At 71.4% G+C, this 57,671-nt stretch carries 40 protein-coding genes and 1 pseudogene (1 of these 41 running past the window's edge); 26 read left to right on the plus strand and 15 right to left on the minus strand.

Annotation, left to right across the window (positions count from 1 at the left end):
- Window positions 1–261 precede the first annotated feature (261 nt).
- From AB0959_RS43465 to AB0959_RS43475, 3 genes are read right to left on the minus strand one after another with little or no spacing between them, the layout of a single operon-like run.
- A complete protein-coding gene (locus AB0959_RS43465) occupies window positions 262–1,125 on the minus strand; it encodes a carbohydrate ABC transporter permease (protein ID WP_366832391.1) in 864 nt (287 codons plus the stop codon).
- Window positions 1,122–2,060 (minus strand): sugar ABC transporter permease, encoded by a 939-nt coding sequence (locus AB0959_RS43470; RefSeq protein WP_366832392.1) that lies wholly within the window; start codon window positions 2,058–2,060, stop codon window positions 1,122–1,124. Before AB0959_RS43470 ends, AB0959_RS43465 begins: the two co-directional genes overlap by 4 nt.
- The gene (locus AB0959_RS43475; protein WP_366832393.1) at window positions 2,057–3,421 is read right to left on the minus strand and encodes an extracellular solute-binding protein; all 1,365 of its coding nucleotides are present in this window, start codon (window positions 3,419–3,421) and stop codon (window positions 2,057–2,059) included. The genes AB0959_RS43470 and AB0959_RS43475 overlap by 4 nt, the downstream gene beginning before the upstream one ends.
- A gap of 215 nt (window positions 3,422–3,636) precedes the next feature.
- On the opposite strand from AB0959_RS43475, the gene AB0959_RS43480 reads away from it, so the two are divergent.
- The 4 genes from AB0959_RS43480 to AB0959_RS43495 all read left to right on the plus strand — a co-directional run bounded on the left by AB0959_RS43480 (window position 3,637) and on the right by AB0959_RS43495 (window position 7,653).
- The gene (locus AB0959_RS43480) at window positions 3,637–4,254 is read left to right on the plus strand and encodes a helix-turn-helix transcriptional regulator (RefSeq protein ID WP_366832394.1); all 618 of its coding nucleotides are present in this window, start codon (window positions 3,637–3,639) and stop codon (window positions 4,252–4,254) included.
- 89 nt (window positions 4,255–4,343) lie between these two features.
- The gene (locus tag AB0959_RS43485) at window positions 4,344–4,988 is read left to right on the plus strand and encodes a toxin-antitoxin system, toxin component family protein (protein WP_366832444.1); all 645 of its coding nucleotides are present in this window, start codon (window positions 4,344–4,346) and stop codon (window positions 4,986–4,988) included.
- The gene (locus AB0959_RS43490) at window positions 4,985–6,256 is read left to right on the plus strand and encodes an MAB_1171c family putative transporter (RefSeq protein WP_366832395.1); all 1,272 of its coding nucleotides are present in this window, start codon (window positions 4,985–4,987) and stop codon (window positions 6,254–6,256) included. The genes AB0959_RS43485 and AB0959_RS43490 overlap by 4 nt, the downstream gene beginning before the upstream one ends.
- Entirely contained in the window at window positions 6,253–7,653 is a 1,401-nt protein-coding gene (locus tag AB0959_RS43495) for an FAD-dependent monooxygenase (RefSeq protein ID WP_366832396.1), read from the plus strand. The genes AB0959_RS43490 and AB0959_RS43495 overlap by 4 nt, the downstream gene beginning before the upstream one ends.
- A 139-nt stretch (window positions 7,654–7,792) precedes the next feature.
- Here AB0959_RS43495 and AB0959_RS43500 read toward each other — a convergent pair whose 3' ends face one another.
- From AB0959_RS43500 to AB0959_RS43510, 3 genes are all read right to left on the minus strand, one after another.
- Entirely contained in the window at window positions 7,793–8,647 is an 855-nt protein-coding gene (locus tag AB0959_RS43500; protein WP_366832397.1) for an SMP-30/gluconolactonase/LRE family protein, read from the minus strand.
- Entirely contained in the window at window positions 8,644–9,417 is a 774-nt protein-coding gene (locus AB0959_RS43505; protein ID WP_366832398.1) for an IclR family transcriptional regulator, read from the minus strand. Before AB0959_RS43505 ends, AB0959_RS43500 begins: the two co-directional genes overlap by 4 nt.
- Window positions 9,418–9,866: 449 nt before the next feature.
- Complete coding sequence (locus tag AB0959_RS43510; protein ID WP_366832399.1) at window positions 9,867–10,295, minus strand: hypothetical protein; 429 nt, start codon at window positions 10,293–10,295, stop codon at window positions 9,867–9,869.
- Between the two features lie 277 nt (window positions 10,296–10,572).
- Here AB0959_RS43510 and AB0959_RS43515 point away from each other — a divergent pair, with 277 nt between their 5' ends.
- Entirely contained in the window at window positions 10,573–11,121 is a 549-nt protein-coding gene (locus tag AB0959_RS43515) for a DUF5959 family protein (protein WP_366832400.1), read from the plus strand.
- Between the two features lie 238 nt (window positions 11,122–11,359).
- Here AB0959_RS43515 and AB0959_RS43520 read toward each other — a convergent pair whose 3' ends face one another.
- Complete coding sequence (locus AB0959_RS43520) at window positions 11,360–12,280, minus strand: hypothetical protein (RefSeq protein WP_366832401.1); 921 nt, start codon at window positions 12,278–12,280, stop codon at window positions 11,360–11,362.
- 140 nt (window positions 12,281–12,420) lie between these two features.
- The gene (locus tag AB0959_RS43525; protein WP_366832445.1) at window positions 12,421–20,148 is read right to left on the minus strand and encodes a DNRLRE domain-containing protein; all 7,728 of its coding nucleotides are present in this window, start codon (window positions 20,146–20,148) and stop codon (window positions 12,421–12,423) included.
- Between the two features lie 1,302 nt (window positions 20,149–21,450).
- Here AB0959_RS43525 and AB0959_RS43530 point away from each other — a divergent pair.
- On the plus strand, window positions 21,451–21,945 hold the full coding sequence (locus AB0959_RS43530) for a hypothetical protein (protein ID WP_366832402.1): 495 nt from the start codon (window positions 21,451–21,453) through the stop codon (window positions 21,943–21,945).
- Between the two features lie 51 nt (window positions 21,946–21,996).
- Here the strand turns inward: AB0959_RS43530 and AB0959_RS43535 are convergent, their stop codons facing one another.
- The 3 genes from AB0959_RS43535 to AB0959_RS43545 form a co-directional block, all read right to left on the minus strand.
- Window positions 21,997–23,046 (minus strand): aldo/keto reductase, encoded by a 1,050-nt coding sequence (locus AB0959_RS43535; RefSeq protein ID WP_366832403.1) that lies wholly within the window; start codon window positions 23,044–23,046, stop codon window positions 21,997–21,999.
- Between the two features lie 112 nt (window positions 23,047–23,158).
- The gene (locus AB0959_RS43540; protein ID WP_366832404.1) at window positions 23,159–24,400 is read right to left on the minus strand and encodes a helix-turn-helix domain-containing protein; all 1,242 of its coding nucleotides are present in this window, start codon (window positions 24,398–24,400) and stop codon (window positions 23,159–23,161) included.
- A gap of 3 nt (window positions 24,401–24,403) precedes the next feature.
- Complete coding sequence (locus AB0959_RS43545) at window positions 24,404–24,556, minus strand: hypothetical protein (RefSeq protein WP_366832405.1); 153 nt, start codon at window positions 24,554–24,556, stop codon at window positions 24,404–24,406.
- Between the two features lie 255 nt (window positions 24,557–24,811).
- On the opposite strand from AB0959_RS43545, the gene AB0959_RS43550 reads away from it, so the two are divergent.
- From AB0959_RS43550 to AB0959_RS43595, 10 genes are all read left to right on the plus strand, one after another.
- Entirely contained in the window at window positions 24,812–25,792 is a 981-nt protein-coding gene (locus AB0959_RS43550) for a DUF3068 domain-containing protein (RefSeq protein ID WP_366832406.1), read from the plus strand.
- Window positions 25,793–26,112: 320 nt separating this feature from the next.
- Window positions 26,113–27,276: a glycosyltransferase family 4 protein gene (locus AB0959_RS43555; RefSeq protein WP_366832407.1), complete on the plus strand. Its 1,164-nt coding sequence runs from the start codon at window positions 26,113–26,115 to the stop codon at window positions 27,274–27,276.
- A gap of 170 nt (window positions 27,277–27,446) precedes the next feature.
- Window positions 27,447–28,172 (plus strand): class I SAM-dependent methyltransferase, encoded by a 726-nt coding sequence (locus AB0959_RS43560; RefSeq protein WP_366832408.1) that lies wholly within the window; start codon window positions 27,447–27,449, stop codon window positions 28,170–28,172.
- Window positions 28,169–32,704, plus strand: coding sequence for an alpha-(1->3)-arabinofuranosyltransferase family protein (locus tag AB0959_RS43565; RefSeq protein ID WP_366832409.1), 4,536 nt, complete (start codon window positions 28,169–28,171; stop codon window positions 32,702–32,704). The genes AB0959_RS43560 and AB0959_RS43565 overlap by 4 nt, the downstream gene beginning before the upstream one ends.
- Window positions 32,701–34,059, plus strand: coding sequence for a condensation protein (locus AB0959_RS43570; protein WP_366832410.1), 1,359 nt, complete (start codon window positions 32,701–32,703; stop codon window positions 34,057–34,059). Before AB0959_RS43565 ends, AB0959_RS43570 begins: the two co-directional genes overlap by 4 nt.
- Window positions 34,056–34,868, plus strand: a complete 813-nt coding sequence (locus AB0959_RS43575) for a class I SAM-dependent methyltransferase (protein ID WP_366832411.1) — start codon at window positions 34,056–34,058, stop codon at window positions 34,866–34,868. The genes AB0959_RS43570 and AB0959_RS43575 overlap by 4 nt, the downstream gene beginning before the upstream one ends.
- A 3-nt stretch (window positions 34,869–34,871) precedes the next feature.
- Window positions 34,872–35,798, plus strand: coding sequence for a hypothetical protein (locus AB0959_RS43580; RefSeq protein ID WP_366832412.1), 927 nt, complete (start codon window positions 34,872–34,874; stop codon window positions 35,796–35,798).
- Window positions 35,795–36,094: a Trm112 family protein gene (locus tag AB0959_RS43585; RefSeq protein ID WP_366832413.1), complete on the plus strand. Its 300-nt coding sequence runs from the start codon at window positions 35,795–35,797 to the stop codon at window positions 36,092–36,094. Before AB0959_RS43580 ends, AB0959_RS43585 begins: the two co-directional genes overlap by 4 nt.
- Window positions 36,091–36,915: an FkbM family methyltransferase gene (locus tag AB0959_RS43590; RefSeq protein ID WP_366832414.1), complete on the plus strand. Its 825-nt coding sequence runs from the start codon at window positions 36,091–36,093 to the stop codon at window positions 36,913–36,915. Before AB0959_RS43585 ends, AB0959_RS43590 begins: the two co-directional genes overlap by 4 nt.
- Window positions 36,890–37,489: a hypothetical protein gene (locus AB0959_RS43595; protein WP_366832415.1), complete on the plus strand. Its 600-nt coding sequence runs from the start codon at window positions 36,890–36,892 to the stop codon at window positions 37,487–37,489. The genes AB0959_RS43590 and AB0959_RS43595 overlap by 26 nt, the downstream gene beginning before the upstream one ends.
- A gap of 177 nt (window positions 37,490–37,666) precedes the next feature.
- On the opposite strand, the pseudogene AB0959_RS43600 reads toward AB0959_RS43595, so the two are convergent.
- Together AB0959_RS43600 and AB0959_RS43605 are read right to left on the minus strand one after the other, a co-directional pair.
- A pseudogene (locus AB0959_RS43600) lies at window positions 37,667–39,252 on the minus strand (IS200/IS605 family accessory protein TnpB-related protein).
- A gap of 162 nt (window positions 39,253–39,414) precedes the next feature.
- Entirely contained in the window at window positions 39,415–40,296 is an 882-nt protein-coding gene (locus tag AB0959_RS43605; RefSeq protein WP_366832416.1) for a hypothetical protein, read from the minus strand.
- 182 nt (window positions 40,297–40,478) lie between these two features.
- Between AB0959_RS43605 and AB0959_RS43610 the strand changes: the two genes are divergently transcribed.
- The gene (locus AB0959_RS43610) at window positions 40,479–41,549 is read left to right on the plus strand and encodes a MerR family transcriptional regulator (RefSeq protein ID WP_366832417.1); all 1,071 of its coding nucleotides are present in this window, start codon (window positions 40,479–40,481) and stop codon (window positions 41,547–41,549) included.
- Between the two features lie 104 nt (window positions 41,550–41,653).
- Here AB0959_RS43610 and AB0959_RS43615 read toward each other — a convergent pair whose 3' ends face one another.
- Entirely contained in the window at window positions 41,654–42,559 is a 906-nt protein-coding gene (locus AB0959_RS43615; RefSeq protein WP_366832418.1) for a UTP--glucose-1-phosphate uridylyltransferase, read from the minus strand.
- A gap of 115 nt (window positions 42,560–42,674) precedes the next feature.
- Entirely contained in the window at window positions 42,675–43,382 is a 708-nt protein-coding gene (locus tag AB0959_RS43620; protein ID WP_366832419.1) for a FadR/GntR family transcriptional regulator, read from the minus strand.
- Window positions 43,383–43,614: 232 nt separating this feature from the next.
- Here AB0959_RS43620 and AB0959_RS43625 point away from each other — a divergent pair, with 232 nt between their 5' ends.
- From AB0959_RS43625 to AB0959_RS43665, 9 genes are all read left to right on the plus strand, one after another.
- Window positions 43,615–45,042: an SLC13 family permease gene (locus AB0959_RS43625; protein WP_366832420.1), complete on the plus strand. Its 1,428-nt coding sequence runs from the start codon at window positions 43,615–43,617 to the stop codon at window positions 45,040–45,042.
- An 80-nt stretch (window positions 45,043–45,122) separates the two neighbouring features.
- Entirely contained in the window at window positions 45,123–46,604 is a 1,482-nt protein-coding gene (locus AB0959_RS43630; protein WP_366832421.1) for an acyl-CoA synthetase, read from the plus strand.
- Entirely contained in the window at window positions 46,597–47,952 is a 1,356-nt protein-coding gene (locus tag AB0959_RS43635) for a carboxyl transferase domain-containing protein (protein WP_366832422.1), read from the plus strand. Before AB0959_RS43630 ends, AB0959_RS43635 begins: the two co-directional genes overlap by 8 nt.
- 126 nt (window positions 47,953–48,078) lie before the next feature.
- The gene (locus AB0959_RS43640; RefSeq protein WP_366832446.1) at window positions 48,079–48,438 is read left to right on the plus strand and encodes a CU044_2847 family protein; all 360 of its coding nucleotides are present in this window, start codon (window positions 48,079–48,081) and stop codon (window positions 48,436–48,438) included.
- A complete protein-coding gene (locus tag AB0959_RS43645; protein WP_366832423.1) occupies window positions 48,435–50,228 on the plus strand; it encodes a trypsin-like peptidase domain-containing protein in 1,794 nt (597 codons plus the stop codon). Before AB0959_RS43640 ends, AB0959_RS43645 begins: the two co-directional genes overlap by 4 nt.
- 101 nt (window positions 50,229–50,329) lie before the next feature.
- Entirely contained in the window at window positions 50,330–51,370 is a 1,041-nt protein-coding gene (locus tag AB0959_RS43650; protein WP_366832424.1) for a MoxR family ATPase, read from the plus strand.
- Window positions 51,370–56,121, plus strand: a complete 4,752-nt coding sequence (locus AB0959_RS43655; RefSeq protein WP_366832425.1) for an SAV_2336 N-terminal domain-related protein — start codon at window positions 51,370–51,372, stop codon at window positions 56,119–56,121. Before AB0959_RS43650 ends, AB0959_RS43655 begins: the two co-directional genes overlap by 1 nt.
- Window positions 56,122–56,275: 154 nt before the next feature.
- The gene (locus tag AB0959_RS43660) at window positions 56,276–57,313 is read left to right on the plus strand and encodes a rod shape-determining protein (RefSeq protein ID WP_366832426.1); all 1,038 of its coding nucleotides are present in this window, start codon (window positions 56,276–56,278) and stop codon (window positions 57,311–57,313) included.
- Window positions 57,314–57,413: 100 nt separating this feature from the next.
- Window positions 57,414–57,671, plus strand: partial view of a hypothetical protein gene (locus AB0959_RS43665; protein ID WP_366832427.1) — the 5' portion only. It continues 228 nt past the right edge of the window; 258 of the gene's 486 nt are visible here — the first part of the coding sequence; it begins with the start codon at window positions 57,414–57,416; its stop codon lies beyond the right edge, outside the window.

Below are 57,671 nucleotides of genomic sequence, written 5' to 3' on the forward strand. Positions count from 1 at the left end.
CCCGCCCCCAGGCCCCCGGGTGGGGGGTGTCTGGGGTGGGTGGGTTGGCTGCGGGTGGGTGGGGGCTGGTCGCGCAGTTCCCCGCGCCCCTGAAAACCGTGCAGATCCCCGCGGCCCCGAGAACCAGCCCCGACCGGAGGGAATTCAGCCCCTTGGGGGCACCTCCCAGCGGTAGCCGGGGGAGTTTGAGGAGCGGGGTCCGGGGCGGAGCCCCGGGGAGGGACGGGTAGGGGCGGCGGGGGCGAGGAAGGTCTCATGGGGTCACTGGCCCGCCAGGCCCGTGTGGGCTATGCCGGACACTATCTGGCGCTGGAAGAAGACGAAGACGATCACGAGGGGGAGGCCGGCCATCAGACCGCCGGCCATGAGCTGGGCCCATTGGATGCCGTAGGAGTTCATGACGGTCGCGATGCCGTTCGGCATGGTCATCAGGTCGGGGTTGTTGGTCACCATGTACGGCCACAGGAAGTTGTTCCAGGACGCGATGAACGTGAAGATCCCGACGGCGGAGAGGGACGGACGCGACAGCGGGAGCACGATGGTGAAGAAGACCCGCCAGCGTCCGGCACCGTCGATGAACGCGGCTTCCTCCAGCTCTCTCGGTATCCCCTGGAAGAACTTGTAGAGGATGTAGACCATCGCGGCGGGCGCGCACTGCGGCAGGATCATGCCCCAGTAGGTGTCGACCATCCCCATCTGCTGGACCGTGGTGAACAAGGGCACGCCGAGGACCGGTGGGGAAATCATCAGGCCCGCCATGACCACGCCCATCAGGACGCCCTTGCCGCGGAACTCGGTGCGGGCGAAGCCGTATCCGGCGAGCGTGCTCACGCTCAGCACCACGGACGTCACGCAGACGGAGACGACCAGGGAGTTGACGAACCAGTTGGTGATGTTGCCGGTCTCGAAGAGGGCCTTCCAGGCCTGGCCCGTCCAGTCCTTCGGCAGCCAGTGCGGCGGCACCTCCACGGCCTCGGTCTCCGACTTGAGCGAGGTGAACAGGCCCCAGGCGAAGGGCGCGAGGAAGACCACGGAGACGGCCGCGCCGAGGAGGGTGAGGATGATCTGGCTCGGTGTCCAGGACGACCTGCGGGGCTTGACGCGTACCTCTGCGGCGGTGGTCATCGGGCGCCCTCCTCACGGTTGCGCAGCAGCCACATCCGGGCGAGGGCGACGGCCGCGATGATCACGAAGAAGATGATGGAGATGGCGGAGGCGTAGCCCACGCGATAGCTGGTGAAGCCCTGTTCGAGGGTGTACTGCACGAAGGTCCGCGTCGAGTCCTCTGGGCCGGGGCCGAAGTCCAGCATCACCACGGCCTGGTCGAAGACCTGGAGGGAGGCGAGGATCTGCAGGGCGATGACGAGGCCGGTGATGTTGCGCAGCATCGGCAGGGTGATGTGCACCATGCGGTGCCAGGCGTTCGCGCCGTCCAGCCTGGCGGCCTCGTAGAGGTGGCCGGGGATGCCCTGGAGCGCGGCGAGGTAGAGCAGGAAGCTGAAGCCGACGGTCCACCACAGGGTCGTGATGACGATGGCGAGCATGGCGTACGACTTGTCCGTGAGCCAGGGCGTCTCGATGCCGAAGACGTGGTTGATCATGCCCGTGCCGGGGTTGAACAGCCACTGCCACAGGTTGCCCGCGACGGTGGAGGGGAGGAGGAAGGGCGCGAAGAAGCACAGCCACCACAGCCACTTGCCGCGCTCGATGTGGTGGGCGAGCATCGCGAGGAGGAAGGCGAGGACCGTGATGCAGGGCACCACCAGGAGCGTGAAGTAGGCGCTGTGTCCGAGCGCGTCCCACATCAGGGGATCCTGGAGGGCCTCACGGTAGTTGTCGAGGCCGACGAAGTTCGCGCCGTCGCCGGAGATGTTGGCGTCCGTGAAGCTGAGGTAGACACCGCGCAGCAGCGGCCAGATCACGAAGAGCGTGAACAGGACCAGGAACGGGGCGACGAACCAACCGCCGTGCTGGAAGCCCTGTCTGCGGCGGACGGTGGCGCTCTCGGCGGCGGTCTTCGCGCGCGCCGGCGCCATGCCTGTCTGAACGCTGGTCGTCACGCGACCGCACCTCCCTGCGCGGCGGTCCTGCCGTCCATGGGGTTCTTCATCCCGAGCAGCCGGACGAGCGCGGCCTTCATCCGTCGGGCGGCACCGTCCGGCTTGGCGGAGCCCATCGTCGAGGAGACGACGATCGGGCCGACGCGCTGGGCGAGGATGCCGGTGGAGCCCGCGAACCACACCTTCGGCTCGGTGGCCTGGTGATCCATGGCCGACACGTACTCGCTCTGCGGGTCGAGCCTCTTGTACGCGGCCGTGGAGAGGGTGGGCGTGTACGCGGGGATGTGGCCGCCGGCCGCCCACTGCTGGGCGTGCTGGACGACGTAGGCGGCGAGTTGGTGGGCGGCCTCGTTGGCGGAGCCGCCGCGCTCGGACTGGTGCGGCAGGACGAAGGCGTGCGACTCGGCGTGGGTGGCCTGCCTGCCGAAGACGGGCGGCAGCGGGGTCGCGCCGTAGTCGAGCTTCGCTCCGCTGAAGACCGGCACCGACCAGTTGCCCTCCCACGCGAAGGGCGCGCCGTTGATGAACTGTTCGGAGCCGACGGAGCCCATGCCCGGGTCGGCGTACCCGTCGGTGATGTGCCGGCGCAGGAACTCCAGGACCCGTGTGGCCTTGTCGGTGTCGAAGGTGACCTCGGTGTTGGCGGCGTCGAACCAGGTGCCGCCGAGCTGGGTGTAGAAGGCGACGAAGAACCACCACTGGAAGTTCTGGTCGTTGATCCACAGGCCGATGGTCTGCAGCCCCTTCTTGGTGGCCTTCTTGGCCTCCTTGAGTACGTCGAACCACTCGTCGGCCGACGTCACGGGCACGATCCTGCCGTCGTCGCCGAGCAGCCCCGCCTTCTTCAGCACGTCCTTGCGGTAGAAGCAGAGCTGGACGTGGATGTCGAGCGGGAGGGCGTAGAGCTTGCCGTCGATGACGGCGCGCTTCCACAGCGCGGGGTTGAAGTCCGCCTCCCGTACGCCGTACTTGGCGAGCAGGTCGACGTCCCAGGGGTCCAGGAGGCGGCTGGGCGAGAAACCGGTGACCCGGCCGAGGTGCATGACGCCGAGGTCGGGTGCGCGGTTGCCCGCGGCCGCCATGGCGAGCTTGGTGTAGAAGGGGTTGCCCCACTGGAAGGTGGAGTCCTTCACCGCGATGTCGGGGTGCTCCTTACGGAAGGCGTCCAGCATCGCGATCATGTTGGAGCCGTCGCCGCCGCTGAAGAGGTTCCAGTAGCGGACGCGGGTGTGGGCGCTGGAGGCGAGTGCGTCGGCGCCCTTGCCGAGCGCGGCGAAGCCGAAGCTGCCGGCGACCGCCAGGCCTCCTGCCGTGGTGAGTAACTGTCTGCGAGTCGGGTGACTCAGGTCAGGTCGTCCCATTCCCTGCCCTTGCTGTGTGAGGTGTCTACGGTTTCAGCCCTTGCCGTTCGACATATCGAATATCGGCCGTAACTTCGGACGGGACCGTAAAATCGAAGCGCTTGCGCGTCAATGGGGCGGGCGGGTTTTTCGGGTGGATCAACGATCGTTCCGCGCCAGACAACGATCGTTGGATATTCATGGTGCGGACGGTCTCCGGCGCGTACTGTCGGGCCGTGCTTGCTCTTTCCGAGACACTCGCGCGCATCGAGGCGCGGATCAGCGAGAACGGACTCGCCCGGGGTGAACTCCTCGACGTGACCGACCTCTCCAGGAGAACCGCCCTGCGCGAGAGCGAGGTCGAGGCGCTGCTGAGCGGGGCCACTCCGGTGGACGAGCCCGTCGACGACCGGGTGCGGGGGCGGGTGCGCGCGCTGCACGAGGCGTATCTCGCCCGGACCGGGAAGCGCACGACGGACGTGCGCAGGGAGGTCGCGGACCGGCTCGGGATCAGCCCCGAGTGGGCGCGGCAGCTCCTCCTCGGCAAGAAGATGCCCAACGTGCGCGATCTGACCGAGCTCGCCCGGTTCTTCGGCGTCGCGCACGGCACCATGTTCTTCACCGACTCCGCCGCCACCGCGCTGAACAGGGAACTGGGACGTGTCCTCGGGGAGTTGGAGGGTGCCCGGGACGACCAGGGCCCTCTCCTGAAGCTCGCCACACGTCACGGCGTCGTCACCCTCGCCCTGCGCGCGGGCCACCGTCTGACCCCGCGCAAGCAGGAGGCACTCGCGGTGATGCTGGAGGGCCTGTTGAGCGGGGACGGCGAGGACGAAGGGGTGGAGGCCCGGTGAGCGGCGGTGGTTCGCGTACCCGTGGGCGTACTCGTGGCGCCGTCGCCCGGACCGTCGGCGCACTCGCGGGCACCCGGGCCGGCGCCCGGATCGCGGCCGCCCTGGCCGCCTCACGGACCGGGGCCGGGATGCGGGACCTCGCGGCGGACCTCACCGCCGGGCTCCAGTCGCGGGTCCAGGGGCCGGTCGGTTCACGGGAGTTGTGCCTGGCCCTGTGCGAGGCGATGAGTGAGCGCAGGGGCGGGCGGCGGGTCGAGTTGCGGTTCGAGCGGTTCCCGGACGAGATCGAGGTCACCGGGCTCTGGCTGGAGTTCCAGGACTTCGACCTGGTCATCGTCGAGGAGCGCGCCGAGGCCGTGCAGCAACTGGTCATCCTCGGCCACGAGTTGTGGCACATGCACGCCGGGCACTGCCACCACCACGTGGCCGGTGCCGCGGCCGTCCGCGCGCTGGCCGGTGAGCCCGGCTGGCGGGAGCACGCGCTCGCGGTCGCCGCCCGCAACGGCTCGCACGAGGCCGACGAACGCGAGGCCGAGGACTTCGGTCACCGGCTCGCGGCCGACCTCCGTACGTGGATGGCCGGTTCGGGGCCCGGCGACCAGGGATCCGGCGGCCAGGGGCCAGGTGGCCAGGGGCCGGCCGACCCCGTCCGGAAAGCCCTCCAGACATACCTCGGTTACGGCGGGCCACGGAGCAGGCCGCAGGGCGGGCCGCAGAGCGGGCCACGGAGATGACCGCCACGACGGCCCCGGCGGCGGGTCTCCCCACGGGTTCGGTGACACAGCACCTGGCGTTGGACCCCTCCGGCTTCCTCGGCGAGCTCTACATCTCCTTCTGGATACCGACGGCGGTACTCACCGCCGCCCTCGTCATCAAGCTGCCCAGCATCATCAAGCTGTGGAGGGACCCGCTGCTGCGCGCCGTCGGTGGGCTCCTGCTGCTCGCCTGCGCGGTCTTCGCCTTCGCGGTGCCGGGGAACATCGCCCGGATGAACCGGCTCACCGGCGTGCCGAACTTCTCGGCGCCCTGGGTCTACTCCCTGATCACCGCGTTCTGCGCGTCCTGTCTGCTGCTGATCGTCGCGTGGCGGGGCGGGCTGTCCGACCGCTCCGCGGCGACCCGCCGCGCCATGCGGTGGGTGGTCGGCGTCTACAGCGCGGTGATCGGCACCCTGTGGATCCTGTTCGCGCTGGCGGACACCCCCGTGGAGCGGCTGCGCGACCTCGACACGTACTACGCCACCACGCCCTTCATGCGTGAGGAGATCGTCCTCTACCTCCTCGCGCACACCGTGGCCGTCCTGATCACCTACCGGCTGGTGCGCAACTGGGTCCGCACGGACGGACTCGACGCCTGGCTGCGCTGGGGTCTGAAGGCCCTCGGCGTCGGGTACGCGCTGAACCTGGTCTACGACGCCGCCAAGATCACCGCCGTCGTCGCCCGCTGGACCGGCCACGACCTGGACTGGCTGTCCACGGACCTGGCCCCGCCCGTTGCCGCCCTCTCCGCCATCCTGGTCGCGGTCGGCTTCATCCTTCCGCACGCCGGCCAGTACCTGCACGGCCGCTGGCGGGTGCGGCTCGGCCACTGGCGGCTGCGGCCCCTGTACCTGCTGTTGCGGACCTTCACCGGCTCCGGGGTGCCCTTCACCGTGCGGGCCAGCCCGGAGTTGCGCCTGACGCGCCGCGAGACCTTCATCCGCGATGTCCTGCTGCAGCTGGCCCGCCACTTCGACGAGGACCTGCGGCACAGGTCGTACGCCGCCGCCCTCGCCCTCGGCCACACGCCCGCCCGGGCGCGGGCGCTCGCCGCCGCCGTGACGATCCAGGACGCCTTCGCCGCACGGCAGTGCCCGGTCGACGGCGACACCCCGGCCTCCCCGGACACCTCCGACCTCCTGCGGGAGATCGAGGCCGTGTCCCGGGTCCTCCGCCACACCGAAGAGATCGACGCCGTCCGCACCCGGGCGGCCGCGACAGCAGAGAGCGTGCCCCGCAGATGACTGATCGTCCCCGTCCCTCCCGGTCCGCCGTCGTCCTCGGCGGGTCGTTCGCCGGGATGCTCGCGGCCCGCGCCCTCGCCGGGTACGCGCACTCGGTGACGGTCGTCGAGCGGGACGCCCTGCCCGACGGCCCCCAGCCCCGCCGCGGTCTGCCGCAGGCGCGTCACGCCCACATCTTCTGGTCCGGCGGCGCCCGGGCCGTCGAGGAGCTTCTGCCCGGCACCACCGAGCAGTTGCTGGCGGCCGGGGCACACCGGCTGGCGGTCACCACGGACATGGTCGCGCTGTCCCCGCAGGGCTGGTTCCGGCGCTGGCCCGAGTCACACCATCTGCTGCTGTGCGGCCGGGACCTGCTGGACGCCACGATCCGCGCACAGGCCCTCGACGACGACCGTGTCCACCGGATCGAGCGCACCGAGGTGCTGGGGCTGGAGGGCACGTCCGCCGCGGTCACCGGGGTTCGTGTCCGCGGGGACGACGGCACGGAGCGCACCCTCACCGCCGACCTGGTCGTCGACGCCACCGGCCGCGCCTCCCGGGCGCAGCGGTGGCTGGCCGAACTCGGGCTGCCCGCACCCGCGGAGCGGGTGGTCGACTCCGGTCTCGCGTACGCCAGCCGCGTCTACCGCGCCCCCGAGCACGCCAGGGGCGCCTACCCCGTCGTCAACGTGCAGGCCGACCCACGCACCGGGGGCCCCGGACGGGGCGCCATGCTGCTGCCCATCGAGGACGGCCAGTGGCTCGTCACCCTCTCCGGCACCCGGGGCGGCGAACCCCCGTCGACGGGCGCCGACTTCGTACGGTTCGCGCTGGAGGAGGTCCGCCACCCGCTGGTCGGTGAACTCCTCGCGAACGCCGAGCCGTTGACCGACGTGGCGTTCACCCGCGCGACCGTCAACCGGCGTTGGTTCTACGAGCGGATGCCGGCCTGGCCCGACAACTTCACCGTCCTCGGCGACGCGCTCGCCGCGTTCAACCCGGTCTACGGGCACGGCATGTCGGTCGCCGCCCAGAGCGCGGGGGCGCTCCGCTCGGTGATCCACCGTCAGGGGTGGGGCACGCCGGGGCTGTCCCGCCACCTCCAGAAGGCGGTGGCCCGGCCGGTGGGCGCGGCCTGGGACCTGGCCATCGGGCAGGACGTGTTCTATCCGGGAGCCACGAAGGACGGGCCGACCCTGCGAGAGCGGTTGCTCGCGTCGTACGTCGACCGGTTGCTGCGTACGGCCACGGGGAACGGGCGGGTCGCCCGGCGTCTTACGGATGTGACCTCGCTGGAGCGGGGGGCGGAGGTTCTTCTTGCGCCGAGTGTGGTGTTGGCCGCGGCGGTCGGTCCCTTGCGGGCGCCGTTGGCGGGGCCGCCGTTGACCGCGGAGGAGCTCAAGGTTGTGGGCCTGTGACCCCGGGCCCCCACGATGCGGGTGAGCGCCGTGGGGGTTGGGAGTTGTGTCCGGGTGCGGGTCCGCTGTGGCTGGTCGCGCAGTTCCCCGCGCCCCTTAAAAACCGCGCAGTTCCCCGCGCCCCTTACGGGGCGTCCCCTCAGCCTGCGAACGCTCGCTGCTCCAAGCCCTTGCCCGCGCCCGGGATCACCAGGAGTGAACCCGACAGTGGGGGTGGGGAGGTCAGGCCTGTGGTGGCCGTGGTGATGTAGAGGTCCGTCAGGTCGGGGCCGCCGAAGGCGCAGGCGGTGGGGCGGGGAGCGGGGAGCGGGATGACGCGGTCGAGGGTGCCGTCGGGGGTGTAGCGGCGGACCGCTCCGCCGTCCCAGAGGGCCACCCAGACGCAGCCGTCGGCGTCGACCGTGAGGCCGTCGGGGAAGCCGGCTCCGTCCTCGATGGTCGCCAGCGGGCGCCGGCCGGAGATCCGCTGCCCCTCGCCCACGTCGAAGACGTCGACGCGGCGGGTCGGGGAGTCGATGTAGTACATCAGGCGGCCGTCCGGGCTCCAGCCGATGCCGTTGCTGACGGCGACGTCGTCGAGGACGGTGCTGACCGTGCCGTCGGGCGTGAGGTGGGACAGGGTGCCGCCGCCGGGGGCCTCGTCGTAGCGCATGGTGCCCGCCCAGAGGGAGCCGTCGGGCGCCACGGCGGCGTCGTTGGCGCGGCGGCCGGGGACCGGCTCGTGGTGCAGCCAGCGGAAGGTCCCGTCGGCGTCGCGCAGGCCCACGCCGTCCCGGAGGTTGAGCACCAGCCCACCGCCCGAGCGCGGCTTCGCGGCGCCCACGTGCTGTTCGGTGGCCATGACCGTGCGGCGGCCGGAGGCGGGGTCGTAGGTGTGGACCCGGGAGCCGAGGATGTCGATCCAGATCAGCCGCTGGGCTGCGGTGTCCCAGGTGGGGCCCTCGCCGAGGGCCGCGTGCTCCCGTACCGCTATCTCGTACTCGTACGTCGTCATGCCACGCTCCGGTATCCGAGGTGCTCCGACAGCTCCGCCGCACCCTTGGCCGCGAGCTGCTCCAGCTCGACGCGGCGCTCGTCGCTCCAGCGGATCATGGGGACGGAGATGGAGAGGGCGGCCACGACGCGGCCGGTGCGGTCGTGGACGGGGGCGGCCACGCAGGAGACGTCCGGGTTGGACTCGCGGCTCTCCACCGCGATGCCGCGCCGGCGGATCTCGGTCAGGGCCTCGCGCAGGTCGGCCGGGTCGCTGATGCTGTTCGGCGTCATCCGGACCAGGTCCGCGTCGTCGGGGATGCGGGCGGTGAGCTCGTGCTCGGGGAGGGAGGCGAGGAGCATCTTGCCGACCGAGGTGCAGTGCGCGGGCAGCCTGCGTCCGGCGGCGGACACCATGCGGACGGCGTGCGTGGAGTCGACCTTCGCGATGTAGATGACGTCCGTGCCCTCCAGGATCGCCACGTGCACGGTCTCGTCGCACGTCTCGGCGACGGACCGGGCGACCTGCTGGCCCTCGGCGGCGAGGTCGAGCTGCTCGGCGTAACGGCTCCCGAGCTGGTAAGGACGTACGCCGAGCCGGTAACGTCCCGGTTGTCCCGGTACCGGGACGATGTACGACCGGGCGGCGAGCGTGGTGACCAGCTCGTGCACGGTGGTGCGCGGGAGCTGCAGCTTGCGCACGATGTCCGGGGCGGACAGCGTGCCGTCCCCGTCCAGGAAAAGCTCCAGTATGTCGAGAGCCCTGGTCACGGCTGGTACGAGGCGTCCCACGACCGGCCCCCTCCCTTACGTCCTTGGTGACTGCGTTCGAGATTTCAACAGTCGATCGGCATGACGAACACAGGCTAATCACATGGGCTCGGCCGGGCAATGGCCCGGTAACGCCGGGGTTGCGGGCGAGCGACACCCCGACCTCCCCTTTCGTCCCCTTTGCCGGGCTGCTTGACGCAGCTTCCGCGTCCTGACTAAAACCCGCTTCGGTTCCTCCGCACGACGTTTCGCGGCTGCCGGGTGTCTTCGCCGAGCGGCCATGTCGTCGTGCCGCCGCGCGGATCGCGGCCGGCGCTTCCCGGCCCCTCAAACGGGAGCGGCGCCACGGCGGGCTGCGTCTCGGTCCCCCGGGCGACCGCGGACCGGATCATGGGATGGATCAGGCCGTCGGCGCACCCGAGGATCGCGATCGGATGAGGCGGGGTCCGGAGCCGAGCCCGGCCGGGGACTCACGAGGCTTCCTGCCGGGCCCTCCCGTGCAGCAGCAGATAGAAGGTCTGCAACGACTCCTCCTGGCCCGCCTCGAAACGGTTCACCACCTTGCCGAGCGGATTCCACACCCGCCCGTCCGGCATTCGCACCCCGGCCGGCTGCCCGAAGTACGCCCGCTGCTGGGCGTCGAAGTCCACCCAGACCGCGCCGGCCCGGCGCACCAGCACCTCACCGACGTACGCCCCGAGCCCGAACAGCGTCCCGGCCACGCGTTCCCGGTCCACCTTGCCCTTGCGCAATCCGTCGACCAGGAAGTCGACGACCCGCAGGCTGGCGACCGAGTAGTCCAGCGGCAGCCGGTTCCTCGCGGTCACCCGTGTGACGAACCGGCCGGCGTGCTGCCGCATCACGCGTGCGGTCGGCTGCTGCGTCTCTGCTCCGGCCATCTCTCCAGGCATGTCTCCGGGCATCTCTCTGGGCATGTCCCCCGCCCCCCAAGTCGCTTGTGGAAAACGGTTGTCCGCCCTCCCATCGACCTAGCGCACCGTCGAACGCAAACGTCACACCTTTCTCACACGAAGGTCTCAACGTCGCAGAACGCGACGCCTCAGGGAGTTGCCGTGAAGGACATGCAGGAGACTCGCGCGGTGAGCCGGCGTACCTGCCGGCGCAGAAGGACAGGGTGAGCGAGTGAGCGCGGGCGCAAAGGAGCGTCTTGGCCGAGTGAAGGCACACTGGAGGCACGCTGCGGGTAAACCGGAACCAGTCGACCTGATTCACCTGGTGGACGCGACGGACGCAGACGGCGACCGTTGCGTCGTTCGCGTAACCGGGCGTTCTCAGCCCGGCGTTCTGACCGGGCATGACATTCTGCGCGCTGACGTCGTGGCGTCCACGAGCTTCCTCGACGCACGCCTCGAGCTCCACCTCTCCCAGCGGAATCTCTCCACCTGGGAGCACGCGCTCGAAGGACTGGTGCCGGGCGGCGATGCGGTGATCGGCGGAGACCGGGGTCTGTATCTCGGCATCCACCTCAACGAGGATCAGTCCGTGGCCGTGACCATCGACGACCCCGACCGGCTCTCCACATTGCTCTGGCTCCGGCCACCGGCAAACTGGATCGAGGACCACCGAGCCAGGCTGAGCCGCCTTCGGCAGACCTGGCCGAGCGAGGTGGTCGAGACCGCCCCCATGACCTACGAATGGAGCCCGAACCGCATGCGCGCCCCGATCGGCCACTCGCCACTGCCCGAAGCGCCGGCCGGTAAGTAGAACCTGGCGTCCCGCCTGTGGACCCGCGCCTTCACGACCCCGTCACACCAGCCGGAAGCGTGATGGTGCCCTCGAATGCCCCCTCGTTCGACTCGGTCACACCCTCGCGCACGGCCTTCTGGCGAGTTGAGACGTCGAACACCTCCCTCAACGGCACGGGAGCCTTGTCCGTTGCGGGCGCCTACGCCGTCACCCGGTCAGTGGCCGCGCTGAAAGACCTCGGTGACACCCCATCTGGTCAGGACTTCGCGTCGCGCGCGTCTTCGTACACCACATGGAGGGGCGGATCGGTCGGGAGGGGTTCGAAGCGCTGGGGTGTGCCGGGGCGGAGCGCCGGCGATACCGCCGCCCAGACCGCTCGGGCCTGGCCGTCGTCGTATGCCGCGAAGTCCGGGCCGGCCTGTAGCCAGATCGATCCGCCGGCCAGTTCCTCAACTTCGTGGAAGGCTCTGGAATCAAGCAACGCCTGTTTCCCGCCCACAGTTGCGGAAAGCTCCTTCGGGCATACCGTGACCCAGCTGTAGCCGCGAAGGAACTGTCGGCTCTCGGGTACCGTCTTTTTCGGAAGAAGCCAGGGCGGGCCCAGCACTGTCTCCAGTGGCGTCTTTCCCAGAGTGTAAAGGTGAGTGATGTGACCGAATGACGGGTCCAGCGTGTTCGCCTGGTTCTTCATAAAGCGCAGGAAGGCTCCCTGGAATACGGGGTCGCGCAGGGAATCCTCGGGAATGTTACAGCCGAGACGCACCCACGATTCTGCCTTTTCCACGCGCTCGACCGTGAGTCGGGCCAACCGGAGCCGGGGGCTACCATCGTCGCCCAGCCTGGAGATACCGACTTCAGCGGAGAAGGGGCCACTGGAGACCTTGCGGTAGAACCAATCGAGGTTCTTCTCAGAAATAACCCTGGCCGAATCGCGAAGATTGCGCCCGACCCGCTCGGTCACCCCGCAGAAGCCCCACCAGGACTCCGGAGGGCCGAGCGGACCTCCACGCATCCCCTTCGGGTCGAGGGGAGGCCCGCTGAGAATGGCCCCCAATTCAGCGGGGAAGAGGTCACGCAGCGCACCCTCGAACCACTTCCTCATGCTGTCCGAGTACTCGGCCTCGGAACGAAACTCGACATCGATCTCGCCGCGCACCACGAATCCACCCTCGGCCACGCAACACCTCACTGTTGGTTACAAGTTTTCAGCCTGCGAGTCAGCGGACGAAAGTGTAGCAGACCATAAAATCATCCTACAGATTTGCCCCCTCGCCGTCGGTACAACTTGACGACGAGGGGGCAAAATCCAGGGATAACCTACGGCACTATCGGAAGTGGCATCGGGAGGGGTCCCACAGGACTGGTCGGAGTGAATGGGCTGTTCGACCAGTCATGGAGTTCGACGTTCCTGTGCCACCAATCGCCAAGGGAATTCAGCATCCCTGACAGGGACGATCCGCCGTCGGCCACAGTGGCTGCCGGAACAAGGTCCGGCTTCGGCTGGTACAGCGGACGAGTCCTGACCCACTCCGGACGTTTGCCGCTGATCGGGATCGGGGTGGGCGAGGGCAGGGCCGACGGCGAGGGAGTCGTGGTCACCCGTGGCGTGGGTACCGGATCATCGTCGTCCTCGCTGACGTCGTAGGTGATGATGCCTCCCGTCGTGGATCTGGCTGTGATCATCTTGTTGGGATTGCTGAGGCTCGGAGTGGGACCGAGTTCAGGAACGATGTCAGCGCCCGCCACAACGATTCTGTTGTCCCCGGAAGCCTCCAGCATCTCCTGAAGCTGCTCGATGTACCTCGCCAGCTGAGCGGGACCTGCCTTCTCTGCTGGGCCGCCCGCCTGCTTCACCTCCCAGACCTCGACCCGGTCCGTGCCCCAGCGGACGATGTCGGCCCAGCCGTACTCGCCGTTGCCCTTGGCCGACCCTTCGTCGATCCGCACTTCGTTGTCGAAGTCGTCGCCCGGGTAGTGGGACTTGAGCCAGGTGGTCGCCATCCCGACTGCCGTGTCGTGGTTCCCGCTGAGGTCCTTGTACCACGGGTCCTCGGCTTCGGCTCCTTGGTTCCGGCCGACCGTGGTGGCGTTGCAGCCCTCGACGCCGTCGCACAAGGCATCAACCGAGGTATGACCATCGAGTTCAATGCCCGAAATCGGATTTCCGCCCGTGAAGGCGTAGCGGTTCCCGGTGAAGGGGTCCGCGCCGAGGTTCATGTCGGCGAGGGCGCCGTTGTACATGTCCCGGGTGGTGAACCGGTTGAGCCCCGGGTCGTAGTTCCGGAAGCCCATGTCGTAGGTACCGGACTGGGCGTCCCACCGCTTGGCGTTGAACCGGTAGGGGTTGTAGGCCTCCTTGGTCGGGTCCGTGGGGCTCGGCTTGTCGATGCCGGTGAACTCTGAGGTGTCGTCCTTGCCATAGGCGGTGTATCCGTACGTCGCCTTGGTGTCGCCGTTGTCGTCCGTGAGGGTTTCGACGTCGGTGTGGCCGTTGTAGCCGTAGTAGCCGTCCTCGGTCGTGCCGTCGCTGTTGTACTTGATCTGCGACAGGCGCTGGCCCCACGGGCTGTACTGGTAGGACTTGGTCAGCGTGCCGGCGACCTTCTCGTCCAGCACCTCGGACGAGAGGCCCAGGTACTCGAAGTCCGTCGTCTTGCCGTCCGCCGTCTTGGAGGCGGTGCGGTCGAGCGGGTCGTAGGTGTACGTGGTCGACTTCAGCGCGCCCGCGGAGTCCGCCTGCTGGGACTCGATGACGTGGTCGAAGCCGTCGTACACGCTCCGCGAGATGATCTTTCCGTCGGAGGTGACCGATTCCTGGCGGCCGAACGGGTCGTAGTTGTGGTTCGCCGTCAGGCCGCCAACGATGCCGGCGCTCAGCAGGCGGTTGCGGTCGTAGGTGTAGTTGGTTGTGGTGCCGCCCACCGTCTGGCTGATGACGTTGGCGTTGTTGTCGTGGACGTACGTCTCGGTGCCCGCTCCGTTGCCCGTCTTCACCGCCTTCGTCAGGCGGCCGACCGGGTCGTAGGTGTAGTCCGTGGTGGACGACAGGTACGCCGCGTGGTTGTCGGCGTTCATCTTCTGCGCCACGTCCTGCGCCTTGTTCCCGTTGGGGTCGTAGGCGTAGGTGTGCGAGGCGACGAGAGTGCCGCCCGCCTTCTTCTCCGTCGTGGACTTGAGGGCCGCGTCCAGGTAATAGGTGTAGTCGACGGTGTTGCCGTTGGCCTTGGTCTCCTTCAGCTTCTGGCTGCGGTCGGTGTACGTGTACGACGTCACCTTCGGGCTCGCGTCCGTCGCGGACTTGCCGACCGAGACCGTCTTGACCAGCTCACGCAGGTCGTAGGTGTACTTGGAGAACTGGTCGGGGTGGGTGATCGTGTCCGGCTGGCCGTCGGCGTCGTAGGTGTACGACGTCGACTTCTTCTCCTGGCCGGCCAGCGACTCGGTGACCTTCTGGACCTGGTTCAGGCCCGTGTAGGCGACCGTGTAGGCGTCGGTCTTCGCACCGGACGACGTGTCGTCGATCCTGGTGAGGTTGGCGTTGGCGTCGTAGGTGTAGGCGAAGGTCTTCTTCTCGTTGTCGACCTCACCGGTGGTGTCACGCACCAGCTTCACCGCGTCGGCGACGACTTTGCCGGCGCTGTTCTGGAACAGCTGGAGCTTGGCGTCGTTGCCCTGCTTGAAGCTGTACGAGCCGAGCGAGACCCAGGTGCCGGTGCCCGTGCTCTGGTCGAGGGTTTTGTCGGTCGTGGTGTCCTGACCTTGCGCGTTCTTGTGCGTGACGGTGTACTTCGCCGCGGTGGCGGCGCCGGTCACCTGCGGGAACTTCACGTACGCGGCGTAGGTGCCGTCCTTGGGGATGTTCAGCGTCCAGGTGAAGGCATCCGTGCCCGTGCCCGCCGCGTGCGTGGCGTGGTCGTAGCCCTGCTGCCCGGTGATGTCCGCCTTGGTCCAGGTGCCGGTGGAGGATGTGTTCTGGGTGTCGGAGTTGTCGACCAGCACCACCCCGCTACCGACCGGCACACCGTCGTCCGAACGCGACTTGAGTTTGCCGTCCGGGTGGTACGACCACGACATGGTGCGGTTCGAGGAACCGCCCGCCGACGTGAGCGTCCGGGCCGTCTGCTCACCCAGCTCGTTGTAGTCGTAGGTGGTGCTGATGTCCCACGGATCCGTCGCGGACTTCACCCAGCCGTTGTCGAAGTAGCCGTAGGTGGTGTCGTTGCGGACCGTCTGACCCTCCGACGGTGGCAGCGAGGTCTTGGAGACCCTGCCCACCGCGTCGTAGAACGTCTGGGTGTAGACGTTCGGGTTGTTGTAGCGGGCGTCGCCCGAACTCGGGTCGTACGGCTGGTACTGCTTGACCGGCCGGTTCAGCGCGTCGTACTCGGTGCGCCCGGTGAAGTCGTCCGCCGTGGCCGTCGCCGTGCCACGCGGCGTGTTCACCTTGGTGGTGTTGCCGACCTGGTCGTACTCGTACTTCGTCGTGTTGTAGGTGATCGGCGCGGTGCCCGAGTGCGGGACCTGCACCTGAGTGGCCTTGCCGCGCTCGTCGTACGTGATGAGCGTGGTGTTGTTCTCCGGATCCGTCGCGGAGACGACCAGGCCGTCCTTGTCGTAGGCCTTCTTCGTCGTCTTGCCGGCCGCGTCCGTGACGGTCGTGACCCGGTGGTCCAGGTCGTAGGCCGACTTGGCGGTGTAGTCGGTGGTGTCGGTCGTCGCGTTCTTCTTCGGGTCGATGACCGTGACGACGTTGCCGACGTTGTCGTACTCGTAGCTGATCTTGTCACCGGCGGCGTTCACCACCGACGTGATCTGGTAGATCGGGTTGTAGGTGTTCGTCGTGACGTAGTCCGTCGCATCCGACGTCGTCAGCGTGCCCTTGGGCTCCGTCGTCGTCTTGAGGCTGCCGACCTTGTCGTACGTGTAGGTCGTCACCCGGTCGTCCGACGTGGAGGTGTCCTTGGGCGCCGTGGCCGAGGTGATCTGGTCCGCCGCGTCGTACACCGCCGTTGACACCGCTCCGTTCGGCGCCGTCGACTTCGTGACGTTGTCGTTCGCGTCGTACTCCGGCTCCGGGGTCGTGATCAGCACGCCCGCCGCCTGGTCCTTGGGCACCGTCTTGACCAGCGGACGCCCGTACGTGTCGTACGTCTGCGTGGTCACCTTCTGGTTGGCGTCGGTGACCTGCTTGACCTGGCCGCGCTCGTCGTACACGAACGACGTGGACTTGCTCAGAGCGTCGGTGATCGTGGCCGGGGAGCCGGTCGGGCCGAAGCCGCTGTAGTTGGTCGCGTTGCCGTTCGCGTCGGTGGCCTTGGTCAGCTCACCGTAGGAGTCGTAGGTGTACGACGTGGTGTAGTCACCGGCGACCGTGGTGGTCGCGACACCCTTGGGGTCGGTGACCGTCGTCAGGTTGCCGAAGCCGTCGTAGCCGAACTGCCAGGCGCGGCCCTCCGGGGAGGTCTTGCGGAACAGGTCGGCCGAGTATCCGTCCGCGCGTGTCTGGTACTCGTACTTCGACGCGTTCACCGGCCACTTGGTGGTGTCCGCCACGCAGGTGGTCGTCTGGTCCGGGACCCCGGTCTTGTTGTTCTCCGCGTCGCGCTGCCAGAGCGGGTAGCCCGTCTTCTGGTCGTAGCAGTACGCGGTCTTGGCCCCGTTGGCCTCCTCCAGGTACGTGACGTTGTTGTCCGCGTCCCACGACATCTTCGTCGTCTCGGACTTGGCGTTCGTGTTCTGCACGGGACGGCCGAAGTCGTCCATGACGTACTTCGTCGCGTGCGTCTCGGCGTCGGTGACCGTGGTGTCGGTGAACGTGGTGTTCGTGGCGTTGGCCGCGTACGCGAAGCCCGTGTCGCCGTTCAGACGGTCGGTGATCGTCTTCGTCCACCAGTGGTACTTCGGGTCGTCGCCGGACTGCGGCTCGTTGTACGCCAGCTTGGTGTCATGGCCACGCGGGTCGGTGACCGTGACCAGCTTGACGTTCTTGTTGCCCTGGGTGGCGTCGTAGGTGAAGTTGAAGACCTTCGGCTGCGCGGAGCCCGCACCATCCGTCAGTTTCGTCAGCAGCGCCTTGTCGGAGTATTCGAAGGTGAGCTCGCGGCCCGAGATGTCCGTGATCGACTGGACGTGGTCCTCGACCTTCGGGAAGGGCGCCTCGGACTTGTCGTAGTAGTCGACCGTCAGCGATCGCCGGCCGGCCGGGTCGGTGACGTACTTGAGGAACTTGGTCGGCTTGTTGTTGGACTTGCGCTCCTCGTACGTGTACGTCTGCGTGTTGCCGTTCTTGTCGACGACCGACGTCAGGTAGCCGTCGCAGCCGAAGAAGAAGCGCGTGCCGTCGGGGCGCAGGAGTGTCCAGGCGTCCGGGACCGGGTCCTTGTCCGGGGTGCAGTCCAGACCCGTCTTCATCGTGATCCTGTAGTGGACGCCAGCCGGGGCCTTCCACGTGCCGTCGGCCTGCTTGGTGAAGACGTGCGTCGTGCCGTCACCGTCCGGAAGGCGGATCTCCGTCGCGTTGGCGTTCGGGTTCGGGTGGAAGTCCAGCGGGGCGCCCAGCCGGATCGGGCCCGCGAGCTGCGCCGACCAGCCCGCACCCGAGACGGTGTCGCTCGTGTCCAGCGAGTTGTACGAGAACCGCGCGAACGACGTCAGGCCGCGGCCGGGGTTGCTGAACGCGTTGTACGACCACACGCTGTTGCCCGAGGCGAGGTTGTTCATCACCGTCGAGCCGGCGCCCGTGTTCTTGCCCGTGTAGGAGTAGAACTTCTCCAGGCCGAGGCTGTTGGAGGTGGGGTCCTCCACCGCCACGTTCTGCTTCAGGGACGGGATGCCGCCGGTTCCGGCGGACAACCAGCTGCCGTCGGAGACCTTCTTCACGTCCCAGCCCAGGACGTAGTCCGTGCGCTTGTTGCCGGAGTCGGAGTTGATCGGCGTCTTCACCTGCGCCTGGATCGTCGCCGACTGGCCGGGTGACAGGGCCGGGATCGCCGTGGAGAGCTGGTTTCCGCCGGTCGTCACGTCCGTGCCGTCCGGGAGCTTCCAGGTGTACGACAGCTGCCGCTCGCCGCTCGCCCAGGCCGAGCTCGTGGTGTTGGTGACCGTGAAGTTCACCGTGTAGGTGGAGTTGGGGGTCATTCGGGCCGGGGTCTGCGGCGCGTAGTACGTGTCCTCGGTCGTGGAGTCGACGTAGATCACGCGCAGCAGCGGGCCGACCTGCTGGTCGGAGGTCTCCGAGGCAAGGAACACGGTCCGTTCCTGCGGGCCCGTGGCGCTCTCGTCCTTCAGCTTGATCAGCGCGCCCTTGTTGGACGTCGGGGTCTTCACCCAGCCCTGGGTCAGTGACGTGGCGTCCCACCAGTGGCGTCCCACCTCCGAGACCGAGGCGACTGTGTCGGACACGGTCGACGAGAAGTCACCGCCGGCCGCCGTCCACGCCGTCGAGGAGGTCGCGTTGTTCCAGGTGGTCGTCGTCTCGCCGAAGTCCTTGGTCAGGCCGTGGAGTTCGTAGATCGCGCCGTCGGTGTCGGTGGTGGTCTCCGCGCCCCACAGGAACAGCCTGGACTCCAGCACCGTGGCGGTGGTGGGCAGGGCGCTCGTGGGGAACTTCATCACGGCGCGGGTCTTGCCGTAGGTCGGCGAGTTGTTGCCCACCGTCATCCAGGCCTGACCCGCTCCGGCGGACTGGACGGCGTCCTGGTTGGTCGTGGGCTGGGTCGAGGACAGTGTGGAGTCGGTGACGCCTCCCGCGGTGCCCTGGATCAGCTTCATCGTGCGGCCGGCCTTGGGTACTCCGACGATGCGGGTCGGGGAGCCCAGCAGTTGGCCGTCCTCCGTCTTCACCACGATCTGGTAGTAGTACGACCGCCCGATCTCCGCCGCCGACGAGTCGGGCGTCGGGGTCGCCGTGGTGTCCGTGTACGCCGTCGCCGACTTGTCGATCGGCGCCACCAGCGTCGCCGCGGACGGCGTGAACGCCTGCTGCGTGGAGCGGTGCAGCTGGTACTCGGCGATGTTGAGGTTCGGGTCGCCCGTGGTGTTGCTGTACGCCTTCCAGCTCAGCTCCGGGCCCGTGGAGTGCACCACCGTCGGCGAGTCGAGTGCCGTACCGACCTTGCCGTACGTCACCGTCAGCCGCGGGATGGTCGCCGTCTCGCCGCCGTAGTCGCCGTCACCGGACTCGTAGCGCGGGCCGCCCAGCGGGTTGTTCGCCTCGTCGGTGGCCTTCAGCACGAAGCCGTTGTTGGTGGCCGTGCCGTCCACCCACTGCTGCACCGTGTCGCCGACGGGGAAGCTGTGCCACCGGTTGTACTGCCCGGACGACTTGGTGATCTTCGCCGGGTCGACCAGCCGCACCGCGTCCGCGATCACCGCCTGGCTGCTCGACACTCCGGTGTCCTTGAGGTCCACCTTGTAGGCGCCACCCTTGTTGAAGCTCAGCTCGTTGCCGCTTCCGCCCAGGGACGTCCACACCCCGCCCGAGCCGGAGGTCTGGTTGACGGTGTAGGTGTTGGTCGCACCGCCCGCGGACGTCACCGTGTAGGGGGCGTTGGTGGCCCGGTTGGCACCCTGCACGTAGTGCGCGTCCACCCGGTAGGTGGCCGTCTCCGGCACCCTGACCGGCCAGGTGAAGCTGTCGCCCGTGATCGAGTCGAGGTTGGAGCGGAAGGTGCCCCCGACCGCGTTGCTCGTGGTGCCCGAGGTCGTCCAGACGCCGACCGCCGCCGCGCCCGCGTCCGTGTCGTCGACCTGCACGGTGGTGGAGGACTGCTCACCCACCAGTGAACTGGTGTTGTTCCAGGTCGCCGTGGACTCGTCCCAGGCGCCGGTGGCCCGGTACACGCTGATCTGGGTGTCCGTGGTGGCCGTGGTGTGCGCCTGGTCGAAGTACATCTCCAAGCGGGCCGAGTCGACCTTCGTGCCCGAGGGGATCTCGTCCAGCGGGAACTTGACCAGGGAGCGGGCGTTCGCCGTGCTCGACGTCCGGCCGGCCGACAGCTTCCACGTGGTGTTGAAGTTGGTCGTCGGCTGATCCGACAGGACCATGGTGTCCTGGGAGTCCGAGGGAGAGGGCGCGATCGTGATCGTCGGGTCGATCACCACCGGGTACTGCCGCTCCTTCGCCGCCAGCCACTTCGCGTCCGGTGTGACCGTCAGCTTCCAGTTCTTGCCGTCCCGGGTCAGCTTCTGGGTGACCTTGGTGCTGTAGGTCTTCCCGAAGACGGACTTGTCCGCCTTCTTCGCGTCGGTCATGTAGGGCGCGGGGATCACCATCACCGGCGTGTGGGGCAGCTCGCCGTACAGCGCGATCGAGCCGTCCTTGCGGGCCTTCGGCACCAGCCCGTCGGTCGCGAGGGTGAAGGTGAACTTCAGTGGCCCGTCAGGGCGTTCGGCCAGGGTGATGTTCTCCTTCACCCGGCCACGGCCGACCGCGTACTGCAGATCGGCGCCGTGCACCGCGTCCTCGTACGTGACCGTCGAGCCCTTGACCGACGGCTTCAGACGGTCACCCGCGCCCTGCACACCGAGGGTGACCGAGCGGCCGTCCTCCGACGCGAACCGCACCAGCCGGTCCGTGTCCTCGCCGAACCAGCTGCGGCCGGTGTTGGTGGTGTTGGCGAGCCGGAAGCCCTTCGCCTCCGACGCGCGCACCGCCGTGTCGATCGACTTCCAGGCGGCCTTCCTGCCCTTGCCGGATCCGGAACGGTACGACGTCGGCGCCGCCGACAGCTCCGCCTGGACACGGCCGTCGGACAGCTGCCAGAAGCGAGCGGTGGGGGTCCGGCGCTTCGTGAGCTCCCTGACCCTCTTCGCTTTCGGCGCCTTCTTCTGCGCCGGAATTTTTTGCCTGTCGGCCACCTCCAGTTCATCATGGGACGGAGGTTTGTCGAGTTCCTTTCCGTCGTCATCCGTGAACCAGCCCTTGATGGTGTCGACGATTCCCTCGTCGTCACCGTCGGAGGCGGGTGCGGCATAAGCGACCTGTGGTAGTGCGGTACTCGCCACCGCGGATACCACAAGGCACGCAATGAGCCTGCCCAATCTGGGTCTCACGCCAAGCCTTTCCCTCGGACATCAGTGCCGAAACGCGGCCGCTGACGTCCATCCCCACCTGCACGGACGGGAGTTTCGGCAGCGGCGCCGAGGTTTGTAATCACCCGGAAGACACCACGTCAAGCGGTCCGACAATGCGCGGCGATTGACACCAAAGGGGCGGCAAAGCGGACACAAAGAGGAGGAATGATGTCCGAAATCTCCGGCCGCTGGCCATCCGTCACAGCGGCGTGTATAACCCGCTCGGACGTGCATCAGGCATTCGGAGAATTTCTGATTTCGAGGGGGCAGCTCATGGGCACTACAGCCGGGGAATCCACCACAGCTCTGCTGGAATCCGGAGAATCCGAGCCACCACAGAAATCCGCTTCCCCCCGCCCCGACCGCACCGGGCTGATCATCGCGGGCGCGGTACTGGCCGCATGTGGCGGGCTGGTGTTGTACGGCGTACTCAACGGCGAGGACGAGGGAGGCGCGCAGGAGCACCGCGTGCCCACCGCCGAGGTGACCTACGAGGTCACCGGTACCGGCACCGCCGACATCACCTACCAGGCCCGCGGCGCGACCGGAAAGACCGTCACGGTGGACGCCGCGGACCTGCCCTGGCGCAAGACCGTCGAGGTCCCCCTGGGCACGGAACCCCTCGTCGGCATCACCCTCGGCGAGAAGGGCGGCCAGCTCCGCTGCGCGCTCGCCATCCGGGGCCAGCACGTCCAAAGTGCCACCGCCGCCGGGAAGTTCGGCCGGGCCACCTGCTCCGGCGAACTGGCCGCCCAGGAGGCGCGGTGAGCACGAGGTGCACGGACCGCGGACATCACCGCGCCATGCGGTCGGGGCGTGTCAGGCGGCGGGCCTGGATTCGGCCGTGCGGCGCCGGAGTTCGGGCTGCGTGAGTGAGGGCGGGGTCCAGGCGCCGTCCGGCGGGTAGACGTCGGTTCCGGGCGGCACGATCTCGTCGATCCGGTCGAGGACGGCGTCGTCCAGCGTCACGGACGCGCCCTTGAGCGTGCTCCGCAGGTGCTCCATCGTGCGCGGGCCGATGATCACCGACGTGACGGCCGGGTGGGCGAGCGGGAAGGCGACGGCCAGCTCCGGCAGCGAACAGCCCACTTCCTCGGCCACGGCGACGAGTTGCTCGACCACGTCCAGTTTGGCGGCGGTGAGCGGCGCCGACGGATCGAAGCGGCCCGGGGTCAGGGTGGGACGTCCGGTGCTCAGATCGAGGGCCCGGCCCTTGCGGTAGCGGCCGGTCAGGAACCCCGAGGCCAGCGGGGACCAGGTCAGCACCCCCATGCCCAGGCGCCGCGCCACCGGCAGCACATCCTTCTCGACGCCTCGGGCCAGCAGCGAGTAGGGCGGCTGCTCGGTGCGGAACCGCTGGAGGCCGCGGCGGTCGGCCACGTGGTACGCGTCGACGATCTCGTGCGCGGGGAACGTGGAGCAGCCGAACGCCCTGATCTTGCCCTGTCGTACGAGATCGGTCAGGGCCGAGAGTGTCTCCTCGATGTCGGTCGTGTGGTCCGGCCGGTGCACCTGGTACAGGTCGATCCAGTCCGTTCCCAGCCGCCGCAGGCTGTCCTCCACCTCACGGACGATCCAACGCCGGGAGTTGCCGCCCCGGTTGGGGCCGTCGCCCATGGGGAAGTGGACCTTGGTCGCCAGCACCACGTCGTCCCGGCGGTCCTTCAGCGCCTTGCCCACGATGGTCTCCGACTCGCCGCCCGAGTACATGTCGGCGGTGTCGACGAAGTTGATCCCCTCGTCGAGCGCGGCGTGGATGATTCTGACGCACTCGTCGTGGTCGGCGTTGCCGACGTGACCGAACATCATGGTGCCGAGGCAGTAGGGGCTGACCTCGATGCCGGTTCCGCCCAGAACGCGGTGTCGCATGCGTCTCTCCTTGGAGTCGTCGTGCGGGAGGCCGCAACATTACGAGTTGGAGTGCGCTCCAGCGCAAGGACGCGGGCCGGCGGTGAATGAGGAGCGCTCGACGGAGCGGCACTCAGCGGCGGCCCCGCGGGTCGCCCAGTTCGCCGCGGAGCCGTTGAGCCCGTAACACCAGCTCCAGCTCGAAGCGGCGGTCCGGATCATCGATCCCGTCGCCCCACAACTCCCGTATCTGCCGGAGGCGGTACCGCACCGTCTGCGGGTGGACGCCCAGGCGCGCGGCCACCTCGGGGGCGCCGCCGCGGGTCTCCAGCCATGCCAGCATGGTCTCCGCCAGACGCCGGCCGTGGGTGGGCCCGCAGTGCGCGAGCGGCGCTAGGCACCGTAACGCGAGGTCGTCGATCAGCTCCTCCGGCTGCAGCAGCACCAGCGCCTCGGTGTGCTCCGTGCAGTGCAGCACCTCCCCGCCGGGCAGCAGCCGCCGTTCCATCAGCCGCACCGCGGCCTCGGCCCAGCGCAGCGACTTCGCGGCGTCGGGCAGCGGCACGGGCGGCCCGATCGCGCCGGACCAGCCGGTCAGGGCGCGGTGGAGGAGTTCGGGGCGGCCCGCCGCGTCGGGGTCGGGCACGACCATGCGGGGCTGCTCGTACTCCATGTCGAGCAGCACGCCCTGGCTGACGGCGGGGGCGACGGCTTCACGGGCCGGGCGCAGCAGGACTCCCACGGAGACCTTCTCGGGCAGCGGCCAGCCGATCCGGGCCGCCCGCTCGGTGAGCGCCTCACCGGGGTCGCCCCGGTGGTGTTCCGACAACAGCAGCTCCATCAGGCGGCGTTGGAGGCGCAGCCGTTCGCCCGCCTGGCGTGCCGCCGCCTCCGCGTAGCCGCGCACCGACTGGTCCACCAGTCCGTCGAGGTACTCGTAGCCGGCGTCGACGAGTTCGTACATCGCCGGGGGCGGGATCTCGACGCGCTGGCCGATCTCCGCGAAACGGCGCCAGGCGAGCCGTACGCCCAGGCGGTAGATCGCCTGGAGCGAGTCGAGGCTGCGGCCGTGCAGGCCCTCGCCGCGCCCGAACTCCTGGAAGACTCCGGGCGGGACGCGGGGACGGCCCTCGGCGGTCTCCAGGTGCTGCACGAAGACCTCGATGGCGCGGCGGATGCCGACCAGCGCCATCGGCTCGCCGGAGTCGTCGAGGACGACCGGCAGGTGCGGGTACTCACGGCGGATCTCCCGCAGGATCTCCTCGGCGAGCACCGGCGCCTCCGCCATGGCGAGCGCGGCGAACTGGCGTACCTGGAAGCGCGGTACGTCGTACCAGGCCGAGCGGGTGGTGACGGTTCCCGGGCGTCGGGTCACGTCTCAGCGCTCCGTGCCGGCGTGTCCGTACGTGATCAGCGGGGTGTTCGGCTGGTCCGGGGGCGCCTCGAGCAGGGCGACGGCACCGAGCGCGGCGCCCACGGCGAGCAGGGCCGCGACCGTGACGGTGGTGAGGGCGGCGAGCAGTCTGGACATCGCAGGGTCAGCCTCTCGGTCGAAAGGTCGTCCCCCACCCGGACACCCCGGCACGTACCGAGGCCCCTGACCCGGTGGCCCAGTCTCAACAAGCATTGACACCCCGTCAAGAGTGCGCCTACGGTTCCCGCCCCATGGCGAGTGCCGCGCGGAGCGACGCGGCGCCCCCTACCGCACACGCACTTTCCCCCCACGGCGCGCGACCCCGACGTACGCGTACGCCCGTCGCGCCGACCCACATCACTGGAGTGCCGGATGCGCCGTACTGCCTCACCATCGTCCCTGGTCATACTGGGTGTCGGCACCTTTCTGCTGGTGCTCGCGCCGATGCTCGCGTGGTACGTGCAGCCGCGGGCCGCGGTGAACCCGATCGACATCGACACCACCGCCGTCTACACCGGGACCGGCAGCGTCTTCGACGTGGAAGAAGTGAAGACCGTGCCGGATCAGAGGATCACCATCACCCAGCGGGTGCGCGGGGACGTCGCCGACAGCGAGCGCAGCGGGAAGGCCGCGGTCTGGGACGTGACGACCTCGGTCGACACCGACAAGTCGCTGCCCGCCGCCGACCCGCACGACGCCCTGGACTTCACCCCGCACCGCTGGGTCAGCGACCGCAGGACCAACCGGCCCGTGCACTGCTGCGGCGAGAAGCCGTACATCCAGGGCGAGGCCTACCTGAAGTTCCCCTTCGACGTGCACAAGCGCGACTACCGCTGGTGGGACAACACGCTCGGCGGGGCCGTGACGCTCCACTACCGGGGCGGGAAGAAGGTCCGCGGGTACGAGGGCTACCGGTTCACCGGCACCGTGCCCGCGACGAAGAACGGCACCCGGCTGGTGCCGGGCGCGATCGTCGACCAGCCGAAGCGCCCCCAGGTGGTCGCCGAGGAGTGGTACTCCAACCACGGCATCGAACTGGTCGTCGATCAGGCGACCGGGCGCGTGCTGTACGCGCAGACCGGGCCGCGGCAGACCCTGCGGGCGCCCGGCGGGAAGAAGGACGCTGCCGTGCTCCTCGACAGCAGGAAGATCGAGTTCACCGCGGGCACCCAGAAGTTCGCTGTCGACCAGGCCCGGAAGGACAGCGGACAACTGCGCCTGGTGGGCCGGACGTTGCCCGTGGGTGCCGCTGTGCTCGGGTTTGTCCTCGCCGCGGTCGGTGCCGTTTTGGTGGTACGCGGGCGCCCGCGTCCGGAAGCGTCCGGGTCGTCCCGGGCCCCGCTCACAACATGATGAGACGTCAGGTCAACAAGCCCGGAATTTGTCATCCCGGTGAGTAGCAGCTTCGAACGTCCCGGCGAAAACTATCCACCCCCACCCGAGCACAGCCCGCCCACACGCTCGTCACGCGAAGGTCCCAGACCCCCCACAGATCGGTAGCTTCGTCCCCCTCCCCTCCCACCATCACGGTTTCCCCTACCCGGCGGATCCCTCACCGACGGATTCCCTCGCGGATTCCCCCCACCACGGATTCCCCCCACGAGCCACCCCCAATGGCTCCGCGTCACTCCCCCCACGCTGTGTTCCGCAGCCCCAGACGAGTTGGAGCACCCATGCCCCAGCACGTGCCGTTCTCGCTGCTCGAGTCGTTTCCGCGCTCGGCGCAGCACTCTTCGGCGCATCCCCCACAACCGCGCCGCATCGTCTTCCTCGCCCGCCGTGACCTCGGCAATCCCGCGGCGGGCGGTTCCGAACTCCTCGTCGACCGGCTGGCCGACGGACTGACCCGGCTCGGCCACCAGGTCACGCTGCTGTGCGGCGGGCCGGCCGCGTTCCGGGACTACCGGGTCGTGTCGGCCGGCGGCGACCTGAGCCACTATCTGCGCGCCAAGCCCTCGTTCGCCCGCCAGGTCGGCGACTGCGACCTGCTGGTCGAGGTGTGCAACGGCATGCCGTACCTGGCGCCGCTGTGGCACGACGGTCCGACGCTGTGTCTGGTCAACCATGTGCACACGGAGTTGTGGACGATGCGGTTCGGCGGTCCTCTGGCGCCCGCGGCGCGCCTCGGCCGAAGACTCGAACACTGGGCGCTGTCGGGTGCGCAGCGCAAGAAGCAGAGCAAGAGCCTGCTGGTCGCCGTCTCGCCGTCGACCGCCCACGCGTTGCGCGACATCGGTGTGGAGCGCGAGCGGATCAGAGTGGTGCACAACGGCGTCGAGGAGCCGGGGCCCCGCGCGGAACGCTCCCCCGAACCGCTGTTCGTGGCGGTGGGCCGGCTCGTCGAGTACAAGCGGATCGATCTGCTGCTGCGGCTGTGGGAGCGGGTGCGGCCGGTGACCGGGGGACGGCTGGTGATCGTGGGCGACGGACCCGAGCGCGCCCGACTGGAGCAACTCGCGGGCCCCGACGTGGAGTTCACCGGCCATGTCTCCGACGCCGAGAAGCACCGGCTGCTCTGCGCGGCCTGGCTGCTGCTGCACCCCTCCGCGGTCGAGGGCTGGGGACTGGTCGTCACCGAGGCCGCCGCGCGCGAGACCCCCGCGGTCGCTTTCGACGTGCCCGGGTTGCGCGACTCCGTCGTGGACGGTGAGACGGGTGTGCTGGCCGAGGGCGAGTCGTCGTTCGCGGCGGCGTGGTGTGCGCTCGCGTTGTCCACGGATCGGCGGGTTCTCATGGGCAAGGCCGCGCGGTCGCGTGCGGCGCGCTACCGCTGGGGTCACACGGTTCGGCGGTTCAGAGCGGTGGCTTCTGAGGCGGTGAGGAGCTGGCCGGCGTGAGGATCGGTCGGTTCGGGGGTGGTGCGGCCTTCTCCAAACTGCGGGTTGTTCGTGGCTGGTCGCTCCCCCACTCTCGGCTTCGCTCGAGCGGGGGGACCTCCATCGCGGCGGAGCCGCATAACGACACAGCCCCGCGCCCCTTACAGGGCGCTGTCCCTCACCGGAGTCTTATGAAGGACCCTTCGATTCAGCGTTCCCTCGCTCTCCTTCGTGCCTTCCTCCGTGAGCAGGACGATCCCGGGCGCTGCTACTCCCTCCTCGCCCGCGACGCCGTCGATCAGGTCGAGGCGTACGGCGGGGCGGTCGGCGGGCGGGTCGTCGTGGATGTCGGTGGGGGCGGTGGGTACTTCACGGAGGAGTTCCGGCGGCGCGGGGCGCACGCGTATCTCTTCGAGCCCGACGTACGGGAGTTGGGCGCCAAGCCGCCCGACGGTTCCGTGGTCGCGGACGGGTATCTGCTGCCGTTGGGCGGCGGGGCCGCGGACGTCACCTTCTCCTCCAACGTGCTGGAGCACGTGGCCGATCCGCAGACCTTCCTCAGCGAGCTGGTGCGGGTCACCCGGCCCGGCGGGCTGATCTACGTGTCGTTCACCAACTGGTACTCCCCGTGGGGCGGTCACGAGTGGGCGCCCTGGCACTACCTCGGTGCCGAGCGGGCGCGGGCCCGTTACCGGCGCCGTACCGGGAGGGAGGCCAAGCACACCCTCGGCGAGAACCTCTTCGCCGTGCACATCGGCCCCACCCTGCGGCGGGTGCGCACCCGCGACGACGTCACGGTCGTCTCGGCACGCTCCCGCTACTGGCCGTTCCTCGCCGAGACCGTCGTGAAGGCGCCGGGCATCCGCGAGTTCGCCACCTGGAACCTTCTCCTCATCCTCCGGCGGTGTCCCCCATGACGAGCACGGTCCAGGCTCCTCCCCCAGCCCCGGTACGACCTCACGGGCCCGCACGGCGGCCCTCCGAGGGTCCGCGCTCGCGGCGCTGGCTACTGGGGTTCTGGGCCGTGATGTTCGGGCTGTTCCTGGCGGTGCACCCGGGACGGACGACGTTCGAGACGAAGCTGGGTGTCGCGCTCGATCCGTGGCAGTTCCTGTCCGATCTCGGGCAGTTGTGGCACGACCGGGGCGGCTTCGGCGGGCTCCAGGACCAGTACGTCGGCTACGCGTGGCCGATGCTGCCGTACTACGCGCTGTGCGACCTGGTGCGGTTGCCGGTGTGGCTCGCGGAGCGGTTGTGGCTGTCGATCGTGGTGTCGGTGGCGTTCTGGGGTGCGCTGCGGCTGATGGAGCGGCTGCGGGTCGGCAGTTCCGGCAGCCGGTTGCTCGGTGCCGTGGCGTACGCGTTGTGGCCGGTGTTCACGATCGTCGTCGGCTCGACCTCGGCCGCCGCGCTGCCGGGCGCGTTCCTGCCGTGGGTGCTGCTGCCGTTGACGAACGAGCGGTACAGCGCGCGGATCGCGGCCCTGCGCTCGGCGCTGGTCATCCCGTTCATGGGTGGCGTGAACGCGGCGGCCACCCTGGCGTCGCTGCTGCCGGTCGGCCTGTATCTGCTGTCGCGCCCGCGCGGGCCCCGGCAGCGCAAGCTGATCGCCTGGTGGGTGCCGGGCGTGCTCCTGGCGACGGCGTGGTGGGTCATCCCGCTGCTGCTGCTCGGCGCGTACGGCGAGAACTTCCTGCCGTACGTGGAGACCTCGGCCACCACCACGGCCACCATGTCGGCGACCGAGACGCTGCGCGGCGCCGGGAACTGGGTGGCGTACCTGCACTTCGGCGAGGCCTGGCTGCCGGCCGGCTGGACCGTCGCGTCCTCGGTGGTGGTGATCGTGTGCTCGGCGCTCGCGGCCGGGCTGGGGCTGGCGGGGCTGGCGCGGCGGGACCTGCCCGAGCGGCGGTGGCTGGTGCTGACGGTGCTGTGCGTCGCGCTCGTCACGCTCGCCGGGTACGGCGGCTCGTTCGGCGGGCCCTTCCACGGGCTGGTCCAGGACTGGCTGAACGGTGCCGTCGTGCCGTTCCGCAACATCTACAAGTTCCAGACGGGGCTCGCGCTGGCGCTGGTCCTCGGGCTGGCGCACCTGGTGGGTGTGGCGGCGCGGGAGCGCGGGGCCCGCCGGGTGCGCGGGCGGCGGTACGTGGCGGTCGTCGCCGCGGTGCTGGTGCTGCCCGGACTGGCGTGGCCGTACCTCAACGGGTCGATCCTGCAACCGGGTTCGTTCCAGGAACTCCCCAAGTACTGGAAGGCGACGGCCGGTTGGCTGGAGAAGAACTCGCCCGACTCGCGCGCCCTCGTCGTGCCCGCCACCGCGCACGGCATCTACACCTGGGGCTCCCCCATCGACCAGCCCCTCGACGTGCTCGCCGAATCCCGCTGGGCCCAGCGGGACTACGTGCCCTTCGGCACCCCCGGCAACCGGCGCGCGATGGACGCGGTCGAGCAGGCGCTGATGACCGGCGGCGAAGTCCCGGGCCTGGCGGACTACTTGAGCCGAGCCGGGCTGTACTACGTGGTCGTCCGCAACGACCTGGACCCGGACCAGGTCGGTTACGTCCCGACCACGACCGTCAAGCGGACCCTGGAACAGTCGGGGTACCAGCGGGAGACGGGCTTCGGGCCGCTGATGACAGGCGGGCGGATCGCGAACGACACACCCCTGCAGGTCGAGGGGCTGTACCCGCGCCAGCGGGCCGTGGAGATCTACCGGCCTCCCGCGGACGCGCCACGCCCCGGGCAGGCCGGGCTGAAGCCGATCGCCGGCACCGCCGTCGTCTCCGGCGGCCCCGAGGCGCTGCTGCCGCTGGCCGCCGACCCGGCACTGCGGGGCCGCGCCACCGTGCTCACCGGCGACAACCATCCCGGTCTCGGCACGCCCGAGGTGCAGGTCGTCGGTGACGGACTGCGGCGCGCGGACACCCGGTTCGGGCTGGTCAACGCGGGCACCTCGTACACGTACACCGCGACCGAACGCAATCACAGCGGCAGCGCCCAGGACCCCGGCGACCCACCGCACCAGATCCTGCCGGTGGAGGGCACCGCCCATCAGACGGTGGCCCAACTGCGCGGCGCTCGCTCGGTGACGGCGTCCTCGTCGGGCAACTGGCTGTTCTACCTGCCGCAGTACGACCCCGTGAACGCCTTCGACGGCGACCCGGACACCGCGTGGGCGGAGGGCGCGGCCGGTTCGGCGGACGGGCAGTGGCTGCGGATCGGGTTCGCGGGGACGGAGGACATCCCCTCGTCCTTCAAGGTGACACCGCTGCCGCAGGACCAGGTGCGGTCGGCGCCGACGCGGGTGCGGGTGGAGACGGAGCGGGGCTCCGTGACCAGCTATCTGCAGCCCGACGGCTCCCCGCAGACGGTCCGGGCCCGTCCCGGGTCGACGGACTGGCTCAAGATCACGATCCTCGACTCGGTGGCGCGTCATCCCGGGCTCACGGGCGCCGGGTTCTCCGAGATCGACATCCCGGGCGTGCCCCAGGTCACGCGGATGCTGCGGCTGCCCACCGACGCGGAACGCTCCGACGCCTCCGCCGAGATCGTCTCCCTGCACCGCGCCGCCGACCCCACCGGGCTCTCCCCGACGGGCACGGAGACCGGACTGCACCGCCGCTTCTCGACGACCACGGGCGGGACGTACGAGGTGAAGGCGAGCGCTGTGCCCGTGCCGAGCGCCGAACTCGACCAGCTGCTGTACGAGGTCGCGCCCGAGGAGAGCGGCCGGGTCACCGCGACGGCGGACTCGACGGCGCGCCTCGGCGTCGGACTGTCGCCGCGCAACCTCACCGACGGCGACCTGACGACGGCGTGGATCGCGGGCGACAAGCCGGTGATCCATCTGACGTGGCCGGACCGGCGGAAGGTCGGCTCGATCGTGCTCGCCCCGGCGGGCGGCCTGTCCACCCGCCCGACGCAGGTGTCGATCAGTTCCCCGGACGGCGCGGCGATCGCCGCGGTCGACGAGAACGGCTGGGCCCGCTTCGAACCGATCACCACGAACCGCCTCGACATCACGATCACCGAGACCGCCCCGCTGACCGTCCACAACCCCGTCGCCGGTGACGACCTGCGGCTTCCGGTCGGTCTGACGGAGGCGTACCTCCCGGCCCTCGACGACCAGCGGGCCAAGCAGCCCTCGGACGCCAGGGGCTTCTCGCTCCCGTGCGGCAAGGGCCCGGTGCTGGCGATCGACGGTGAGCTGTACGAGACGAGCGCGAAGGGGACGGTACGGGACCTGCGCGAGCGGCGCCCCATCGACCTGACTCTGTGTCAGCAGCGCAAAGCCGACGCCGGGTTGGATCTGGGCTCCGGCTCCCACCGCGTCGAGGCCGGGGACGGCGGGCCGCTCGCCGTGACGGACGTGACGCTCACGCGCGGCACGGTGACCGAACCCTCCGGCACGACCGCCCGCGAGCTGCGGACACGGGACTGGCTCGGCGACCTGCGCGAGGTGTCGGTCGGCTCGGGCGCGGCCTCGTACCTCACGACGTACGAGAACTTCAACGACGGCTGGAAGGCCACGCTGGACGGCCACGAGCTCGCCCCCGTCCGGCTCGACGGCTGGCAGCAGGGGTGGCGGATCCCCGGCGGCGCGGGCGGCACGGTCAAGATGACGTACGAGCCGTCCACGACGTACGAGGCCGGACTGGTCGGTGCCGGGGCCGGGCTCGTGGTGCTGATCGGCCTGGTGCTGTGGCGGCGCCGCTCGCCCAACCCCGACGAGCCTCAGCCGATGCCGCCGGACCCCGGTTTCTGGCTCGGCACGGTGGCGCTCACCCTCGTGGGAGTCGTGATCGCGGGTGCCCTCGCCCTGCTGGTGCCCGTGCTGGCGCTGATGGCGTGGAAGCGGCACACGCTGCTGGTGCCGATCGCGTTCCTCGCGCCGGCCGGGGCGGGCATCGCCGCCGCCCTGGGCGCCGGTGAGCCGGCGGCTGCCGGGGAGGGGGCGTTCGGGCCGGTGGCCCAGGTGCTGGCGCTGGTGGGGCTGTTCGCGGGGCTGGTGAGTGTGCGGGAGCCGGCCGGGGCGGTGGCCGACGGGCCCGGAGGACACGGAGGGTCCGGAGGGCGCGGTCGCCATGCGGGTCCCCCAGGCTCCGGTGCCCCGCGTGGGCCCGGCGCGACGCTCACGTACGGCGGGCCGCCCGCGCCGTCCCCGCTGCCGGACCCCGACGCCCCGACCGCGCCGCTGCCCAGGCGGAAGCGCGGGGCGAGTGGTGCGGGCCGGGAGCCGGACGGCACCGGAGCGGGCCCGCAGGGTCCGCCGGACTCAGGGCCGTTGGCCGGGCCGACCGTCTCCGCCAGGGGCCCGGGCTCAGCCCGGCGCGTGCCCGATCCGCCGGCGCCGGGCGGCCCGCTGCCCAGGCCGAGGTTCAGGGCGGCCCCGTTGACCGACGACGCCGGACAGAGCGGAAGCACCGGAAGGGGCGAGGTCATATGACCGCGGTGGAGCACCCGGCGCGGAACGGCACGGGCGGCCCCCTACGGCCTCCGGCACGCGTCCCGTTCCCGGTGGTGGACGAGGTCGCCCGGCACTGCCTCCAGGAGGAGGAGCCCGAGACGGTCCACATCGAGGTCCACCTGCCGGGCCACCTGGATCCGGCCCGCCTGCGCACCGCCTTCGCCGAGGCCCTCCACCGCCATCCGCGCATCCTGATGCGGGAGGCGACGGGGCACTGGTACCGGCGCCGTTACGAGTGGGAGCTGACCGCGGATCCGGACGTTGAGGTGGTGGGCTTCTGGCCACCGGGCCCGAACGCCCTGCGGGACGCCCGGGTGAGGGCCCTGACGGACGCACCGCCCCTGACCGCGTCGCCGCCGATCCGGCTGGAGGTCGTCGACGAGGACGACCTCTCCGGCGGCACCGTCCTCTTCCTCACCATCAACCACACGGCCCTGGACGGCCCGGCCTGCCTCCGTATCCTCGCCACGGCGGCGGAGCTGTACGGCGGCCGGGACAACTCGCCGGCCGCGCCTCCCGTACGTACACCCGAACCGCCCCAGGACCTGCCACCGACCCCGTCGCCCTGGTCGCCACCGGCCCGCGTGGCCCCCGGCACCCCCGAGCCCTCCCCCGGCAACGGCATGCTCGTCACCGAACTCCGCCTCCCCCACCGCCCCAAGGGCTCCCCCTACACGGTGAACGACCAGCTCATGGTCACCACGGCCCTGATGCTCGCCCACTGGAACAGGGAACACGGCGTCCGCCCCCGCCCGATGCGCATCACCATGCCGGTGGACGACCGCCCCCGGGACGCCTCGATGCCCATCGGCAACGGCACCCGGCTCGTCGAAGTCCCCTTCGCACCGGAGGAGTTGGACCCCGACGACATGCCCGGCCTGCTGCGCCGCACGGCCACCCGTACCCGCGCCCTCAGATCCCTCCCCCGCCCCCAGCTGGGCCACGGCGCCGCCCTGCTGACCGCGCCCTGGGCCCCGGTCGGCGTGCGGGCCGCGCTCACCCGGGGGCTGCGCAGGGCGGCCGCCCCCTGGACGTCCACGACGCTGCTCAGCAACATCGGCCGCGTCCCGTACCCGCTGGACTTCGGTGAGGAGGCGGGCCGCGCCCACGCCGTGTGGTTCTCGGCGCCTGCTCGTGTGCCGCGCGGCCTCACCGTCACCACCGCCTCCACGGCGGGCCGCCTGCACCTCGCCCTGCGCTGGTCGCGCACCCTCCTCGGGCACGGCGACGGCGCCCACCTCCGCGACCTCTTCGAGCACTACCTGCGCACCACGGAGGTCGACACCACGGAGGTCAACACCAGGGAGGGCAGCACCAAGGAGGGCACCCCATGACGCCCCCGACGCCTTCGACGCCCTCGGCGGCGACCGCGCCCCCGCGACGCGGCCTGCGCGACTTCTACGAGAACCCGGCCGTCCCCGTCGCCTCCGGCACCGCCCGCAGCGTCCGCCAGGCCCGCATGCTGGCCCAAGCGCTCGGTCCGGCCACCACGGACGGCCCAGGCGGCGCAGATGACACGGACGGGACAGACGGCCCAGGCGGCGGCCCGAAGACCGTCCTGGACATCGGATGCGGCGACGGCACCGCGGCCGCCACGGCCGCGCCCTTCCTCGCCGGTCACCGGATCGTCGGCGTCGACTGGTCGCAGGACGCCCTCGGACGCGCCCGTGCCCGGCTCCCGTACGCGGTGCGCGGTGAACTCACCGACGGCGGGCTGCCGTTCGCCTCCGCCTCCGCGGACGCCGTCCTGTTCAGCGAGGTGATCGAGCACCTCGTCGACCCGGACGACGCCCTCGACGAGATCCGCCGTGTACTGCGCCCCGGAGGCCATCTGATGCTCTCCACCCCCAACCTCGCCGCCTGGTACAACCGCGCCCTGCTCCTCGCCGGGGTGCAGCCCGTGTTCTCCGAGGTGAGCCTGCGCGCGATCCACGGCCGCCCGGGGCGGGAGGTCGTGGGGCATCTGCGGCTCTGCACCGCCCGCGCGCTGCGGGAGTTCGTGGCGGCGTCCGGCTTCGAGGTCGTGTCGGTGCGCGGGGCGCCCTTCCACGGCGTACCGCGTCCGCTGCGGGCACTGGACCGGCTGGCCTGTGCGGTGCCGTCGGCCGCGTCGATCCTGCTCCTGCACGCGCGGAGGACGTAGCCCATGTGGTGGGGAGTGGCCTCGGCACTGCTGGCGAACGTCCTGTACAGCACCGGATTCGTCCTGGAGAAACGGGCGCTCGGCACGCTGCCCCGGGTCTCGGTCCGGCGGCCCGCGCGGCTGCTGCGCCTGGTGCTCGGCAGTTGGCTGTGGATCGGCGGCTCGCTGGCGCTGGCCGCCGGTTTCGCCGCCCAGCTCGCCGTCTACCGCACCCTGCCGATCGCCGCCGCGCAGGGCATCTTCGTCTCCGGGCTCGTGCTGCTGGTGCTGCTCTCCGGGCGCCTGCTCGGCGAGGAGACGACCGGCCGCGAACGGTACGCGATCGGGGCCATCCTCCTCGCGCTGCTGATGGTGGTCCTGTCGCTGGACGAGGCCTCCGACACCGTGAGCCGGAGCGCGCCGTACGCCCTGGTCCTGACCGTGTGTCTGCCGGCGCTCGGCCTCGGCGTGTGGCTGTACGCCTCGGCCGAGCGGCGTGCCCGGCACCGTCACCGGCTGCCGACGACGGGCGTCGACTACGGTGTGGCGGTGGGCCTGCTGTACGGGGTGAGCTCGCTGGCCATCAAGGGCGTGTCGAGCCACCTGACGACGAGCGGCCTCGGCGAGGCGCTTCTCGGCCTGCTGCGCTCCCCGTACCCGTACCTCCTCCTCTTCACCGGCGCCTTCGGTCTCGTCATGTCGCAGGCGGCGCTGCAGCGTTCCCGCGCCTCGCTGATCGTGCCGGTGTGCACCACCGTGACGTGCCTGTTCACGGCGGTGCTCGGCACGCTGTCGTTCGGCGAGGCGCTGCCCGACGACCCGCTGCGGCTGGCGCTGCGCGTGGCGGGCACGGCGCTCGCGGTGACCGTACTGCTGTCGATGCCGAAGCACGACGCACCCCGACCCGCACCCCAACCACCCGTGGGTGCCAAGGAGTTGACTCCACCATGAACCCCGAGGACCCGCTCCTGAAGATCCTGGCGTGCCCGCTGGACAAGGGCCCGCTGCACCTGGTGACCGAGAAGGAAGCCGCCGAGACCCCCAAGCCCGCCCAGGCGGCCGAGGCGCTGTACAACCCCCGGCTGCACCGCCGTTACCCGATCGTCGACGGCATCCCGCAGCTGCTGCCGTCCTCGGGCGAACAGGTCACCGAGGACGAACACGAGGAACTGATCAAACGAATCGAACGAACCCAACGAACCCAACGAACCGAACGAATCAACCGGATCAACCGGACGTCGTCATGACTCTCGCCGCCCGCCTCGCCCCCTTCCTGCCCACCCGGCTGATCGCCATGGCGGCCGGAGTCGTCTACCCGCGCTTCGAGCCGGAGCTCGCGCGGCTCGGCGAGCTGTGCCCACCGGACTGCGGCACGGCCGTGGACGTCGGCGGCTGGTACGGCCCGTGGACGCAGCGCCTCGCCGGGCGGGCCCGTCAGGTGGTCACCGTCGAGCCGGTCCCCCGTCTGGCCCGGCTGCTGACCTCGGCGGCGCCCGCGAACGTCCGTGTCGTCCAGGCCGCCGCCTCGGACCGCCCCGGCACCGCCCGGTTGTGGCTGCCGTCGGGCGACGAGGGCGAGCGGGGCGTGTCGTCGCTGGTCCGCCGGGACATCCACGCCCGCGCGCTGGACGTCCGCTGCGTCACGCTGGACGGTCTGGGGCTGCGGGACGTCGGCTTCATCAAGATCGACGTGGACGGCAGCGAACAGGCCGTCCTGCGCGGTGCCCGTCGGATCCTCACCCGCGACCGCCCGGCCCTCTTCGTCGAGCTGGAGTCCCGGATCCAGCCGATCGTCCCGGTCGTGGACCTCCTCGCCGGCCTCGGCTACGCCGGCTGGGTCCTCCCCGGGCGCAGCTGGCTCCCCCTGGACCCGGTGGCGCTGGAGGCCCACCAGGCGAAGGCGTCGTACGTCGTCACGCAGGGCCTGCTGCGCCGGGTGCTGCCCCTCCTCCGGGGCCCGCGCTACGTGAACTCGGTCCTCTTCCTCCCGGACGGCCGCCGCCCGGGAGACCGGCCTGAGGGCGTACGCGACCATGGAGCGCATGCCCTCCGCGAAACGCCCCGCTAGCTCCTCCGGCCGGTTCACACCGCTCGACTTCCAGCTCGTCCTGCTGCGCCGCATGGCCGACCACAACGGCGACCTCGTCGAGGCCGCCCGCCATGAGCTGGGCGTCTCGATCGCCGACATGCGCGAGGCCAACAAGCGCTGGCAGGCGATGCTGCGCTCACCGCGTTCCCGCGCGGCCGTGTCCCGGTACCGCTCGGTCCTCGGGGAGCCCGAGTCGGTCATCTCCCGAAGGATCGGCGACCTGGAGTGCGAGGCGCTGTGCTGGCCCGTCCCTCTCTGGCCGGACCTGCGCTTCGAGGTGATGGTCGCCCCGAACGGTGTGGTGTGGAACGAGTGGCTGGTGCGCGCCCCGGACTCCGCCGCGCCCGAGCTGCGCACGCTGGAGGACCTCACCCCCTGGTCCTGCACCGTCGACGAGGCGGCCCGCGCGTTCGCCCCCGCCCGCCCCCTGGAGGGCACCGCCCCCACCCGCTTCGGCCTCGCCTTCACGGCACCGGACGCGGGGGGCGTACGACGGGAGTGCGTGGCGGAGTTCACGTGGGGGCTGCTGCAGCGGGTGGCGGTCGACGGCTGACCCTGGGCGGATACGGCGTGCAGCGGGACAACCGGAGCGGGCTGCCGGAGTACTACTACGACGCCACGACCGGCTCCCTGACCTGTTCAGCGCTACGGTGGCCGCCTGTGCAACGCGCCCACGAACAAGCCGGAACGCCATTACGTTCAAGGGATACATGCAGTCCCACCACCGTTCCTAAAGACTGAGCGGTAGTAAGTCCTGTTGCCAGGACGCATGCTCAGCCGCGTGCTCCGAACGGTGTTGGGCACGCTGGTCTCCCGCTTTCGCTTCACATCCGGGCGGCACGACTCCTGGTCGTGGTCCGGGGATGAGGGGGCGGGGTTCCTCACGCCGTGGAATGTCCGGTCGGGCCTGGACGGTCCGATGCCCGTAACGATCGCTCTGGTCGTTACGGGGCGGTGCCGCCCGTCGCCGGATCGAGTGGCCTTACGTGTGGGGGTGGTCAGCGGCTGCTGCCAGTGCTGGGCACCCCACCGGGAGGTGTAGGCCGGGTCCACCGCGACGAGGGCGATGTCCTGTTCGGCGGCCATCGACACGAGTCTGGCCTTGAGTCGCGTGGTGGGGAAGCGGGAGATCAGGCGACGGAAGCGCTTGTTGCGGCCGTGCTTCTCGCGGCTGGTGCTTTCGGTGAAGTCAAGGTCCTCGATGGCGATCGCCGCCGCCCCGCACCGCTGGGCGTAGTGCAGCAAGCGGGTGAGGGTGTGCCGGATCTGGGCGTCGCGGTGCTGCGTGCTGCTGGACAGGTCGTAGAAGAAGCGTCTGGGTTCGCCGACGGGGTTGCCGTGGACATCGAGGTGCCAGGCGGCGAGGTGGTCGTCGTTCATGTCTACTGCCACCACGCCCTTCGCGAGAGCCGACTGAAGCGGCAACACGCGGGCGGGGGTGCGCTGCCAGGAGGCAGTGACGTACCAGCGGCCGCGGACGATGTCGTGGTGGATGCGGTAGGCCACCGCCCGGTTGTTGGTGATCCGGTCCCGCCACTCCTCGCCCCGGTGCCGGAACACCACGGCGGCGTCCAGCAGGTACCGGCCGTGCGGGGCGTTGGCCAGATGGGTCAGGACAGCCGGCAGCTTGATTGAAACCCGCCCGTCCTCGGTGATGCGGATGGTCTCGTTGCCCAGGCGCTTGCCGGACTCCCCGTCCGCGGTCAGGAACATCCGCGCTGCCCGCCACCGCTCACGCCACGCAGCTTCGTCCAGTCCGGCCTGATCCAGGTGATGGCGCAGGTGTGCGAGCCGTTTGCCTCCGCGCACGACATGCACGGCGCCGACCGCCCAGTCCGCCTCCAGCGCGGCCAGACGGTCCTTGAGCGCGTGCAAGCGGCGGGACTTGGCATGCCACTGCGCCCGGGAGCCGTACCCGCGCACCAGCCCTTCACGTTTGTTCGCCTTGGCGCCCAGCGGGCGGGCCAGCCGGGCCTCGATGGAGGCGACCTGTCCGCGCAGCCAGGCCATCTCGGCCATCTGGCCGCGCCTAGCCAACCCCCACTGGTCATGCGTGGCCTTGGTGATGCTGCCCGCCCAACGTGCCGACGAGCAGCCGGTCAGCCCTCTCTTGCGCACCGCCCACGCGTCCGTGCCGAGATCCAGTCCCTGCTGGGAGCGCACCGCGAGATCCCGCGACGCCAGCGACCCAAGGAACGCACCCACCTCAGGCAGCACGGCCACGTCCGCCTCCGACACCCGTAGCCGGGCCCGGATCGCCACCCCCGCCGGGCCGGGCACCACAAACGGCGCCCTCACCTGCCGCAGCCCGCCCATCCCGCACCCCCGCCCCTGACGCTGAGGAACCGTCACCAGACCCAACGAGCCCACACCACAGGGGTCACGCATTCGACAGACAAACTCCCGTTCATCTCACCGCGAAGCCTGTCAATGCACCCTCACCGGCAGCACTAGTACTCACTGTGTGCGATCCGGCCGTTACCGGCCGGCGGCCGCCAGGATCGCCTCGGCCACAGCCGGCACCGAGTCCGGGTGCAGGTCGAGGAAGAGGTTCGGCTCCACCAGCTCCAGCTCCATGAGCCGGGGCTCACCGTCGTCCCCGAGCACCAGGTCGACCCGGGCGTACAGCAGGTCGGGGTCGCCCGGTACGGCCGCCAGCGCGCTCTCGGCGACCAGGACCTCGGCCGGAGTCGGGGTCCAGGGCTCCAGGCCGGGGTGGGCCACCTTGTCCGCGTCGTACGCCGTGCCGGGGGCGAGCACCGCTCCCTTGCGGCTGGCGTGCAGCAGCCGCCCGCCGAAGAACTGCAGCGCCCGCTCACCGGTGACGTCGATGCCCCGCATGTACGGCTGCACCATCGCGGTGAACCCTTCCGCGTGCATCCGCGCGAGGTGCCCGAGGGCCGTCTCCCGGTCGGCGGGCGTGTACCGCGCCGCGTACCGGGCGCCCGCGCCGGAGGTCGGCTTCACCACGTACTCCCGGTCGTCCGGGAGGCCTGGGGCGTCGCCGGGCGCGAGGTACCGGGTGGGCACGACGGGCACCCCGGCCGCCGCCAGCTGCCCGAGGTAGCGCTTGTCGGTGTTCCAGCGCACGACGTCCGCCGGATTCACGAGCCGGGTGGCCTTCCCGCACCGCGTGACCCAGTCCGCGAACTCCTCCGCCCGCCAGCTGTAGTCCCACGTGGAGCGGATGACCACGAGGTCGTAACCGGCCCAGTCCGCCTCCGGGTCGTCCCAGTACACGGCGCTCGCCTCGGCCCCGGCCGCCGCCAGCGCCCGCAGCAGCACCGGCAGATCGCGATCCTTGCTCACCCCGGACCCGGGGTCGTAGGTGGCGAGCGCTATGCGGGGCGTGTGTGTCACGGGGCTCCATCCTCGTCCGACGACTGTCCGTGCGGCCGGTTCAGGACGGTCGCGCTCCGTACCGGCTCCAGGCGCGAAGCCAACAACAAGGGCCGCAACCGCGGCAACCCGTTTGACCTTCCCCTTCGGTGAAGCCCCAGCATCAGGAGCGGAACGGGGAACGGCCAGGACCAGGGGGAACCGTGGGCATGCTGACGATCGGCGCCTTCGCGAAGGCGTGCCGGCTCTCGCCGAAGGCGCTGCGGCTGTACGACGAGCTGGAGCTGCTGAGGCCCGCCCGGGTGGACCCGGAGACCGGGTACCGCTACTACGCGGTGGAGCAGCTGGAGCAGGCGCGGCTGGTGGCGTGGCTCAGGCGGCTGGGGATGCCGCTGGCGCGGATCCGGGAGGTGTGCGCGCTCGACGGGCCCGCCGCCGGCCGGGAGATCCGGGCGTACTGGGCGCAGGTCGAGGCCGAGACGGCGAACCGCCGGGACCTGGCGGCGTTCCTCGTGGACCACCTCACAGGTACCTCTGGGAAGGACACCACCATGCTGGAACTCCGTTACGCCGCCCTCTCCGACACCGGACTGGTCCGTCCGGCCAACCAGGACACCGCCTACGCGGGCACCCGCGTCCTCGCCGTGGCCGACGGCTTCGGCTCCGGCGGGGCGCACGCGTCCAGGGCCGCCGTGGAGGCGCTGAAGATCCTGGACCGCGAGACCCGCGAGACGCTCCCCGCGGGCAGCGTGCTGAACCTGCTGGACGACGCGGTGCAGGGCGCGACCCGGGCCGTACGGGACGTCGCGGCGGCGGACGAGGAGGTGGGGACGACCCTCACCGCGATGCTCTGGACCGGCTCGCAGCTCGCCCTGGTCCACATCGGCGACTCGCGCGCGTACCTGCTGCGCGACGGCGAGCTCTTCCGGATCACCCACGACCACACGCTCGTCCAGTCGATGATCGACGAGGGCCGGCTGACGGCGGAGGAGGCCTCGGCGCACCCCCAGCGGGCCCTGCTCCTCAAGGGCCTGAGCGGCGGCGACTCCGTCCCGGCCCCGGACCTCCGCCTGCGGGACGCCCTGCCCGGCGACCGGTACCTGCTGTGCTCCGACGGCCTGTCGGGGGTCCTGTCGGACACGGACATCGAGCGGACCCTGTCGTCGGTCCCCGGCCCCGAGGACGCGGCACGCGCCCTCGTCGCGGGGGCGAACGACGCGGGCGGCCCGGACAACGTGAGCTGCGTGGTGGCCGACGTGGTGCGGGCGGGGTAGTCCTGGACAGCCCTGTCTCGGTCCTCTCGGCTGTCCAGCACGGGACTACAGCGGCAGCTGCACGGCGTCGCGTAGCCGCCCGGAAGCCGGTGTCGGTGCGCTCCTCAGTCGGTGCGCTCGTCGTCGAGGTCGCGGACGAGGCCGCGCAGGACGGGGCCGTAGTCGGGGTGGGCGAGGGCAGAGGCCATCTGGGCGACGAGGTAGTCGGCCGGGTTGCCGGTGTCGTACCAGCGGCCCTGGATGGCCTGCCCGTACACCGCGCGGGTGCCGGCGTAGGCGTTGATGGCGTCGGTCAGGTAGATCTCGCCCTCACGGCGCTCGTACCAGCGCCGGGTCTGCTCACGCAGCTCGTCGATGATCCCGGGGGTGATGACGTAGCCGCCGATGGCCGCGTACGAGGACGGCGCGTCGGCGGGGGCGGGCTTCTCGACGAGGCCGGTGATCCGCAGCAGGCCGTCGCCGAGGTCCTCCTTGACTATGGGCACGCCGTAGCGCTGGGAGTCGCCCGGATCCATCGGCATGAGGGCCAGCACCGGGCAGGCGGTCTGCTCGTAGGCGCGGATCAGCTGCTGGGCCCGGGGCACCTCGGCCACGAACACGTCGTCCGGCCAGAGCACCAGCACCGGCTCGTCGCCGATGTTGCGGGCGGCGTTGAGGACGGGGGTGCCGTTGCCGTAGGGGCCGTGCTGGTCGAGGTAGGTGATGTGCCCCCGGCGGGCCAGCTCGGCGACCTCCTCCACCGCGTCCGCGTAGGCCGTCTTGCCGTCCTCGCGCAGCTGCTCGACCAGGGCGGGATTGGGCCGGAAGTGCTCCTGGATGAGTGACTTCCCGCCCGAGACCACGATGGTGATGTCGGTGATGCCGGAGTCCACCAGCTCGCGCACGGTGTGCTCGATGACGGGCTTGTCGCCGACCGGGAGCATCTCCTTCGGCGTGGCCTTGGTCAGGGGCAGCAGGCGGGAGCCGAGCCCGGCGGCGGGGATCACGGCCCTGCGGATCGTCGGGGACATCACGTCTCTCTCGGTCGAACGGCACACCGCGTCGGACCGCACGGTGTACGCCGACGCTACCAACGCGCGGCGAGACCACCGTACGGCGAGGCCAACGCACCGGCTCGGCCCCCGGCTACCTCTCCCCCTCCGGGTCCCAGTCCAGCAACCGCACCTTCGCGACCGTCCGCACGTGGTTGCGCATCGCGGTGGCCGCCTGCCTGGGCTGCCGGTCGGCGATGGCGTCGAGGATGGCCTGGTGCTGGGCGAGCGAGCGAGTGGGGCGGCCGGGCTGGCGGAGGGACTCGGTGCGGCTCTCGGCGATCTGGTCGGCGATGGAGCGCATGAACTCCGCGAGGATGCTGCTGTGCGCGGCCGCGGTCACGGCCGCGTGGAACAGGCGGTCGCCCTCCACACCGTGCCCGTCCTCCTCGATCTCCCGGGTCATGTGGGCGAGCGCGGACCGCATCGCGGCCAGGTCCTCGTCCGTGCGGCGCTCGGCGGCCAGTTCGGCGAGTTTGGTCTCCAGGGCCTCGCGGGCCTCCAGGACGTCGGGGAGGCGCCGGCGGCGCTCGACCATGTCCTCGACGGGCTCGACGTCCAGGCTGTCGCGGACCAGGTACGTACCACCGCCGTGCCGGGCCTCCACCAGGCCCTGGACCTCCAGCACGACGATCGCCTGCTTCACGGAGGCGCGGCTGACACCCAGCCGCTGGGCGAGGTCGCGCTCGGGCGGCAGCCGGTCGCCGGCGCGCAGGCCGCCCTCGGCGACGTACTGGCGCAGCCGGTCGAGCACCTGCTCGTAGAGGCGCTGTTTCGTCATGGGGCGCAGGGCGTCGGTCACGGGCTCCCCCTCTCGTCGGGAGAGTAACACCGGGCCCTTTACTGGCTGAGTGGATGAGCCAATTTCGGCGCGACCTCTTGACGTGACTCCCGGCGGGGCCCACGCTGACTCGCCAGCACCCCCGCCCAAAGTGGCTCAGCCACTCATCCACTCACGCCCAGGCCGCTCACCCCTCACCTCAGTCGCCGCACCTCGGACTCAGCCCCTCCGGGACCCAACGACGGGAGCCCGTATGTCCCCCGAACTCATCTCGATCCTCGTCCTCGTCGTGGTGTTCGTCATCGCCACGACCCGCTCCGTCAACATGGGCGCGCTGGCCTTCGCCGCGGCCTTCGGGGTGGGCACACTCGTCGCCGACCTCGACGCGGACGGCATCTTCGCCGGCTTCCCCGGTGACCTCTTCGTCGTCCTCGTCGGCATCACGTACCTCTTCGCGATCGCCCGCGCCAACGGCACCACCGACTGGCTGGTGCACGCCTCGATCCGGCTGGTGCGCGGGCGGGTGGCGCTGATCCCCTGGGTGATGTTCGCCCTCACCGGCGCGCTCACGGCGATCGGCGCGGTCAGCCCGGCCGCGGTCGCCATCGTCGCGCCGCTCGCTCTGAGCTTCGCCGTCCGGTACCGGATCAGCCCGCTGCTGATGGGCACGATGGTGGTGCACGGCGCGCAGGCCGGCGGCTTCTCTCCGATCAGCATCTACGGCACGATCGTCAACGGCATCGTCGAGCGCGAGAAGCTCCCGGGCAGCGAGGTCACGCTCTTCCTGGCCTCCCTCGTCGTCAACCTCGTCATCGCCGCCATCGTCTTCGTCCTCTTCGGCGGGCTCAAGCTGTGGGCCCAGGGCTCGGTGGCGGTGGACGGGGACGCTGCCGGTGAGCCCGGGTCCGGAGGGGGTTCCGGCACGGCCGAGCCCAGCACCGGCGGCACCGGCACCAGCAGCGGCAGCGGCACGGGCACCTCCAGCGGCACAGCCGGTACGAGCCCCACCGCCGTCGCCACATCCGCCACATCCACCACCGCCGCCCCCGCCCGCCCCGGCGAACCCGGTACCGACACCACCCGCCTCACCCCCGCCCGCGCCGCGACCCTCACCGGACTGGTCGCCCTCGTGGTCGCCGTGCTCGCCTTCGACCTGGACGCGGGGCTCACCGCGATCACCCTCGCCGTGCTGCTGAGCGCCGCATGGCCGGAGGACAGCCGCGTGGCGGTCGGGCAGATCGCGTGGCCCACCGTGCTGCTGATCTGCGGTGTCCTCACCTACGTGGGCGTGCTGGACGAGATGGGCACCATCACCTGGGCCGGCGAGGGCGTCAGCGGCATCGGCGTCCCGCTGCTGGCCGCCGTGCTGCTGTGCTACATCGGCGCGATCGTGTCGGCGTTCGCCTCGTCCGTGGGCATCATGGGCGCGCTGATCCCGCTGGCGGTGCCGTTCCTGGCACAGGGCGAGATCGGGGCGATCGGCATGGTGTCGGCGCTCGCCGTGTCGGCGACGGTCGTGGACGTGAGCCCCTTCTCGACGAACGGCGCGCTGGTGCTGGCCGCGGCACCGGACGTCGACCGGGAACGTTTCTTCCGGCAGCTGATGGTGTACGGAGGGATCGTGGTGGCGGCGGTGCCCGCCGTGGTGTGGCTGGTCATGGTCGTCCCCGGCTGGGGATAGGCCCACGGGCGGCAGCCACGGCAACAGACGAAAGCAGCTGACGCACGACAGCTGACGCGAACAGCCAAGGAGTACAACCCGTGTCCTCACTCTTCCCGGCCCTGACCGACTCCCCGGCCGACTCCCCGGCCGAGCGGCCCGCCCTGCGGTTCGGCGAACGCTCCCTGACGTACGCGGAACTCGCCGCGGCGGCGGGCGCGCTCGCCGGGCGCGTCCGGGAAGCGGGCCGGGTCGCCGTCTGGGCGACCCCCACGCTGGAGACGGCCGTCGGCGTGGTGGCCGCCCTGCTGGCCGGGGTGCCCGCCGTACCGCTCAACCCGAAGTCGGGCGACGGCGAGCTGGGGCACATCGTCAGGGACAGCGCGCCCGCCCTCGTCCTCACCGCACCGGGCACCGAACTCCCGCCCGCCCTGAGCGGCCTGGAGCGCGTCGACATCGACGTAAGGGAGCGGGCGCCGTACGCCCCCGCCGAATCCCCCGGCTCCGCCCCCGCCGGCATCACCGCCGAATCCCCCGCCCTCGTCGTCTACACCTCCGGCACCACCGGCCCGCCGAAGGGCGCCGTCATCCCCCGCCGTGCCATCGCCACCACCCTGGACGCGCTGGCCGACGCCTGGCAGTGGACCGGGGACGACGTCCTGGTCCACGGGCTGCCCCTCTTCCACGTGCACGGGCTGATCCTGGGCATCCTCGGCCCGCTGCGGCGCGGCGGCTCCGTACGGCACCTGGGGCGGTTCACCGCCGAAGGCGTCGCCCACGAGCTGAACGAGGGCGCCACCATGTTGTTCGGCGTGCCGACGATGTACCACCGGCTCGCCGAGGCGCTCCCCGACGACCCCGCGCTCGCGAAGGCGCTGGGCCGGGCGCGACTGCTCGTGTCCGGTTCGGCGGCGCTGCCGGTGCACGACCACGAGCGGATCGCGGCGGCGACCGGGCGGCGCGTCGTCGAGCGGTACGGCATGACCGAGACCCTCATGAACACGAGCGTGCGCGCGGACGGCGAGCCGCGCGCCGGGACGGTCGGAGTCCCCCTGCCGGGCGTGGAGTTGCGGCTGGTGGAGGAGGACGGCACGGCCATCACGGCGTACGACGGCGAGACCGTCGGCGAGATCCAGGTGCGCGGCCCGAACCTCTTCACGGAGTACCTGAACCGCCCGGACGCGACCGCGGCCGCGTTCACCGGCGACGGCTGGTTCCGCACGGGCGACATGGCGGTCCGGGACGCCGACGGGTACGTACGGATCGTGGGCCGCAAGGCCACCGACCTGATCAAGAGCGGTGGTTACAAGATCGGCGCGGGTGAGATCGAGAACGCGCTCCTCGAACACCCGGCGGTGCGCGAGGCCGCCGTCACGGGCGAACCGGACGACGACCTCGGCGAGCGCGTAGTCGCCTGGATCGTGCCCACCGACCCCCAGTCCCCGCCCGCCGCCGACGACCTGGCCGACCATGTGGCCCGCCGTCTCGCCCCGCACAAGCGCCCCCGCACCGTGCGCTTCCTCGACACTCTCCCCCGCAACGACATGGGCAAGATCATGAAGCGGGCGTTGAAGCATGACTGAGCCGCCCGCCCGGTACGACGGGTACGACACCCGTTGCTCCGCCCGCGAGATCATCGCCCTGGTGACGGACGAGTTCACCCAACTGCCCGCTCCCGAGAAGGAGTACGAGCCCGACGGCCCTCTCGCCTGGCAGGGGTACGACGCCTCGCGCGCCCGCGCCGCCGAACGCACCGGTGAGGAGGAGTCGGTGGTCTGCGGGCGGGTGACGATCGGCGGTACCCAGGCCGTGGTGGTGGCCTTCGAGTTCGGATTCCTCGGCGGTTCGCTCGGGGAGCGGACCGGGGACCTGCTTCAGGCGGCGTACACGGAGGCACGTGAGCACCGGCTGCCCGTCGTGTCGCTCGTCGCGACGGGCGGGAGCCGGATGCAGGAGGGCATGCGCGCGCTCGCCCAACTCCAGCGCGTGGCCCGGCAGTCGGCGCTGACGCGGGAGGCGGGGCTGCCCCAGGTCGCCGTGCTGCGGGACCCGACGACCGGGGGCGGCTGGGCCACCCTGGGCGCGGGCGCCGACGTCGTCCTCGCGCTGCCCGGTGTCCAGGTGGGCTTCGCCGGCTCCCGGGTGCGCCCGCCGGGCGCCGACCCGGCGGCGTACACGGCCGAGGCCCAGGTGGCGGCGGGCGCGGCCGACGCGGTCGTACGGCCCGAGGACCTGCGCGGGGCGCTGACGCTGTGGCTGGAGCTGCTGACCGGCCCCTCCCGGCATCCCGCGCCCCCGCCGGCCGCCCTGGGCCCCTCCACGGACCTCCCGGCCACCGGCTGGGCGGCCGTCCTGCGCGCCCGCTCCCCCGAACGCCCCCGCGCCGAGGCCTACCTGGACGCGTACTTCACGCGCCGCGCGGCCATCGCCGGCGACCGCTGCGGCGGCACCGATCCGGGGGTGCTGTGCGGCTTCGGCGAGCACGAGGGCCGGACCGTCGCGTACGCGGCCCAGTGCGGCACGGCGACCCGCCCCGCCGGGTACCGCACGGCGGCCCGGCTGATCCGCCTCGCGGGCCGGCTGGGCATCCCCGTGCTGACGCTGGTGGACACGCCGGGCGCCGCCAACGACGCCGAGGCGGAACGACAGGGCGCCGGAGGGTCGATCGCGGACGTGTTCGACGCCGTGGCCACCGCCCGGACCCCGGTCACCACGCTGGTCATCGGCGAGGGCGGCTCCGGCGGTGCCCTCGCGCTGGCCGCGCCCGGCAGCACGTGGGCCACCCCGGACAGCTACTTCTCGGTCATCGCCCCCGAGTTGGCGGCCGCGATCCTCAAACGCCCGGAGGACCAGGCGCGGGTCACGGCCGACGAACTGAGGGTACGGCCGCAGGACTTGGCGGCGCTGGGGGTCGTCCGCGGTATCACGTGACCCGGGTCACGCACACCCGTTCGGGGTATGTGTACGGCGTGTGGAAAAGGAGACAGCGCGCGTACCGTCCGTGACAATAGGCTGGTTGGGCGTCACGAGCGACAGGACGGGCAGGACGGGGGCGTGGTGGAAGGCTTAGTGGAGTTCACGACCGACGACGGTGCCGTGGTCACCGTGGAGGCCGTCGAGGAGGGGCCCGGGTCGGGCTCCCGTCTCGTGTCCCGCGGGGACGACGGCGCGGTCCGGGCGACGCGGACCTTCGAGGGCTCCTTGGAGGGTGTGCGCTCCGCGGCCGCGTCCGCGTTGCGGGTCTTCCGGGACGGTTCGCTGCAACCCGACGCGGTGGAGATCGAGTTCGGTGTGAAGCTCACCGCGGAGGCGGGCGCGCTGATCGCGAAGAGCGCGGTCGAGGGGCATCTGGTGGTCAAGCTCTCCTGGTCCCCAGGGCGGTCGGACGCTCCCCCGGAGCCCCCCTCGGCGTCATGACGAGCGCCGCCTGGCACGCCAGGATCAGCTGCGGGCGCGACACCGGCGCCGGCTTCCTGGTCACCGCACGCCATGTCCTGACCTGTGCGCACGTCGTCGCCCGCGGCGACACCGACCCGGTGAGCGTGTCCTTCGCGCACGGCGGCGGGGAGGCCGTCGGTGCCCGCGTCGTCGCGCACGGCGGCTGGGACGGCCGCGACACGGACGCCGGTGACCTCGCCGTCCTGGAGCTCGACCGGACCGTCGACCTGAAGCCCGCCGAGTTCGCGGCACCCGACGAGGCGTACGGTCACCCGCCGCGCAAGCTGCTGGCGTACGGCTTCCCCAAGCACTACGACGAGGGCACGCTCGCCGAGTACCGGGCCACGGCGGGCCAGTTGATCGCCGGGGAGTGGGTGCAGCTGGAGGCGTGGGCCGGGCACGGGCAGCCGCTGGTGCCCGGGTTCAGCGGGGCGGCGGTGACGCTCGCGGACAGCGGCCGGGTCGTCGGCATGGTCTCGTCGGCGGCCCGCGACCCCGGCGTCCGCAACGGGCGGATGCTGCCCGCGAACGTCATGGCCCGCTACTGGCCCCGCCTCGGCGACCTGATCCCGACCCCGGAGTACGACGGCCCGCAGAAGGAGCGGCTGCGGCTGCTGGTCGAGGAGGCGGGGCGCCACGGCGACCTGGAGTGCGGCCCCCAGCGGCTCTACCAGGAAGCCGTCACCGTCTTCGGTCCCCCGCCCCCGCCGCACGGCTTCGCCTCCCTGTGGGACGCCGCCTGGTACCTCCTGTCCGAGGTGACGGACACGAAGGCGGCGGTCCGGTTCGCCGAGCGGCTCGCCGACTTCGTCGAGGACAAGCAGACCCGGACCGCCCTGCGGTCCTGGCCGTACACGGGCGCCGAGGCGGTGCCGGACCACGTGCCCCTGAGTGCACCCCTGCACGGAAGCAGTACGGGAGGCGGGGCTGGAATCGGTGAGGGAATCGGTGAGGGAAGCGGTACGCACACCTGGTCCCCGATCCTCGTCGAGATCGCGCCCAGCGGCTCCGGGGACCAGTTCCTGGTGGAGGTGTCCGCGTACAACGGGAACCACCGCCGGGTCGTGGGCCGGCGCCGGCTGTCCGCCGACCGGGTGCGGGCCTACGCCCTGGAGCGCATCGACGAGGCGTACCACGCGCTGGAGCCGGGTGCCCGGGAGCTGCTCGCCTTCGTGCTGCCGCGCCGGTGGCTCAACGCGGACGTGGCGCACTGGCAGCGCAGCGCCGACGACGACAGCCCGCTCGGCGCCTTCGCACCGCTGGTCGTGATGGACCTGGAGCGGCGGCGCAGCGGCGGCCTCCAGTTCAAGCTCCTGCAGAAGTGGCGGGACCTCGACGCCCAGCGGTCGGCCCGGCTGCGCCGCATCGGCTGCGGGTCCGTCGGGCAGGACCCGGGGAAACTGACCGTCGCCCTGCGCCGGGGCGCGGACGTCGTCGGCTTCGGCACCCCGCCGCGCACGGACGGTACCCGGCGGCTGTTCAGGGCCGGGCTGAACGCGGCCGTGCCGGTGATGCTGTGGCCGCGCTCCGGCTGCCGGGGCGGGCCGTCGCACGAGGACTGTCGGGGTACGGCCTTCCTGGACCGCCTCGCCGAACACCTGGCCGACCTGCCGCCGGGTGAACTTCCCTCGTACGTCCATGAGTTGCGCGAGACTGCGTACGCCTCCGAGTCGTCCGAGACTCACTGGGCGTACGACCTGGCGCTGCTCTGGGAGGACCCCCGCTGTCTGCCCGACCCCGTCGGCTACCAGCACTCGCCGGTCGGGTGAGCCGCACGCGCGAGAACCGGACCGGCACGCCCGCACGCACGCACCCGCACCCCCATCCGCAAGCACCCGCACGCACGCACTCGCACGAGGAGCACACCCCCATGTCCCTGTGGCCCGTCTACACGGGTTCGAGCGAGCCCCACGACGGCATCGACCGGCTGCCCGACCCGCCACCGTGGCGTGCCTTCGACGGCGGCCCGGCCCTGGCCACCCCCGCCGACGGTGACGACGCCTCGGCCTCCTCCCCCGACCGCCGCCACCGCGCCCGCACCTACCGCGCCACCGACCGCGCGGTCCAGCTCGTCAACGCGGCCCTGTACCTGCGCAGGCCCCTGCTCGTGACCGGCCCGCCCGGCAGCGGCAAGTCGAGCCTCGCGTACGCGGTGGCCCGTGAGCTCGGGCTCGGCCCGGTGCTGCGCTGGAACATCACCAGCCGGACGACACTGCGCGACGGCCTCTACCAGTACGACCCGCTGTCGCGCCTGTACGCGGCCGGACGCGCCGCCGCGCGCGAGCAGCGCGCCGCGCACCGTGAGCAGGCGCCGCTCGACGGCGAACTCCAGGACCATCTGCGTCTGGGCCCCCTGGGCACGGCCCTCCTGCCGTACGGCCGCCCCCGCGCCCTGTTGATCGACGAGATCGACAAGAGCGACCTGGACCTGCCGAACGACCTGCTGAACGTCCTGGAGGAGGGCCAGTACGAGATCCCGGAGCTGGTGCGGGCCGCCCGGCACACCCCCACGGCCGAGGTGATGGTCGACGGGACGGACGACCGGGTGCCCGTGGCGCGCGGCAGGGTGCGCTGCCGGACGTTCCCGTTCGTGGTGCTGACCAGCAACGGCGAGCGAGAGTTCCCGCCGGCCTTCCTGCGCCGCTGCGTCCGCCTCGAACTGCACCAGCCGCGCGACACGCATCTGGAGCAGATCGTGCGCGCCCACCTGGGGGAGCCCGACGCTTACGCCCGCGAGCTGATCGACCGCTTCATGGACCGGGGCACGGACGGGGAACTGGCGACGGACCAGTTGCTGAACGCCGTCTACCTGACCGGGGTGGCGGGCCTCGACGCCACGTCGCGCGACGAGCTCGCCGAGCAGCTGATGCCGTATCTGAGCCGCTCCGGGGACGAGGCGGACACGTTCTGATGAGTTCCGAGGGAGACGGGAGTTCCGAGGGAGACGGGACGGAGGGGATCGGCCGGCTCGCCGACCTGCTCGCCCAGGCGGGCGGCGGCGAGCCGCCGACCTCCGTCGAGCTGGCCGAACTGCTGTGGCTGGCCGGGCACATGGCGGGGCCGGAGGCGTCCGGTGACGGCCGTGCGGCCGGCCGGCCGCACGAGCGCCGGACCCCGGAGTCGAGCACCGCGCCGCTCCTTCCCTCTCCCCGCCCGGAGCCGCCCGGGCCCACGCCGGCCCCCGGGACACACGAGAAGGACACGGAGACGGGTTCGGGCTCGGGTTCCGACTCGGGTCCGGGACCGCGACAGGCACCTGGACCGCACCCGGCGCACCCCGACGACCGCGTCCCCCTGCGCCTGCCCGGCACGGGCGGGGGCGACGGCGGCAGCCCCGTGGGGCACACCGCGCTGCTGGCCCCCGCACCGCCGATGCTGTCCCACCCCCTCGCCCTCCAGCGCGCCCTGCGCCCCCTCAAGCGCCGGGTCCCGGCGCCCTTCGGGCAGGAGGTGGACGAGGAGGCGACAGCCCACCGCATCGCCCTGCTCGGCGCGTCACCCCAGTGGTGGCAGCCCGTCCTGCGCCCGGCGACCGAACGCTGGCTGACCCTGCACCTCGTGTACGACTCCGGTCCGACCATGCCCGTATGGGGCCCGCTCGTCCGCGAACTGCGCACGGCACTCGCGCAGTCGGGCGTGTTCCGCACGGTGGAGTCGCACCGGCTGTCGGCCGACGGCACGGTGCGGCGGCCGGGTTCGCAGGAGTCGTACGCCGACGGCCGCACCGTCACCCTGATCGTCTCCGACTGCATGGGCCCGCAGTGGCGCGAGGGCGCGGCGGGCGAGCGCTGGTACCGCACACTGCGGCGGTGGGCCGCGCGGATGCCGGTGGCCGTGGTCCAGCCGCTGCCGGAACACCTGTGGCGCACCACGGCACTGCCCGCCGCGACCGCGCGGATCACGTCTCCCGCCCCGGCGGCGCCCAACTCGGCGTACCAGGTGGACTCGTACGTCATGGACGCCGCCGAACCCGGTTCGCTTCCCCTTCCCGTGCTGGAACCCTCGGCGCCCTGGCTCGCGAACTGGTCGAAGCTCCTGGGCCGGGCGGGCCGGCTGCCGGGCTCCGTCGCCCCGCTCGGGCCGGTGCCTCCCCTGGACCCGGTCGACGAACTGGGCCGGAGCGACGTGGAGCGGCTCTCGCCGGAGGAGCTCGTCCTGCGCTTCCGCTCCCTCGCGTCCCCCGAGGCCTTCCGCCTCGCCGGCCATCTCGCCCTCGGCCGCCCCGAGTTGCCGGTGATGCGGCTCCTGCACGCCGCGATCGAGCCCGACCCGCGCCCCCAGCACCTGGCGGAGGTGATACTGAGCGGCCTGCTGACCACGGTGCCGGGGCCGCCCGGGTCGTACGCCTTCCGTCCCGGGGTGCGCGAGCTGCTCCTGCGCACCCTGCCGCGCACGGCCCACGGGCGGGCGTCCGAACTCCTCGCCCGTGTCGGCGCGTTGATCGACGAGCGGGCGGGAGTGGCGGCCCGGGAGTTCCGGATCGCGGCGCCGGGCGACGGAGACGTCCCGGCGCGGGGGGAACCGTTCGCGGAGGTGCGGGCGGAGAGCCTGCGGCGGCTGGGCGGGGCGCCCGTGGGGGACTCGCGGGTGGTGCTGGGCAGGTACCGGCTGGAGCGGCCGCTGGGGTTCGGCTCCCCGGTCGCCTGGCTGGCCCGGGACACGCGGCTCGACCGGACCGTGGTGGTGCACGAGCACTCCGCGCGGCGGGAGCACGGGCAGTTCCTGGCGAGGGCACGGCTCCTGGCCGAACTCAGGAGCCGGCACGTGATCTCGGTCGAGGGGTACGGCGTCGAGGGCGACGTTCCCTACCTGGTCACCGAGTTCGTGGAAGGGTTCTCCCTGGCCGAGCTCACCGCCGAGGGCGGCTTCCGCGTGCCGTACTGGGTGCTGGCGCCCCTGGCGCACCAGGTCGCCAAGGGGCTCGAAGCCGTGCACGAGCAGGGCCTGGTGCACGGTTCGCTCACCGCGCCGAGCCTGCTGCTGTGCTCGGACGGCACGGTGAAGATCACCGGATTCAGGATGGGGAACACCCGTGGCCGCACCGAGTCGAAGGACCTGGAGGACTTCGGCCGCCTGCTGATCGACCTGGGCGGTGGACTGGCGCGGCCCGACGACGGGCCGAAGCCCCCTCTTCCGCGTCGGCTCGCGCTGTTCCGGGCCAGGTTCCCGTTGGCCGCGGACAAGCTCCTCAACCCGTCCCTCGACGTACAGCGCGAGGGCAGAAGCCTGTTCCAGGAGCCCTCGTTCAGGGAGGTGCTGGAGGCCGTCGCCGAGGACCGGCACCCGTACGGCCTGCTCGGCCCCGTCCGCGTCGGCCGGGAGAACCCGCGGCCGGTCGGCGACGGCCCCGCCCAGGCCGTGCTGTGCATGCTGCTCCTGCGGCACGGCAGGCCCGTGACGAACGAGGAACTGATCGAGGGTGTGTGGGGACAGCACCCCCCTGAGCGCGCCCATCGGGAACTCGCCGCCCTCGTCTCCTCCCTGCGCACCGCCCTCGGCCCCGGGCTCCTCGCCACCACGGCGGACGGTTACGCGCTCCACACGACGCCCTCCGCCATCGATGTGTTCCGCTGCGAGGACCTGGTGTCCAGGGTCGCCTCACGCCGGGCCGAGGGCGATCCGGGGGCGGCACGCGCGTCGGTCCAGTACGCCCTCGACCTCTGGTATGGCGACCCCCTCGACGGCGTCCCCGGCCCCGCGGCCGGGGCGGCCCGCGCCCGCCTGAGCACCCTCCGTCTGTCCCTGTACGTCACCCGCGCCGAACTCGACCTGGAACTGGGCCACTTCGAGCAGGCCGCGGCCGACCTCACTCCTCTCCTCCAGGAGCACCCGGACCACGAGGACCTCCGCCGTCTGCACGCGCTCGCGCAGGGCTCCGTGCCCGAGAGCGGGCGGGCCACCGTCACCGTCGAGATCACCGACGCGGACCCTGACCCGGCAGTCCACCGCTCGCTGGGCCGCACGCTCCCGTGGCTGCTCTCCCTGTGCGGTCTGGACCCGAGCCGGTACGAGCTGCTCACCCGCGACAACGGGTACGTGGTCGTGACCGAGCCCGGCACGGACGTGCTGCCCGCCCTGCGGACGGTCCTGCGTGAACTCCCCGCCGCGTTGCTGGAGGTGGCCGCGTTGCTGGAGGTGGAGGACCCGCCCGGGGTCCGGGTGGCCTTCTGGCACACCGCCCGGTTCGCCCGGGCCGACGGTCCGGCCGCGCCCGCGGGCCTGCGGTCCACGCTCGACCGGTCCCCCGCGGACGTCGTGGTCGTGCTGTCCCCAGCGCTGTACCAGGAACTGACGGGCGCCGCCGACCTCCCCGTCGACCCGTCCGGGTTCCTGCCCCTGCGCGGCCCGTCGCCGGACGCCCAGCCCTTCGCCTGGTACCTGCCGCTGGACCTCCCGGAGCCGGCGCCGCCGCAGCGCAAGAGCCGCGATCTCGTGCGGGGTCCCATCACCGTCCGCCACCTCGCCGAGATCCGCCCGCCCCGCGAGGGCCACAGGGCGGTCGTGCACACGGCGCCCGACGGCACCCTGACCGTGCTCGACCCCGACGGGCCGCAGACCGGTCGTCCCGTGCCCTCCCCGGTCACGTACTACGAGGTGGACCTGACCCCGCACCAGGCCACGCGCCAACTGCTGCTGCCCGGTTCCGGCGGTACCACGTTCGTGGCGTCGGCCGAGCTGTCGTGGCACGTGGACGACCCGCTGGCGTTCGTGCGCGACGGGGGCTCCGATGCGATGGAGCGTCTGTTCGAGCACCTCGCCCGGGAGGCGGCGCGCATCACCCGGCGTCATCCGCCACGCTGGGCGGGCACGGCACAGCGCGCCGTGCACGAGGCTCTGCGCGGATGGCCGGTCCCCGGGCTGGCGGTGACGTTCGCGGTGCGGCTCTCGCCCGAGCCCGCACCACGACCGGACCGGACAGCGCGGGGCAGCGGTGCGGGCACGGCGCCCTCGGACGACCCGGCCCCGGTTCTCGCCCACACCGAGTCCGTCCTCCTGGGCTTCGACGGCACCCTCGCCCGCGTCCCCGCGAGCCGCCGGACCAGGATGGCCGGTGCCCTCGCCGCGCGCCTCGACGAGCTGCGCCGCCCCGACGACACGCCGAGCGGCGCGGAACCACTCCTTCAGGGGCCACCCGCACAGCTCCGGGAGGGGGACCCCGACCCGCTGGACCTCCTGCGCGCTCTCGCGGGCCACCGTCTGGCACCCGAGCTGAGCCGAGCGCTCGACGGGATCGAGCAGCAGCACCTCGGAGCCGCGGTGCCGACGCCCTTCGCCGGTCCCCTGGTCTACGCGCTCGCCGACCGGGGCCTGGGCGTCGCCGTCGTCACCGACCACTCGTCCGACGCCGTCACCGCCTACCTGGCACGGCGGGGGCTCACCGGCTCGGCGTCCGGCGGAGTCCACGGCCGCGCCGAGGACGCCGCACTTCTCCTGCCGCACCCCGACTGTCTGGTCCGCGCGCTGGAACGGCTGCACACCGCGCCGGAGGACGCCGTCCTCGTCGGCTCCTCCGTCGTCGAGCTCACCGCCGCGTCCGCACTCGGTCTGCCCTTCATCGGGTTCGTCACCGGTCAGGAGGACGAGCGACGGCTGCGGGAGGCGGGCTGCCGGTACACCGTCACCTCCCTGGAACTCCTCCTCAAAGCGGTCCGTCCCGCCTGACTGCGTGTCAGCGACACGCGACACCGGCCCGACACCACCCGTCCGGCCGCACCCCACCCGGCCCATCCAGAAGGGCGCCGCACCCCTCCCCCTGCACACGATGCAGGAAGACCGCCGCCAAGGACCACGCGGTCCGTGCTACCGGGAGGACCCCATGACCGCCAGGCTGGACCAGCTGCGCCGCTGCCACTTCGCCGTCGACCTGGGGGCGTCCCGGACCCGTGTGTTCGTCAAGGGCGCCGGCCTGGTCGTCGACCAGCCGAGCGTGGCCGCCGTGAACACCCGGACGGGTGCTCTGATCGCGGTCGGGGAGTTCGCGGAGAGGATGACCGGGCGTACGCCCCACTACATCAGGGTCGTGCGCCCCGTGTCGGGCGGCAGCGTCGTCGACATCGAGATGGCCCAGCGCATGCTGCGCCATCTGCTCGGTGACAAGGTACGCCGCACGCTGCGCCGCAAGCCCTTCCTGCGCGCCGCCGCCTGCACCCCGAACGACGCGGACCCGCTGGGCCGGCGCGCGGCGGTCGAGACGCTGGTGGGCCTCGGTGCCCGGCGTGTCGAGCTCGTCGACACCATCGTCGCCGCCGGGGTCGGCTGCGGGCTGCCCGTCGAGCGCCCGGAGGCCACCATGATCATGGTGTGCGGTGCCGCCGCGACCCAGCTGGCCGTTCTGTCGCTCGGTTCGATCGTGACCTCCGAGCGCATTCCGGTCGGCGGTGAGGCCGTGGACAACGCGATCGTGCAGCACCTGCGCCTCCAGCACGAGCTGATCCTGCCCAGTCAGTCCGTACGGCCGCTCCAGCTCGCCCTGTCCGGCAACGGGCTGACCCCGCACGGGCCCGCCTCCACCGAGATCCACGGACTGGACGTCGCCACCGGGCTCGCCCGGTCCGTCAAGGTGGACACGGCCGCCGTGCGCGACGCCATCCAGACCCCGCTCACGGCCGTGCTCGACGGCATCGGCAAGGTGTTGCGGGACTGCCCGCCCGACCTCGTGGCCGACCTCGCGGACCGCGGGATCATGATGGTGGGCGGCAGCGCGCTGCTGCCGGGCCTCGACCAGATGCTGCGGCAGGCCACGGGCATGCCGGTGAGCATCGCCGAACGCCCCGAACTGTGCGCGATCGAGGGCCTGGGCGCCATGCTGGAGGGCCGCGTCGAACCGCTGGAGCTGAACCTCGAGTCGGACTGACCCGGCACCACTCGCACGGCACATGTCGCCGGACGCCGTGTGAGATTAGGGTGAGCCTCGACGGGGTTCCTGGGCGATGGCCAGGGTGGGGAGGCCGGCGATGGAACGCGTGACCCGGATCGGCGTCACCGGGCACCGCCGCATCCCGGACGCCGTCCTGCCGGCCGTCCGCTCGGGCATCCGCGCCCAGCTGCGGGGTCCCGGCCCGCTTCGGGCCCTGAGCTGTCTCGCGGCCGGCGCCGACCAGTTGTTCGCGGACATCGCCCTGGACTGCGGCGTCCCGCTGACGGCGGTGATCCCCGGCATGGACTACGAGGCCCATCTCGGGGACGCCGAGACCCGTGGGTCCTACCGCCGG

Origin of the sequence: Streptomyces sp. NPDC046862, from assembly GCF_040704615.1 — a bacterium.
Classification (GTDB): domain Bacteria; phylum Actinomycetota; class Actinomycetes; order Streptomycetales; family Streptomycetaceae; genus Streptomyces.

What these genes read in the sequence shown, in the direction of transcription:
- AB0959_RS43465 (WP_366832391.1), bottom strand. Translation starts at nt 1,125, where the DNA reads ATGACCACCGCCGCAGAGGTACGCGTCAAGCCCCGCAGGTCGTCCTGG.
- AB0959_RS43475 (WP_366832393.1), bottom strand. Translation starts at nt 3,421, where the DNA reads ATGGGACGACCTGACCTGAGTCACCCGACTCGCAGACAGTTACTCACC.
- AB0959_RS43490 (WP_366832395.1), top strand. Translation starts at nt 4,985, where the DNA reads ATGACCGCCACGACGGCCCCGGCGGCGGGTCTCCCCACGGGTTCGGTG.
- AB0959_RS43495 (WP_366832396.1), top strand. Translation starts at nt 6,253, where the DNA reads ATGACTGATCGTCCCCGTCCCTCCCGGTCCGCCGTCGTCCTCGGCGGG.
- AB0959_RS43500 (WP_366832397.1), bottom strand. Translation starts at nt 8,647, where the DNA reads ATGACGACGTACGAGTACGAGATAGCGGTACGGGAGCACGCGGCCCTC.
- AB0959_RS43510 (WP_366832399.1), bottom strand. Translation starts at nt 10,295, where the DNA reads ATGGCCGGAGCAGAGACGCAGCAGCCGACCGCACGCGTGATGCGGCAG.
- AB0959_RS43525 (WP_366832445.1), bottom strand. Translation starts at nt 20,148, where the DNA reads ATGGTCCTGTCGGATCAGCCGACGACCAACTTCAACACCACGTGGAAG.
- AB0959_RS43530 (WP_366832402.1), top strand. Translation starts at nt 21,451, where the DNA reads ATGGGCACTACAGCCGGGGAATCCACCACAGCTCTGCTGGAATCCGGA.
- AB0959_RS43535 (WP_366832403.1), bottom strand. Translation starts at nt 23,046, where the DNA reads ATGCGACACCGCGTTCTGGGCGGAACCGGCATCGAGGTCAGCCCCTAC.
- AB0959_RS43545 (WP_366832405.1), bottom strand. Translation starts at nt 24,556, where the DNA reads ATGTCCAGACTGCTCGCCGCCCTCACCACCGTCACGGTCGCGGCCCTG.
- AB0959_RS43550 (WP_366832406.1), top strand. Translation starts at nt 24,812, where the DNA reads ATGCGCCGTACTGCCTCACCATCGTCCCTGGTCATACTGGGTGTCGGC.
- AB0959_RS43555 (WP_366832407.1), top strand. Translation starts at nt 26,113, where the DNA reads ATGCCCCAGCACGTGCCGTTCTCGCTGCTCGAGTCGTTTCCGCGCTCG.
- AB0959_RS43560 (WP_366832408.1), top strand. Translation starts at nt 27,447, where the DNA reads ATGAAGGACCCTTCGATTCAGCGTTCCCTCGCTCTCCTTCGTGCCTTC.
- AB0959_RS43565 (WP_366832409.1), top strand. Translation starts at nt 28,169, where the DNA reads ATGACGAGCACGGTCCAGGCTCCTCCCCCAGCCCCGGTACGACCTCAC.
- AB0959_RS43570 (WP_366832410.1), top strand. Translation starts at nt 32,701, where the DNA reads ATGACCGCGGTGGAGCACCCGGCGCGGAACGGCACGGGCGGCCCCCTA.
- AB0959_RS43575 (WP_366832411.1), top strand. Translation starts at nt 34,056, where the DNA reads ATGACGCCCCCGACGCCTTCGACGCCCTCGGCGGCGACCGCGCCCCCG.
- AB0959_RS43580 (WP_366832412.1), top strand. Translation starts at nt 34,872, where the DNA reads ATGTGGTGGGGAGTGGCCTCGGCACTGCTGGCGAACGTCCTGTACAGC.
- AB0959_RS43585 (WP_366832413.1), top strand. Translation starts at nt 35,795, where the DNA reads ATGAACCCCGAGGACCCGCTCCTGAAGATCCTGGCGTGCCCGCTGGAC.
- AB0959_RS43590 (WP_366832414.1), top strand. Translation starts at nt 36,091, where the DNA reads ATGACTCTCGCCGCCCGCCTCGCCCCCTTCCTGCCCACCCGGCTGATC.
- AB0959_RS43595 (WP_366832415.1), top strand. Translation starts at nt 36,890, where the DNA reads ATGCCCTCCGCGAAACGCCCCGCTAGCTCCTCCGGCCGGTTCACACCG.
- AB0959_RS43615 (WP_366832418.1), bottom strand. Translation starts at nt 42,559, where the DNA reads ATGTCCCCGACGATCCGCAGGGCCGTGATCCCCGCCGCCGGGCTCGGC.
- AB0959_RS43625 (WP_366832420.1), top strand. Translation starts at nt 43,615, where the DNA reads ATGTCCCCCGAACTCATCTCGATCCTCGTCCTCGTCGTGGTGTTCGTC.
- AB0959_RS43635 (WP_366832422.1), top strand. Translation starts at nt 46,597, where the DNA reads ATGACTGAGCCGCCCGCCCGGTACGACGGGTACGACACCCGTTGCTCC.
- AB0959_RS43645 (WP_366832423.1), top strand. Translation starts at nt 48,435, where the DNA reads ATGACGAGCGCCGCCTGGCACGCCAGGATCAGCTGCGGGCGCGACACC.
- AB0959_RS43650 (WP_366832424.1), top strand. Translation starts at nt 50,330, where the DNA reads ATGTCCCTGTGGCCCGTCTACACGGGTTCGAGCGAGCCCCACGACGGC.
- AB0959_RS43655 (WP_366832425.1), top strand. Translation starts at nt 51,370, where the DNA reads ATGAGTTCCGAGGGAGACGGGAGTTCCGAGGGAGACGGGACGGAGGGG.
- AB0959_RS43660 (WP_366832426.1), top strand. Translation starts at nt 56,276, where the DNA reads ATGACCGCCAGGCTGGACCAGCTGCGCCGCTGCCACTTCGCCGTCGAC.